The following is a 56,665-nucleotide window of genomic DNA, read 5'->3' on the forward strand; positions in this document are numbered from 1 at the left end:
GGGAGAAGGGGGGCCTCTTCTGGTGATCCCACGTGCTGGGTGAGCTGGGGGTGGCCGCAGAGACCAGCGAGAAGCGACTGTTTACTAAAAACACAGGTCCGTGCGAAGCCGTAAGGCGATGTATACGGACTGACGCCTGCCCGGTGCTGGAACGTTAAGGGGACCGGTTAGCTGCGTTTCGGCGTGGCGAAGCTGAGAACTTAAGCGCCAGTAAACGGCGGTGGTAACTATAACCATCCTAAGGTAGCGAAATTCCTTGTCGGGTAAGTTCCGACCTGCACGAATGGCGTAACGACTTCTTGACTGTCTCAACCATAGGCCCGGTGAAATTGCAGTACGAGTAAAGATGCTCGTTTCGCGCAGCAGGACGGAAAGACCCCGGGACCTTTACTATAGCTTGATATTGGTGTTCGGTTCGGCTTGTGTAGGATAGGTGGGAGACTGTGAAGTCATCACGCTAGTGGTGGTGGAGTCGTTGTTGAAATACCACTCTGGTCGTGCTGGATGTCTAACCTGGGTCCGTGATCCGGATCAGGGACAGTGTCTGGTGGGTAGTTTAACTGGGGCGGTTGCCTCCTAAAGAGTAACGGAGGCGCCCAAAGGTTCCCTCAGCCTGGTTGGTCATCAGGTGGTGAGTGTAAGTGCACAAGGGAGCTTGACTGTGAGACTGACGGGTCGAGCAGGGACGAAAGTCGGGACTAGTGATCCGGCGGTGGCTTGTGGAAGCGCCGTCGCTCAACGGATAAAAGGTACCCCGGGGATAACAGGCTGATCTTCCCCAAGAGTCCATATCGACGGGATGGTTTGGCACCTCGATGTCGGCTCGTCGCATCCTGGGGCTGGAGTCGGTCCCAAGGGTTGGGCTGTTCGCCCATTAAAGCGGTACGCGAGCTGGGTTTAGAACGTCGTGAGACAGTTCGGTCCCTATCCGCTGTGCGCGTAGGAGTCTTGAGAAGGGCTGTCCCTAGTACGAGAGGACCGGGACGGACGGACCTCTGGTGTGCCAGTTGTTCTGCCAAGGGCATGGCTGGTTGGCTACGTTCGGAAAGGATAACCGCTGAAAGCATCTAAGCGGGAAGCCTGCTTCGAGATGAGGGCTCCCTCCTCCTTTGAGAGGGTAAGGCTCCCGGTAGACGACCGGGTTGATAGGCCGGATATGGAAGCCCAGTGATGGGTGGAGTTGACCGGTACTAATAGGCCGAGGGCTTGTCCATAGTTGCTTGCGTCCACTGTGTAGGTTCTGAGACAACAACCGTGTGTTGGCCGGTTTGTTTGTTTCATAGTGTTTCGGTGGTTATAGCGTTAGGGGAACGCCCGGTCACATTCCGAACCCGGAAGCTAAGCCTTTCAGCGCCGATGGTACTGCATGCGGGAGCGTGTGGGAGAGTAGGACGCCGCCGAACAAATTGTGTGGGAAGCCCCGTTGGATTCATGTCCAACGGGGCTTTCTGCTGTCCTGGGACCGTTCGGCCCTGCCCCCGCGTCCGGCGGGCAGGGCCGGGCCGGTAGGGTCGGGGAGCAGCGTAGGCACGGTTCCGCGGGAGGCCCGGGTGGAGGTTCAGGAGACACGCGTCCAGACGGACCGGATCCTCACCATCCCCAACGTGTTGAGCCTGGCCCGGCTGGCCGGTGTGCCGGTCTTCCTGTGGTTGGTTCTGTTGCCGGAGTTCGGCGGGCCGAACCGCGACGGCTGGGCCCTGGGCATCCTGGCGCTCAGCGGCGTCACCGACTATCTGGACGGGAAACTGGCTCGCCGCTGGAACCAGATCAGCAGCCTTGGCCGGATTCTGGATCCGGCCGCCGACCGTCTCTACGTCCTTTCGACGCTCGTCGGCCTCACCTGGCGCGAGATCCTACCGTTGTGGCTGACAGCCGTGCTGCTGCTCCGTGAGGTTGTGCTCCTCGTCATGGTGTGGCTGCTCGACCGGCGCGGATATGCCCCACCGCAGGTGAACTTCCTGGGGAAGGCCGCGACCTTCAACCTCATGTACGCGTTCCCGCTGCTGCTTCTGAGTGATGGCAGCGGCTGGGTCGCCTCGCTCGCCGCGATTTTCGGCTGGGCGTTCGCCGGGTGGGGTACGGCGCTCTACTGGTGGGCAGGAACCCTCTACGTGGTCCAGGTCCGCCGGATTCTCACAGCGGACGCTGCGGCCGGCTAGGCCGCGCCTTCCCCAGCATCGTGGAGGGCTGGCTTCCCGCTCGACGGGAACTCCCACATGGCTTGGCCGGTGCGATCGTCGTCTCTTGAAGGAGGACGTTACCGACATGAAGGCCGTCGTGATGGCCGGTGGCGAAGGCACCCGTCTTCGTCCCATGACCGCGAGCATGCCGAAGCCACTTCTGCCGGTGGCCAATCGGCCGATCATGGAGCATGTCCTGAGACTGCTCAAGCGGCATGGTCTGACCGAAACCGTGGTGACCGTCCAGTTCCTCGCGTCGTTGGTGCGGAACTACTTCGGGGACGGCGAGGAACTCGGCATGGAGCTCACCTATGCCAACGAGGAAAAGCCGCTCGGTACCGCGGGCAGCGTGAAGAACGCGGAGGAAGCCCTCAAGGACGATTCCTTCCTGGTCATCTCCGGGGACGCCCTGACGGACTTCGACCTCACCGATCTCGTCAATTTCCACCGCGAGCGTGGGGCCCTGGTGACCGTCTGCCTGACGCGGGTACCGAATCCGCTGGAGTTCGGTATCACCATCGTGGACGACGAGGGCAAGGTCGAACGTTTCCTGGAGAAGCCGACCTGGGGCCAGGTCTTCTCCGACACCGTCAACACCGGCATTTACGTCATGGAGCCCGAGGTATTCGACTATGTCGAGCCCGACGTGCCGGTGGACTGGTCCGGGGACGTCTTCCCGCAGCTCATGAAGGAGGGCAAGCCGATCTACGGCTATGTCGCCGAAGGGTACTGGGAGGACGTCGGCACCCACGAGAGTTATGTGAAGGCCCAGGCCGACGTGCTTGAGGGCAAGGTCGACGTCGCTCTCGACGGTTTCGAGATCTCCCCCGGGGTCTGGGTGGCCGAGGGCGCCGAGGTGCACCCCGAGGCCGTGCTGCGCGGCCCGTTGTACATCGGCGACTACGCCAAGGTCGAACGCGGGGCGGAAGTCCGCGAGCATTCCGTCATCGGCTCGAACGTCGTGGTGAAGAGTGGTGCCTTCCTGCACAAGGCCGTCGTCCACGACAACGTCTACATCGGTGAGCAGACCAATCTGCGCGGTTGCGTCATCGGAAAGAACACCGACGTGATGCGTGCCGCCCGGATCGAGGACGGGGCGGTCATCGGTGACGAGTGCCTGATCGGTGAGGAGTCGATCGTCCAGGGCAACGTGCGGGTCTATCCGTTCAAGACGGTCGAGGCCGGCGCCTTCGTCAACACCTCCGTCATCTGGGAGTCCCGCGGGCAGGCGCACCTGTTCGGAGCCCGCGGCGTGTCCGGCATCCTCAACGTCGAGATCACGCCCGAGCTGGCGGTGCGGCTCGCCAGCGCCTACGCCACGACGCTGAAGAAGGGCTCGACGGTCACGACGGCCCGCGACCACTCGCGCGGTGCCCGGGCACTGAAGCGCGCGATCATCTCCGCACTCCAGGCCAGCGCGATCGACGTCCGCGACCTGGAGAACGTGCCGCTGCCGGTGGCCCGGCAGCAGACGGCCCGGGGCAGCGCGGGCGGGATCATGGTCCGGACGACACCGGGGGTGCCCGACTCGGTCGACATCATGTTCTTCGACGAACGCGGTGCCGACCTCTCGCAGGCCCGTCAGCGCAAGCTCGACCGCGTCTACGCCAGGCAGGAGTACCGCAGGGCGTTCCCCGGCGAGATCGGTGACCTCTCCTTCCCCGCCAGCGTCTTCGACTCCTACGCGGGCGCCCTCCTGCGGACGGTGGACACCGCCGGCGTGCCGGAGGCCGGGCTCAAGATCGTCGTGGACGCGTCCCACGGGAGTGCCGGGCTGGTGCTGCCGAGCCTGCTCGGCCGGCTGGGCGTGGACGCTCTGACGATCAACCCGGGCATGGACGAGTCGCGTCCCACGGAGACGAGTGATGGCAGGCGCTCCGGCCTGGTCCGGCTGGGCGAGATCGTGGCCTCGGCACGGGCGGCGTTCGGAGTCCGCTTCGACCCGGTGGGGGAGCGGCTCTCGCTCGTCGACGAGCGGGGCCGCATCATCGAGGACCACCGCGCGCTGCTGGTGATGCTCGACCTCATCGCCGCCGAGCGCCGCAGTGGCCGGGTCGCCCTGCCGGTGACGACGACACGCATCGCCGAGCAGGTGGCCGCATACCACGGCACGCAGGTGGAGTGGACGACGACCTCGCCCGACGACCTCACGCGGGTCGGCCGTGACGACGCCACGATCTTCGGCGGCGACGGCCGCGGCGGCTTCATCGTCCCCGAGTTCAGTTCCGTCTTCGACGGCGCGGCGGCCTTCGTGCGGCTGATCGGTCTGGTGGCCCGCACGCAGCTCACCCTGAGCCAGATCGACGCCCGCATCCCCCGGGCCCACGTGGTGCGCCGGGACCTGGCCACGCCGTGGGCGGTCAAGGGGCTGGTGATGCGGCATGTCGTGGAGGCGGCGGGCGACCGGTTCGTGGACACCACGGACGGGGTGCGTGTCGTGGAGTCCGACGGGCGGTGGGTGATGGTCCTGCCCGACCCGGCGGAGGCCGTCACCCACCTGTGGGCGGAGGGGCCGGACGACGCGTCGGCCCAGGCCCTGCTGGACGAGTGGGCCGGCGTGGTGGACGGCGCGGGCCGCTGATCCTCCCGTACCCGCCGAATGGGCCCTCCGGTGGCGCACCGGAGGGCCCATTCGGCGGTAGGGCTGCCGACGTGCGACGATGTGCGGCATGTCGCAGCTGCAGCCCGAACGGAGCACCGCGTCGCGGCCTGCGCGACCCGACGCCTCGATGTCGCTGCTGACCAACGTGATGGAGCACAGCCTCGACGACGGCTACGCGGAGGCGGCCGCCCGCAGGGGCGAGGCCGGGCGGGCGGGTCTGCCGCGGACGCTGCGCGCCAAGATCGGGCTGGCCTTCGGCCTGGTCCTGGCCGCGCTCGTCGTCACGCTGGGCGCGGCGCAGGCGCGGTACGACGCGCCGGCGGTGGCCAAGGAGCGCGAGGAGCTCGTCGAGCGGGTGCAGAAGGGCACCGAGGAGGCCGACGACCTCCAGGAAGAGGTGCAGGACCTGCGTGGCGACGTCGCACGTATGCAGCGCGAGGCGCTCGGTGGCGACGGAGACGACTCCGAGGACCTGGTCGGCCTGCTGGCGGGCGACACGCCCGTCGAGGGCCCCGGGGTGGAGCTCGTCGTGGACGACGCGGAGGACACCGGCGGCGGGGGCGACGGCCCGCGGGAGTCGACCGGGTTCTCCGACACCGGCCGGGTCCGGGACCGCGACCTCCAGCTCGTCGTCAACGGCCTCTGGGCCTCCGGCGCGGAGGCCATCTCGATCAACGGCCAGCGGCTGACCGCCCTGTCCGCCATCCGCGCGGCGGGTGACGCCATACTGGTCGACAACCGGCCGCTCGTGCCGCCGTACAGCATCCTCGCCGTCGGGCCGGGGCAGGAGCTGGCCGACGACTTCGAGGCCAGCATCGACGGCCAGTACCTCCAGGTGCTGGAGGAGAACTACGACATCCGGGCCCGCCTCTCGGTGCGCGACACCGTGCGGCTGCCCGCGGCGCCGAGCCTCACCATCAGGACCGCCGAGCCCGTCACCAGCGGAAAGGGCAGTAATTCGTGATCGCCGTACTGGGCCTCATCGTGGGAGTCGTGGCGGGGCTGGTGCTCCGGCCCGTGGTACCGACCGCGGTGGAGCCCTATCTGCCCATCGCCGTCGTGGCCGCTCTCGACGCGGTCTTCGGCGGGCTGCGCGCGATGCTGGACGGCATCTTCGTCGACAAGGTCTTCGTCGTGTCGTTCCTGTCGAACGTCGTCGTGGCCGCACTGATCGTCTTCCTCGGCGACAAGCTGGGTGTGGGCGCCCAGCTGTCGACCGGCGTGGTCGTCGTGCTCGGTATCCGCATCTTCTCCAACGCCGCCGCGATCCGGCGCCACGTCTTCGGGGCGTGAGGGTATGAGCGAGGACGGGCAGCAGGAGCCGGGCCGGCCGAAGGGCCCGGCCGACGGGGAGCGCCCGGGCGCCGGGCCCGGGGGTGAACGCCGCGAACCCGCCCGCGCCGGGCGGCCGCAGGACCGTGCCGCGGGTGCGGAGGAGCGGGCGGAGCCGCGGGCCGAGGAGCTCGCCGGCGCGTCCGCCGAGGGCGGCGAGGGCACGGGGACGGGCACGGACGAGATGACCGGCCGCCAGCGCCTCGTGGCCGGGCTGTGGCCGCCACGGCTGAACCGCAACCAACTCATCGCCGCCTCACTGCTCTTCGTCCTCGGACTGGGCCTGGCCATCCAGGTACGCTCCACGAGCGAGGACAACGCGCTGCGGGGCGCGCGCCAGGAGGACCTGGTGCGTATCCTCGACGAGCTGGACGACCGCACCACGCGGCTGGAAGGCGAGAAGGAGCGGCTGGAGAACCAGCGGTCGGAGCTGGAGAACAGCTCGAACCAGGCCGAGGAGGCTCGGCGGCAACGGACGGAACGGGACCGTCAACTCGGTATCCTGGCCGGTACGGTGGCCGCGCGGGGCCCGGGCATCGAGGTGCGGATCAGCGGCCCCGACGACGTCGTCGAGGCGGACCGGCTGCTCGACGCCATCCAGGAGCTCCGCGCAGCCGGCGCGGAGGCCGTGCAGATCAACGATGTACGGGTCGTGGCGGACACGTACTTCACCAACGCGGAGGGCGGTGTGAACATCGACGGACAGTCGGTCTCACCGCCCTACGTCTTCGAGGTCATCGGTCGCCCGCAGGACCTCGAACCGGCGCTCAAGATCCCCGGGGGAGTGGTCCAGAGCCTCCAGGGTGACGGGGCGACGGTCACCATCACCCCGTCCGAGAACGTGGTCGTGGACGCCGTGGTGCCTCCGCAGCGGCCCGAACACGGTCGGTCGTCGTCGCAGTGAGGTGCCGGTGATCCTTTTCAGGGGTCGGCGGGCCCGGCTGCCGTCCGGTGAGGGAAACTGTCTACTTGCGGCGGACGTTGTCCGGGTGTCCGCTGTGGCCTGTGTGAGCATCAAGGCTCTGTCCTGCCCCGCGGGCGGGTCTGTTTCGTGCGAGGGGAATCGCCCGTGAGTTTTCTTTCGAAGTTGTTCGGCAAGCGCAAGGACGCCGGTGGCGCACACCGTGCCCCGAAGCACGGTTCGGCGGGCGAGCAGTCGCCTGCCGCCGAGGCCGAGCGCCCGCTCTTCCGTCCTGAGCCGAATGCCCCGCATGGTGGTACTTCCGCCGCGATGGGCGGGGTTTCTGTTGACCAGGACACGGCCGCGCGCATAGGTTCCCAGGCACCATCAACCTCAACTGCGGGTGGAGGGGTCGGCGTGCCGATCTGCTCACGGTGTGGTAGCCGGGCCGCCGAGTCGAGCCGGTTCTGCTCCAACTGCGGTGCCCCGCTGCGCGGCGGCGCCCCGGCCGGCGAGCGCCCCTCCGAGACGACGTCGACGATCTCGATCAGCGGGCTTGAGGCGTACGACGCGGAGGCCACGGGCCAGACGCCGATGCTGTCGCCCGAGGCGATCGCCGCCATCGACAACCTGCCGACCGGGTCCGCGCTTCTGGTGGTCCGCCGCGGCCCCAACGCCGGCGCGCGGTTCCTGCTGGACAGCGAGCTGACGACGGCGGGGCGCAGCCCGCAGAGCGACATCTTCCTCGACGACGTGACGGTCTCCCGTCGGCACGTGGAGTTCCGGCGTGCGGCGGACGGCACGTTCACGGCATCCGACGTCGGCAGCCTCAACGGCACCTACGTCAACCGTGAGCCCATCGACTCCGTTGCGCTGAGCAACGGTGACGAGGTGCAGATCGGGAAGTTCCGCCTGGTGTTCTTCGCCCACCAGCGAGGTATCTGACGCACGACCCGCCAGGGAAGGTTCATGCTGCACACATCGTCGGGTGGCGTCTCGTCGGGCGCCACCGCCGGGGAGGACGGCCCCTCGGAGCACGGGCCGATGAGCATCGGCGCCGTGCTGGGGCGACTCCGCGAGGAGTTCCCCGAGGTCACGGTCTCCAAGATCCGCTTTCTGGAGTCCGAGGGCCTCGTCGAACCGCAGCGCACGCCGTCCGGTTACCGCAAGTTCAGCGAGCGGGACGTGGAGCGGCTCGCCTTCGTCCTGCGGATGCAGCGCGACCACTACCTGCCGCTGAAGGTCATCCGCGAGCAGGTGGCCGCCATGGACCGGGGCGAGCGGGTAAGCCTGCCCGGCCCGGCCCAGCCACGTGACCTGCTGGACGGTGCCGCGGCGCCGCTGGCCGCCCCCGACGCCGGCCGGATGAGCCGGTCCGAGCTGCTCGCGGCGGCCGACATCAGCGAGGAGCAGCTCGCCGAGTGGGAGTCCTTCGGACTGCTCGCACCGGCGCGGACCGGCGGCTACCCCGCCGAGGCCGTCGAGGTGGCCCGCCTGGTGGCGGACCTGGGCCGGTTCGGCCTCGAACCCCGCCACCTGCGGTCCGTCAAGGCCGCGGCCGACCGGGAGGCCGGATTCGTGGAGCAGGTCGTGGCGCCGCTGCGGCGGCATCGCGACGCGCGCACCCGCGCCCGTGCTGAGGCCACCGCCAGGGAGCTGGCGACCCTGGCCGTGCGGCTGCACGCCACCCTCGTCCAGACAGCGCTGCGTGAGCAGCGGGTGTGACCTGCTCACTTCTCCCGGTGTGGCGTGGTCGGGGGTGCCCGACTACCCAAACCGGCGGCGCAGCGCCTAGGGTTGCAATGTGAACGAGCTCGACGTCGTGGGTGTCCGGGTCGAAATGCCCTCCAACCAGCCGATCGTGCTTCTGCGCGAAGTAGGAGGCGACCGCTACCTCCCCATCTGGATCGGCCCCGGGGAGGCGACAGCGATCGCCTTCGCCCAGCAGGGCATGACCCCGGCACGCCCGCTCACACATGACCTGTTCAAGGACGTGCTGGAGGCAGTCGGCCAGGAGCTCACCGCCGTCCGCATCACGGATCTCCGGGAGGGTGTGTTCTTCGCCGAACTGGTGTTCGCCAGCGGGGTGGAGGTCAGCGCCCGTCCGTCCGACGCGATAGCGCTCGCTCTGCGCACCGGTACACCGATCTACGGCAGCGACGGGGTGCTGAACGACGCGGGGATCGCCATCCCGGACGAGCAGGAGGACGAGGTGGAGAAGTTCCGCGAGTTCCTCGACCAGATCTCGCCCGAGGACTTCGGCACCAGCAGCCAGTGAGCGTGCGGTGCGGGGGTCAGCCCTCGCAGCAGCCCCAGCCTGTACCCGGTACCGCAACAGGCCAAACCACTCTTGGGATGACTGTCACCCGGCATGCCGAGTGTGGCGATCGTTGACGCACCCCGGGTGACTGCCTACCTTCATGGAGGCAGGTTCCGGCGGCGTCACCGCAGGGGCGTGAAGGGATGGAGGGTCGGCGTGACCAGCACCGGCGACGGCAAGGCCACGAACGGCCCGTTTCCGCTTCACGAAGCCGCCACGCGGCCCGTGGGCGAGCAACCCGCCGCCGTGAGCGGTACCGCGGGCGAGCGGCTCGGCTATCGCGGGCCGACGGCCTGCGCGGCGGCCGGCATCACCTACCGCCAGCTCGACTACTGGGCACGCACCGGGCTCGTGGAGCCGAGCGTGCGAGCCGCCTCCGGCTCCGGGACGCAGCGGCTGTACAGCTTCCGCGACGTCGTCGTCCTCAAGATCGTGAAACGGCTCCTGGACACCGGCGTGTCCTTGCAGAACATCCGTACCGCGGTACAGCACCTGCGCAGCCGGGAGCTGGACGCCCTGCCCCAGATGACCCTGATGAGCGACGGCGCGACGGTTTACGAGTGCACCTCGCCCGACGAGGTCGTGGACCTCCTCCAGGGCGGTCAGGGCGTCTTCGGCATCGCCGTGGGCGTCGTCTGGCGGGACGTCGAGGCCGCGCTGTCGCAGCTGCACGCCGAGCGTCTGGACACGGGGGAGACCCTGGTCAGAGACCATCCGGAGGACGAGCTGGCCCGGCGACGCAACCGCGCGGTCTGACGCGGCCGCACGCCCTCCGCGCCTTGTCGGCCGGGTGTCAGTGCCGTGCGGGACCATCGGTGGTGTGAGAGGCGCACCGACGATCCTCCATCTCGACATGGACGCGTTCTACGCCGCCGTCGAACAGGCGGCGAAGCCGAGCCTGCGCGGGAAGCCGGTGGTCGTCGGCGGGCTCGGGCCCCGGGGCGTGGTGGCCACGGCCTCCTACGAGGCCCGCAGGTTCGGTGTGCACTCCGCCATGCCCACCGGCCAGGCCCGGCGGCGCTGCCCCAACGCCGCCTACCTCACCCCGCGCTTCAGCCTCTACCGGCAGGTGAGCGACGTCGTGATGGCACTGCTGGCCGAGCTGTCCCCCCTGGTCGAGCCGCTCAGTCTCGACGAGGCCTTCGTCGACCTGGAGGCCGGAGGCACCCCGCCCGACGCCCACGCGGCCCAGGAGACGGCCCGGCGGCTGCGGGCGGACATCCGGGCGGCGACGGGGCTCAGCGGCTCCGTCGGCCTCGCCGGATCCAAGATGATCGCGAAGATCGCTTCCGAGCAGGCCAAGCCCGACGGCCTGGTGACGATCCTGCCCGGCTCCGAGCGGCAGCTGCTCGCGCCCCTGAGCGTGCGCACGCTGCCCGGCGTCGGCCCGGCCACCGCGGAGACCCTGCGCCGGGCCGGGATCACCACCGTCGGCGAGGCCGCCGAGGCAGGCGAGGACGAGCTGCTGCGGCTGCTGGGCCGGGCGCACGGCAGCGGCCTGTACGCCATGGCCCGCGGGATCGACGAGCGCCCCGTGGTGGCCGAGCGGGCCTCGAAGTCCGTCTCCGTCGAGGACACCTTCGACGTCGACGTCACCGACCGCTCCCGCGTCGAGCTGGAGACTCGGCGGCTGGCCGAGCGCTGCGCTGCCCGGCTCCGGGCGGCCGGCCGCTCGGGCCGCACGGTGGTCGTCAAGGTCCGCAGCTACGACTTCTCGACGCTCACCCGGTCGGAGACACTGCGGGGCCCCACCGACGACCCGGTCGTGATCCGCGAGGCGGCCGCGCGGCTGCTGGCCGCCGTGTACACCACAGCGGGCGTGCGGCTGCTCGGTGTCGGCGTGAGCGGACTGGCCGACTTCACGCAGGAGGACCTGTTCGCCCAGGCGGCTCCCGCCGGGCCGGAGGCCGCTTCCGCGACGCCGGCGGACGGGCGCACCCGTGAGCCGACCGTCCCCTCAGGTGGCCCCGGCCCCGCGGCCCCGGAGCCCGCGCCCGGCGCCCGCCGATGGCTTCCCGGCCTGGACGTCTTGCACCGCGAACTCGGCCGCGGCTGGGTGCAGGGCAGTGGGCTCGGCCGCGTCACCGTCCGGTTCGAGGAGCCCGGCTCCCCTCCGGGGCGGGTGCGGACGCTCCGCGCGGACGACCCGGCGCTGGAGAGCGCCGAGCCGCTGCCCCTGGCGCCGACGGCCTCGCACGCCGAAACGCCCGCGGGCGTCTCCTCACCCGCGGGCCACGCTCGGCCCGCGGGCTACTCGTCCCCGCCCGCCAGCCGGCCGAAGTCCTCGCCCTCCGAGGGCGGGGCCGGCTCGCCGGAGGAGGGGATGTCCAGGCCGTAGTGGTGGTAGAGCTGGAGTTCCTGCTCGGGCGAGAGATGCCGTCCCACCCCGAAGTCCGGGGCCTCTCTGATCAGGGTGCGGGTGTAGGGCACCCGCAGTGCCTCCTCGACCACCTCGCTCGGCCGCAGTGGCACGAAAGCGTCGCGTCCGAAGAGACCCGTCCGGATCGCCGCCCACTCGGGATCGCCCGTCGCGTCGTCGAGGTACACCTCGTCGACGGTGCCGATCTTGGTGCCGTCGCGGTCGAACGCCTTGCGCCCTATGAGGGTGCGGGGGTCGATGTCGGTCTGCACGGTTCCTCCATGGAATGACACGTGGTGGCCCGGCCGACCGCCCCCTGGGTCGTCACACCGTCACCGGGTCCTGTCACCACCAAAGGACAGATTGCGCGGAATGGCCAGTCGAGCCGACGGCCCGTCGCCGTTCGACCGGCCGCTGGTAGGCTCGTAAGCGGCTGTAGACCCCGCGCGGGAGAGCCCTCCGGAGCAGGTGCCGGGGGCGCCGAAGGAGCAAATCCTCCCCGGAATCTCTCAGGCACACGTACCGTGCGGACGAGGTCACTCTGGAAAGCAGGGCGGGCCGCGGGCGCCACGGTGCACAGGTCCCTCCTCACCGACGGTGAAAGCCGGACGTCCCCTGTGGGCGGTTCCGGTGAAACTCTCAGGTTGAGATGACAGAGGGGGAGGCCGTCCGGGCACCCGCCGTGGTGTCCCTCGCAGGTCGTACAGACCAGGAGGCCTCCGCAGATGACCACCGATCGCATCACACTCTCCGCACTCGAGGGCGGCACACCGTTCGAACGGCGCCACATCGGCCCCGACGCCGCCGAGCAGGCGAAGATGCTCGCGCACGTCGGCTACGGCTCGCTGGACGAGCTGACGGCCGCGGCCGTGCCCGACGTCATCAAGAGCACCGAGCGCCTCGGACTTCCGGACGCGCGCTCCGAGGCGGACGTGCTCGCCGAACTGCGCTCGCTCGCCGACCGCAACCAGGTGCTCGACTCCATGATCGGCCTGGGTTACCACGGCACTTTCACTCCGCCGGTCATCCTGCGCAACGTCATGGAGAACCCGGCCTGGTACACCGCGTACACCCCGTACCAGCCGGAGATCTCGCAAGGCCGTCTCGAGGCTCTGCTGAACTTCCAGACCGTCGTCGCGGACCTGACCGGCCTGCCGACGGCGGGGGCCTCCCTCCTGGACGAGGGCACCGCCGCGGCCGAGGCGATGGCCCTGTCCCGCCGCGTGGGCAAGGTCAAGCAGGGCGTCTACCTGGTCGACGCCGACTGCCTGCCCCAGACCGTCGCCGTCCTGCAGACGCGCGCCGAGCCCACCGGCGTCGAGGTCGTCGTCGCCGACCTGTCCGAGGGCATCCCGGCCGAGATCGCCGAACGCGGCGTGTTCGGTCTGCTGCTCCAGTACCCCGGGGCCTCCGGCGCCGTCCGGGACCCGCGGGCCGTGATCTCCCAGGCGCGGGAACTCGGCGCGATCGTGACCGTCGCCGCCGACCTGCTGGCCCTCACCCTGCTCACCTCGCCCGGCGAGCTGGGCGCCGACATCGCCGTCGGCTCCAGCCAGCGCTTCGGCGTCCCGATGGGCTTCGGCGGCCCGCACGCCGGTTTCATGGCCGTGCGCGAGAAGTTCGCCCGCAGTCTGCCGGGACGGCTGGTCGGCGTCTCCGTGGACGCGGACGGGACCAAGGCGTACCGGCTGGCGCTGCAGACCCGCGAGCAGCACATCCGGCGCGAGAAGGCCACGAGCAACATCTGCACCGCGCAGGTGCTGCTCGCGGTCATGGCCGGGCTGTACGCCGTCTACCACGGCCCCGACGGGCTGCGGGACATCGCCCGCCGTACGCACCGCTACGCGACCCTGCTCGCGGCCGGCCTGCGCGAGGGCGGCGTCGAGGTCACGCGGGAGGCCTTCTTCGACACCGTGACCGCGCACGTGCCCGGCCGCGCCGCGGAGATCGTCGCCGCCGCACGCGAAGGGGGCGTCAACCTCCGCCTCACCGACGCCGACCACGTGGGCATCGCCTGTGACGAGACGACGACCCGGGAGCAGCTCACCACGGTCTGGCGGGCCTTCGGCGTCACCGCCGACGTGGCGCGGCTCGACGAGACCAGCGCGGCGGCGCTGCCCGCGGACCTGCTGCGCGACGACGAGTTCCTCAGCCACCCCGTCTTCCACCGGTACCGCTCCGAGACGGCGATGCTGCGCTACCTGCGCCGCCTGGCCGACAAGGACTACGCGCTCGACCGCGGCATGATCCCGCTCGGCTCGTGCACGATGAAGCTCAACGCGACGACGGAGATGGAGCCGGTCACCTGGCCGCAGTTCGGGGCGCTCCACCCCTTCGCCCCCGTCGAGCAGGCCGGGGGCTACCTCACCCTCATCCGGGAGCTCGAGGAGCGGCTCGCCGAGGTCACCGGCTACGACAGGGTGTCCATCCAGCCGAACGCCGGCTCCCAGGGCGAACTGGCCGGGCTGCTCGCCGTCCGCGCCTACCACCGGGCGAACGGTGACACGCAGCGCACGGTGTGCCTCATCCCGTCCTCGGCCCACGGCACCAACGCGGCCAGCGCCGTCATGGCGGGCATGAAGGTCGTCGTCGTCAAGACCGGTGAGAACGGCGACGTCGACACCGAGGACCTGCACGCCAAGATCGAGCAGTACGGCGACGAGCTGGCCGTCCTCATGGTCACCTACCCCTCCACGCACGGGGTCTTCGAGGACAACATCTCCGACATCTGCGCCGCCGTGCACCAGGCGGGCGGGCAGGTCTACGTGGACGGTGCCAACCTCAACGCCCTGGTGGGACTCGCGCGCCCGGGCAAGTTCGGCGCGGACGTCTCCCACCTGAACCTGCACAAGACCTTCTGCATCCCCCACGGCGGCGGCGGCCCGGGCGTGGGACCGGTGGGCGTCCGGGCGCACCTGGCGCCCTACCTCCCGAACCACCCGCTGCAGCCCGAGGCGGGCCCGGCGACCGGCATCGGCCCGATCTCCGCGGCCCCCTGGGGCTCGGCCGGCATCCTGCCGATCTCCTGGGCGTACGTCCGGCTGATGGGCGCCGAGGGGCTGCGGCGCGCCACCCAGGTCGCCGTGCTGAGCGCGAACTACATCGCCAGGCGCCTGGAGCCGCACTACCCGGTGCTCTACACCGGCCCCGACGGGCTCGTCGCACACGAGTGCATCATCGACGTGCGCCCGCTGACGAAGGCGACGGGGGTGAGCATCGACGACGTCGCCAAGCGGCTGATCGACTACGGCTTCCACGCCCCGACCATGTCCTTCCCGGTCGCGGGGACGCTGATGATCGAGCCGACGGAGAGCGAGGATCTGGCCGAGATCGACCGCTTCTGCGACGCGATGATCGCCATCCGCGCCGAGGCCGACCGGGTCGCCGCGGGGGAATGGAGCGCCGAGGACAGCCCGCTGCGCGGGGCGCCGCACACGGCGGCCCAGCTGGCGGGCGAGTGGGACCGCGCCTACACGCGTGAGGAGGCCGCGTTCCCGGCCGGCGTCGTGGCCGAGGGGAAGTACTGGCCGCCGGTGCGCCGTATCGACGGCGCCTTCGGCGACCGCAACCTCGTCTGCTCCTGCCCGCCGCTGGAGGACTACGAGGGCTGACCCGCCCGGACGAGCAGCGCAGGGCCCGGCCGTCCCGACGGCCGGGCCCCGTCGTCGTGCTCGGCGCGCCGTGCGAGGCAGCGCCCCGCCCCCGCCCGCCGGGCCCCGCTCGTGGGGCGTCCCGGCTCCGGCTACGCGGCGGCGGTCACCTCGTGGGGGTCCAGCGGTTTGTGCGGAGCGATGATCTGCCCGTCCGGCAGCAGTTCGCCGGTGTCGTCGAAGAGCACGACACCGTTGCACAGGAGGCTCCACCCCTGCTCCGGGTGGTGCGCCACGGGATGAGCCGCCTCCCGGTCGGCGGAGTCGGCGGAGGGACAGGGCGGTTGATGCTGACACATGACGGTGTGCTCTCGGTTCTCTCGATGCGGTGTGGTCGCTGAGCTGCGGCTGCTGTGCGTCGTCATCCGGCCGCTCCCCCGGGTCGGTGCTCGTGATCCCCAGTGTCGTCCTGCGGGGGGCGTTTCGCAGGGATTTCCCCGCAGCCGCCCCCCGTGAGGGATGACGCGTCCCCCACCGGAGCGGTTGTCACCCGCGCGGGTCATCCTCATGGGCCGGTGGCATGGCCGGAAGTGACTAGCCCGACGCGGGGAGCGTGCGCACACGTGTGCCCCGCGACCGGGACGCTGGTTCCCTTCGTCGCGGGGCACCGGTGCCATGCGGAAGGCGCCGTGTGCCACTCCCTAGACCGGGGCGGCCACCAGGCGGTGGGTCAGCAGCGGCAGGAGGGTGTCGACGCGGTGGGGCAGGTCCGGGGCGATGCCCGGGGGCGCCGGCGCCAGCGGCACCAGCAGGTCGTCCGGGGACAGCGTGCCGTCCTCCGGGTCCGCCGCCGGATCGCTGTGCAGCCACAGGGTGAGCATGTACAGCTCCGGCACGGACAGCAGCCGGGGCTGGTGCGGGGTCGGCAGGGCGTCGGCACGCCGCAGTGCCGACGCCGTCGACCGGACGTAGGGCCCCTCGCCGAAGTGGGAGAACGTCCAGCCGTCGGCGGTCAGCATCGCCTCCGCGGTGCCCACCGTGCCGTGGGAGCCGCGCAGGAGGAAGCGCCAGCCGGTCAGCCGGGGGCTCGGCGGCCCCCCGGGGCCGGTGATACCGCTCAGGACGTACACCGGCAGCGGCAGTTCGGGCTGCAGTTCGCCGAATGTCTCGGCCCGGGCCGGGGCACCACGGAGAGCGGCGGTCGGAGAACCGAGCGCGGCGAGAACGCTGCGCAGGGCGGCTGCGGGAGCCGGGTGAGCATGCAGGGGCATGGCGGGTCGCCTCTCACTCGGGGAGACATGAAGGGGTGCGCGGCGAAGTCCCGACGGCGTCGTCGGTAGCCCGGAGGCACGCCCGAACCGGGCGGGGGAAAGCGGGACCCGGACCGAGAGACGTCACGTCACGGCCTCAAGGCGGAGTTTATACGACATTTGTTCCCGAGACGTTTCCGCTACTCGATTCGGGTGTGCCGCACAAGGAGAAATCCCGCCGAAAAGTGAAAGGACCTCACCCGGCAGCGGAGGTGCCGGTTCTCCGGGGTGCACGTCCGGCCCATCGTCCGGCCGACCGGTTCCGGTCGTACCCGTCGTCGTGTTCCGTTCGGGCCTGTGGTGGTGTTCCGTTCCGTGCTCACGGTCACGCAGAGTGGGAAGCCGCCCCAGGCTACCGCATGCCGCCGGAATGTGCCGTGAGAAAACACCGGCCTGATCTGTTCGCCGCGGTACTCCGGGGGAGTTGTTGACCGCTGCGTGGGGCATTATCGAGGCACTGCCGATCGAGGAGGGACACATCGATGGGGGAGAAGGTCGCGGCCGACGGGTTCGGTCTCCCGGACCGCCGGCGCTACCGGAGCAAGCTCCGCCAGTGCCTCCAGGCGCTGGACCGCCTGCTGGAACAGCAGCGGTTCGAGGGTCCCCGCAACCTGATGGGGCTCGAGATCGAACTCAACCTCGCGGACGCCGAGGGAATGCCGCGGATGATAAACGAGGAGGTTCTCGGGCGCATCGCGAGCCGTGATTTCCAGACCGAACTCGGGCAGTTCAATCTCGAGGTGAACGTCCTTCCGCACGCCTTCACGGGCCGGGTCCTGGACCAGCTCGCCGAGGAGCTGCACACCGGCCTCGCCTACGCCGACCGGAAAGCCCGCGAGGCGCACGGGCGCGTCCTGATGATCGGTATTCTCCCGACCCTCGGTCCCGACGATCTCATCTCCGCGAACTTCTCCAGGGCCGATCGCTACACCCTGCTCAACGACCAGATCATGGCCGCCCGGGGGGAGGAGATACGCCTCGAGATCGACGGTCCCGAGCGCCTTGTGCACGGTTCCTCCTCGATCGGCCCCGCGGCCGCCTGCACATCCGTCCAATTGCATCTCCAGGTCACGCCGGCCCGCTTTCCCGACGTGTGGAACGCGGCCCAGGCCGTCCTCGGCGTCCAGCTCGCCGTGGGAGCCAACTCCCCCTTCCTCTTCGGCCGTGAGCTGTGGCGCGAGTCCCGCGTCCCGCTCTTCCTCCAGGCCACCGACGCCCGCCCGAGCGCCTACGCTGCCCAGGGCGTACGGCCCCGGGCCTGGTTCGGCGAACGGTGGATCGACTCCCCCCGCGACCTCTTCGCCGAGAACCTGCGCTACTTCCCCGTGCTGCTGCCCCTGTGCGACGAGGAGGAGCCGTTGGAGGTGCTCGAACACGGCGGCGTGCCCGCGCTGACCGAGCTGGCGCTGCACAACGGCACCGTCTACCGCTGGAACCGGCCGGTCTACGACATCGCCGACGGCGTCCCGCACCTGCGGGTGGAGAACCGGGTCCTGCCGGCGGGGCCGTCGGTCACCGACGTCCTGGCCAACACGGCGCTGTACTACGGGCTCGTCCGGGCGCTGGCCGACGAGCCGCGCCCGGTGTGGAAGCGGCTGCCCTTCGCCGCCGCGGAGGAGAACTTCCAGGCGGCCGCCCGGCACGGGATCGACGCCCGCCTCACCTGGCCGCGTTCCGGCCGCGGCGGCTCCCCGGTGACCGTGCCCGCGCACCGGCTGGTGCTGGACGAACTGCTGCCGCTCGCGGCCGCGGGCCTGGACGCGTGGGGCATCGAACCCGCCGACCGTGACCACTACCTGGGCGTGATCGAGGAACGCTGCCGTCGCCGCACCAACGGCGCGGTGTGGCAGGTGGCCGCCTACCACCGGGCGAGGGACGGCGGGCTGGACCGCGAGAAGGCGCTCGCCGCCGTGGCCCGGCGGTACACCGAACTCGTCACCGCGGGCGAGCCGGTGCACACCTGGCCCGTGCAGGGCTGACGCCGCGCCGCCGGCCCGACCCCCGGGCGCGGCACGGGAGGCCGTACGGCAAGCTGTACGTCCAGCCGGAGAGTGGGACGCATGCCGTACGGGAGGCCAGCAGTGACGTCGTGGTGGGCCGGTGCGGCGGCGGGCCGAAAGGTACCGGCCCGGGTGGAGGGGTCCGCACGCCGTCTGCTGGGCCGCGAGACGCTGCTCGTGCTCGCCCTCTCCCTCGGCGCCAGCGCCGTGTCCGCTCTGATCAGCTTCACCGGCTCGCTGACGCGGCCGGGCGGCCTGGCCGACCAGGCGGCCAACCTGAACCGGTCGCTGGCCCCGGACTGCCCGTGGCTGGATCTGGCCTGGCAGCTCTTCGGGATCGGCACCGCCCTGGTGCCCGTCCTCCTCGTCGCCCACCTGCTCACCCGCGAGCCGGCGCCGCTCGACGCGCCGGGCGGCCTGCGCGGCCTCGGCTTCGACCTGCGCAGGCCGTGGTCCGACCTCGGGCGGGGCGCGCTGGTCGCGGCCGGGATCGGCGGCAGCGGCCTGCTGCTGTACCTGGGCGCCCGCGCCGCGGGCTTCAACCTCACGGTCGTGCCCGAGTCGCTCCCGGACGTGTGGTGGAAACTGCCGGTCCTCGTCCTGTCGGCGATGCAGAACTCCGTGGTGGAGGAAGTCATCGTCGTCGGATATCTGCTGCGACGCCTGGACCAGCTCGGCTGGAGTCCGCTGGGTGCTCTGGCGGCCAGCTCCGTGCTGCGCGGCACCTACCACCTCTACCAGGGCATCGGCGGTTTCGTCGGCAACCTGGTGATGGGCGTGATCTTCGTGTGGCTCTACCGCCGGTGGGGCCGGGTCGGCCCGCTCGTCGCGGCGCACGCGCTCATCGACATCGTCGCGTTCGTGGGCTACGCCCTGCTCGCGGGCTCGGTGGGCTGGCTGCCCACCGCCTGACCCGCCGCGCCGTCCCGCCCCGCCCGGCCGCCGTCGCTCACGGCTGGACGCACAGCTCCCCGTCCAGCACCGTGACCGCGTGCCCGGTCAAGAGCGTGCGCTCGCCGCGCAGGGTGGTGTGCACCAGCCCCGTCCGGCTGCCGCCCTGGTGCCCGGTGAGGCTCTCGCGACCCAGCCGGGCGGACCAGAAGGGTGCGAGGGCGGTGTGCGCGCTGCCGGTGACCGGGTCCTCGTCGACACCGACGGCGGGGAAGAAACACCGCGAGACGAAGTCGTAGCCGCGGGAGGGGTCCTCGGCCGGAGCGGTGACGATGAAGCCGCGCCCCCCGAGCCCGGCCAGGGCGGTGACGTCGGGGGCCAGGGCGCGGACGGTCTTCTCGTCGGCGGCCTCCACGAGGAGGTCGCCCACGTCCGGGCCCGTGTCGTGGACGCTGAGCGGGGTGAGGCCGAGCGCCCGTGCCGCACCCCGCGGGAGTTCGGCCGCGGTCAGCGGCGCGGTGGGGAAGTCGAGCCCGACCGATCCGTCCTCGGACACCCGTGCTCCGAGCACGCCGCTGAGCGTCGCGAACCGCACCGTACCCGTGGCCCGCCCCCGGCCGTGCAGGACGTGCGCGGTGGCGAGCGTGGCGTGTCCGCACATGCGCACCTCGGTGGCCGGGGTGAACCAGCGCAGCGCCCAGTCCGCGGTGCCGCCCGCCGGCAGCGGGTGGGCGAACGCGGTCTCGGACAGGTTCATCTCCGCGGCGATGCGCTGGAGCACGGCGTCCGCGGGGAACCGCTCCTCGTCGAGGAGGAGGACGGCGGCGGGGTTCCCGGCGAACGGCCGGTCGGTGAAGGCGTCGACGATGCGGATCCTCATGGCGGCACGCTAGGCGCGGCCGGAGAACCGCCGCCATGGCCACCGGGACGCCGGTGGACTGGAGGAGTACGGCAACCGACCAGCAGGTGAGACAGGTGCGTAGGGAGTCGACACTCATGATGGGTGCGGGTCATCATGACGGGATGCCGGATCCTCGCGCCTCCACCGTCACGCCTCGGCCCAGCGGCGGAATCAGCCTCGCCCTGCTCTCGGCCTTCGCCTTCGGCGGCTCCGGAGTCGCGGCGAAGCCCCTCATCGAGGCCGGTCTCGATCCGCTGCACGTGACGTGGCTGCGGGTCGCGGGCGCCGCCCTCGTCCTTCTTCCGCTGGTCTGGCGGCACCGCGGGCTCCTGCGGGAACGCCCGGCCCTCCTCGCGGGATTCGGGCTGCTGGCCGTGGCCGGCGTCCAGGCCTGCTACTTCGCGGCCATCTCCCGCATCCCCGTCGGCGTCGCCCTCCTCATCGAGTACCTCGCTCCCGCCCTGGTCCTGGGCTGGGTGCGGTTCGTCCAGCGCCGGCCGGTCACCCGCGCGGCCGGCCTGGGCGTCGTCCTCGCGGTGGTGGGGCTCGCCTGCGTCGTGGAGGTGTGGTCCGGGCTGGCCTTCGACGCCGTCGGGCTGCTGCTGGCCCTCGGGGCCGCCTGCTGCCAGGTGGGCTACTTCGTCCTCTCCGACCACGGTGGGCACGGCGGCGACGGCCGGGGAACCCCGGACCCCGTCGGAGTCATCGCCTACGGACTGCTCGTCGGCGCCGTCGTGATGACCGCCGTCGCCCGCCCCTGGACGATGGACTGGCGGGTCCTCGGGGACGCGGCGCTCATGCGGGAGACCCAGGTGCCGGCCGCCGTTCTGCTGGCCTGGATCGTGCTCGTGGCCACCGTGACCGCGTACCTGACCGGCATCGTCTCGGTCCGCCGGCTCTCGCCCCAGGTGGCCGGGGTCGTCGCCTGTCTGGAGGCCGTGGTGGCGACGGGGCTGGCCTGGCTGCTGCTCGGCGAGAAGCTGGCCCTCGTCCAACTGCTGGGCGGCGCGCTCGTCCTGGCCGGGGCGCTCACCGCGCAGCGCTCCGCTCCCGCGCCCGCCGCCGCGCAGCCCGTCGCGCGGGGCGGGCCGGATCACGGGGCCCCGCGGTTGTCCGATGACGCCCGTCTTCCGTAGGGTGCGACGCATGCCGATGAACGTGCTGCCCCCGCCCGCCGCCTAGGCGGGCGACCGAGCACACACGCCGGGGCCGTGCGCCCCCGCGTCGGCGCGGGCTGCCCGCACACGGGACGAAACCTCATTTCGACTCGTTGTGGAGCACCTCGACATGCAACGCACTCACCATGATCTGACGGCTTCCCAGCCGGCCCCGACGACGCTGCCTCTGGGGCGCGGTCTGCTCTTCGTCGCCGTCTCGGCGGTGGCCTGGGGCACGGCAGGAGCGGCGGCGGCCCTGCTGTTCGACGGCAGCGGGCTCGGCCCGGTGGCGCTCACCTTCTGGCGGACCGCGGGCGGCTTCGTGCTGCTGGCGGCCGTGCGCGGCCTGTGGCGGCGCCGAGCGCCCGTGCGGACGACCGGACGGCGCCGCCCGCTCCTCCCCCTCCTCGTCACGGGATTCGGGCTGACGGCCTTCCAGACCGCCTACTTCGCGGCCGTCGAGGCGACCGGCCTCGCGGTGGGAACGGTCGTGACCCTCGGCGCCGGGCCCGTGCTCGTCGCCCTCGGAGGCCGCGTCCTCATGGGCGAACGCCTGGGGCGGAGCGGGGCACTGGCGGTGTCGTGCGCGCTCGCTGGGCTGTGCGTCCTCGTCCTGGGCGGCGCCGACGGTTCGGGAACCGTGGTGCCGCTCGGCGTGGGCTACGCCCTGCTGTCCGCCCTCGGCTACTCGGCGATGACCCTCTACACCCGGGGCCGGGGCCGGGACGGCGGTGCCGGGGACCCGCTCGGCACCACGCTGTGGGCCTTCGCCGTCGGCGCCGCCCTCCTTCTGCCCTTCGCGGCGGCCGAGGGGCTGTGGCCGCAGGGCGGTGACGTGGCTCGTTCCCTGTGGCTGATGGCCTACGTGGCCGCCGTCCCGACGGCCCTGGCCTACGCCCTGTACTTCGCGGGGCTGGCCGTGGTGCGGGCCGCGACCGCCTCCGTCATCGCGCTCATCGAGCCGGTGGCGGCCACCGCCATCGCCGTCACCCTGCTCGGCGAGCGGCTCACCGCCGCCACGGTCACCGGGACGGCGATCCTGCTGGCGGCGGTGACGGCGCTGGTGCTGGCCGAGGCCCGTTCGGCCTCAGGGCCGGGCGGGGGACGTGAGGTAGCCCGGGGCGGCGACGGCCGGGTCCAGCCCCTCGGCGGGCACCGGCTCGCCGTGGACGACGCCGACGGGCAGGAGGCCGCTCCAGTACGGGAGTGACTCGTCCTCGGGGTCGTCGTTGGGCCCGCCCGTCCTGGCCTTGGCCGAGACCTCCTCCAGGTCCAGGGCCAGGACGGCGGTGGCGGCCAGCTCCTTGTCGTTGGCGGGCCGGGAGTCGGCCGCGCGGCCGGGCAGTACGTGGTCGACGAGGGCGTCCAGGGCCTCGGCCTTCTCGACCGGGTCCGTCACCGGCGTCGCCACGCCGTGCACGACGACGGAGCGGTAGTTCACGGAGTGGTGGAACGCGGAACGTGCGAGGACCAGCGCGTCGACGTGCGTCACCGTCAGGCACACCGGCAGTCCGGCGTCCCGCCCGGCGGTGTTGAGCGGGCGGGAGCCGGTGGAGCCGTGCACGTACAGCCGGTCGCCGACGCGCCCGTACAGCGTGGGGAGTACCACCGGCCGGCCGTCCCGCACGAAGCCGAGGTGGCAGACGTAACCGGCGTCGAGTATCGCGTGCACGGTCTCGCGGTCGTAGGCGGCGCGTTTCTTGTTGCGGGTCGGGACGGTGTAGGGCGTCTCGGTGTAGGAACCGGTGGCGCTCGTCGACATGGTGTGGCGTCTCCTCATGTACTAGTGCATAATGTTGTTTGTGCTAGGAGAATACCGGATCACTGGTCGCCGCGCAGCGGAGATCGCCGACAGCGTCGAGCGCGGCGTGGGCAGCGGCGCTCTCCCGCCGGGGCACACGCTGCCCGCGCTGCGGGACCTCGCCGGCCGACTCGGCGTCAATCCCAACACCGTCGCCGCCGCCTACCGGACCCTGCGCGAACGCGGCATCGTCGAGACGGCGGGCCGCCGCGGCACCCGCGTGCGCTCCCGGCCCGCCAGCGCGCCGCGGCAGGCGATGCGTTCGGACGTGCCCCACGGCGCCCGGGACCTCGCGAACGGCAACCCCGACCCCGCGCTGCTCCCGCCGCTCGACGCTGCGCTGGCGGAGGCGGCGGCCCACTACGCCCGTCGGCCCACCCTCTACGGCGACCCCGCGGTCGACGAGGAACTCGCCACCCAGGCCCGGTCCGCGTTCGACGCCGACGGCGTGCCCGGCGGCCCCGTCGCCGTCACCTCCGGGTCCCTGGACGCCGTGGAGCGCGTACTCGCCGCCCACCTGCGCCCCGGGGACGCGGTGGCCGTCGAGGACCCGGGCTGGGCCGGCATCCTCGACCTCGCTCCCGCCCTCGGGCTGCGGATGGTGCCGGTCCGGGTCGACGACGAGGGGCCTGTCCCCGGGGACGTCGAACAGGCGCTGGTCCGCGGGGCCCGGGCGCTGGCCGTCACGTCCCGGGCGCAGAACCCCACGGGCGCGGCCGTCGGCCCGGCGCGCGCCCGCGCCCTGCGCGGGCTCCTCGCCGCGCACCCCGACACGCTGCTCATCGAGGACGACCACGGGCACGGGATCGTCGACGCGCCGTTCCACACCCTGGCCGGAACCACCGCCCGGTGGGCCGTGCTGCGGTCCTCGGCCAAGTCGCACGGGCCGGACCTGCGGGTCGCCGTCGTGACCGGGGACGCGCTCACCCTCGACCGGCTCCGCGGCCGGCAGGCGCTGGGCCCGGGCTGGGTCAGCCTGCTGCTCCAGCGCGCCGTCGCCCACCTGTGGCGCGAGCACGCCGTGGACCCGCGGACGGTCGCCGGCTCCTACGGCCGCCGTCGCACGGGGCTGCTCGCCGAGCTCACGCGACGGGGTGTGACGTGCCACGGGAAGTCCGGGATGAACGTGTGGGTTCCGGTCCCCGACGAGACGGCGGCCGTGGCCGCGCTGCAGCGGGCGGGCTGGGCCGTGGCCCCGGGCGCACGGTTCCGCGTCGCCACCCCGCCCGCGATCCGGGTCACGGTCTCCGGGATCGACGTCGGGGAACTGCCGACGCTCGCGGACGCGGTGGCGACGGCCCTGCGCCCGGCCGAGGCCCGCCGCTTCGGCTGACCTCCCCCGGGCTCAGGCGAGGCGGATGCTGTCTCCGGAGACCGTGATGCGCTGCTCGGGCAGCGGACGGCGGGCGGGGCCGCTCTCCACGCTGCCGTCCTCGATGGCGAACCGGCTCTCGTGGCAGGGGCAGTTGATCGTGCCGCCCTCGACGCCGCCCACGAGGCAGCCCCGGTGGGTGCAGACCGCCGAGTAGGCCTTGAACTCCCCGCTGCGCGGCTGGGTGACGACGACCTCCTGGTCGCGGAAGACGGTACCGCCGCCCTCGGGGATCTCCGAGGTGGCGGCGAGCTCCTCGCCCTCGGGCGCGGGAGCGGTCTCCTCCCGGCCCGGCGTCCCGCTCGCGTCCGAGGGGGTCTCGCCCGGCTCGGAGCCGCCGGAGCCGTCGGAACCACCGCAGGCGACGAGCGCGGTGGTGAGCCCGGCGGCGCCCGTCGCGGCGAGAAGGGCGCGTCGGCTGGTCACGGGTGCGTTCATGGTGAGCCTTCCTGCTGAGGCGGCCAGTGTGTGGGGGAGTACGCACTCCGCCGCCCGTCCGTTCACCGTCACGCCCGGCCGGCCGACGGTCCCTCCCGGGGGTGAGCGCCTGGCGCACCCGCCCCCGGACGGGACGTCCGGCTCAGAGCCGCCGGTAGTAGACGGTGACCGGGAGCGGGGTGCAGCCGAGGCTTTCGTACAGGGCCCTCGCCGGGGCGTGGAACGGGTCCCCGCCGGTGCCGATCTCGACCACCTCGGCACCGAGCGCCCGCAGCCGCCCGAAGGCGTGCTCGCACAGGGCGGTGCCGAGCTGCCGCCCGCGGTGCTCGGCCGCGACGGCCAGGTGCGTCAGCTCGCCGTTCCGGCGAGCCGGGTCGACGCACCACGCCACGTACCCCGCGACACCGCCCGCCACTTCGGCGACCGCGACATGGGCGTGCCGTTCCGGGGCGTGGAGCTCGGCTACCTGCCTGCGGTAGTCCCCGCGCCAGTCGCCGTGCTGATGGGCGAAGACCTCCTCGCCCACGAGCGGGCGGAAGTAGTCCTCGTAGAATGGCCGGAAAACGTCGATCGTCAGTTCGGTGAGTCGCGTCAGATCGTGCGGAACGAACGCGCGGATGAGCATGGAAGTGCGCCTTTCGGGCTGAGGGTTCTCCCCTGGAGGCCAGGAGAAGGGCGTCCGTCATCCCGCACACGGCCGAGGGAGCCGGCGGTGAGCAGGAGCCTCAGTGGCGTCGGCGGCAGGCGGCGAAGCACTCCATGGCCCGCAGTGTAGTGCCGGGTGAGAAGCACCGGGGCCGGCGGCGCCTCACTCGGGCGCCAACCGCGGCGGACGGCCCGGCTCGGGCCCGAGTGCCGACAGCGGGCACCGCGAGCGGTCGGCCCGTGCGACGAAGTTGGGCCGCAGACCGAAGTCGGGGGCGTCGTACTCCCGGTGGAACGTGGGCGTGGTGCTGCTGGACATCGGAGGGTTCACCCACGACCACTGCGTGGGCACCGTGCGGCCGGCGGCCTCCTCCCGCTCGACGTGGTCGACGAACTGCCGCGCGGCCGTGTGGTGGTCGACGATGTGGACGCCGGCCAGGCGGTAGCTGTGCTGCACCGCGGCCGTCAGCTCGACCAGCGCCCGGTCCTTCCAGAGCGAGCGGTCGTGCGACAGGTCCAGGCCCATGCGCCGGGCGACGGTGGGGAGCAGATCGTAGCGGTCGACGTCGCTGAGGTTGCGGGCGCCGATCTCCGAACCGACGTACCACCCGCTGAACGGCGCGGCGGGGTAGCGGATGCCGCCGATCTCCAGGTCGAGGTCGGAGATCGCCGGGTTCGCGTGCCACTTCAGGCCGAGCTCGGCGAACCAGCCGAACCGCGGGTGGACCAGGGGCACTTCCATGACGACGCCCTCGGGGATGTCGAACATCCGGGGCGCCTCTCCGGGCATCCGGACGATGAGGGGCAGCACGTCGAAGGCGGTACCCGCTCCCTTCCAGCCCAGGGACACGGCCAGCTCCGTCAGCTCGGTGTGCAGCGGATCGCCCAGGACCGTTCCGTCCTCTCCGCGGTAACCGGCGTACCGGATGAGCTGCGGGTTGAGGATACTGATCCCGGACTCGCCGACGGCCTGCGCGAAGACCGAGATCGCGGCGCGCAGGCGCCCGCCGTTGGTGGAGAACCGCAGGTGCTCCCAGCAGGCTTCGGCGACCTGCTCGGCGGTGCGGCAGCCGCGGAAGTCCAGCAGCCGGAGGCTGCGCCAGTGCATGCGGCCGACGCAGCGGGCGTGGTTGCGCCAGGCCAGCCTGGCGCCGAGTAACAGCTCCTCGGGGGTGTGCGTGTAGGTCCCCGAGCTCGCGATGGACTCGCGCACCTCGCGGAGCCGGTCGGCGCCGGTGTGCCGCAGTTCGGGGAGGGCGAAGAACTCCTCCGCCTGCCGCCGGAGCTCGGCCGCGGCCTCCGCCGCCCGGTCTTGGGGAGAGAGGGTCATCTCGGCCTCCTCCCCGTGGCGCGGGTGGTCCCGGGCGGACGCCGGGGACCGGGGGCGGGAACGGGTTCGGGCCCCCGGTGGCCGGCGCGTGTCACGGGCTCTCCCGCAGGTCGCGTCCGGGGGCCGTCGGGGTGACGAGGCACTGTGGTCGTCCGGGGGGACGGTTCGGTTTCGCCCACGACCGGCGGGAAGCGCGTGCCGGGGCCCGGAATCGGCGCCAGCGGCGCGTCCTTGAGGAACTTCCCAGCTAAATCCACGAAACTCCACTCCTGGGTATGGCAAGGCCGTGGTTCTTTCGCGGGGCACAAGCGGCGTATGCGAAAGCCCTCGCGGCTTGACGTGCCTGAGCCGTGAAATCGTGCGGAGGGTGCTTCTGCTGATTCCGGGACCCGGAAGCGCCCGATCGTCGCCAGAATGTACCGGCCGGTCGATTACCCGGTCAATGGATTCTGCCCAGCACATATGACGTCCTGGCGGGGATGAGAAAACTCCCATACCGTCAGATAAGGTATGTGACTGCTGATATGGAGATCCTTCACGCCTCTGCCCTCGGCCGCCGACGCGCGCTACAGTGCCGATCGTGACCCCAACGGGCAGAGTGCACAGGGTTGTTGACGGAGCGCCGGTTGACACGGCGCATCGGCTGGTCCATGAGGCCCGCGACGCCCACCCGGGCCGGGCGGGCCCCTTCGGCGGCTGACCCGCCCCGTCATGGGGGTTCCGTATTTCCGCCTCCGGAGGCGTGAACTCCTGCCTGGGCCACAATCTGCATCTTTCGCATCGGGAAGTGTCCCTGGGCATAACCGTCCGAGGTGTTTGCGGACGGTACCGGCTCCGATCCCTCCGTTCACGGCACGGCTCGCAACGCCGAACCCGGTGCTTCTCCCCACCCGTTCCGGAGTCCACGACGCGGCCGCCGCTCGGCCGCACGTCCGGCAGGTACGAACGAGCCCCGCAAAGGAGTGAGCGAACAGGTGAGCAATGCCGTGGGAACGCTCCGGATTCAGCTCCTGGGCCCCGTACGGGCCTGGTGGGACGGGCAGGAGGTGGCCGCCGGCCCGCCACAACAGCGCGCACTGCTGGGCCTGCTCGCGAGCCGGGCCGGGGAGGCGGTGGGCCGTGAGGCCGTCATCGAGGCGCTCTGGGGCGGTCACGCTCCGCGCACCGCGGCCAACGGCGTCCACACCTATGTGGCCGGACTCCGGCGCGTGCTGGAACCGCGGCACGACGGGCGGAGCCCGAACTCGGTGCTCACCTCGGAACCGGGCGGGTACCGCCTGCGCGTGCACCCCGACGCCGTGGACGCCGCGGCCTTCGTGCTGCGGCACGACGACGCCCGCCGCTCCCGGGAACGTGGCGACGGCGCCGCGACGGCCAGGTTGTACGAGGAGGCTCTGGCGTTGTGGAAGGGCGACGCGTTCTCGGGGATACCCGGGCCGTTCGCGGCCCTGGAGGGCGCGCGTCTGCGGGATGCGCGGCTGACCGCCGTCGAGGAGTGGGGCGCCGTCATGGTCGCGGCCGGGCGCCACGGCGAGGCGGTCGGCGGGCTGAGCCGCGCGGCGGCCGAGGAGCCGTTGCGCGAGCGGCTGCGCTGGCTGCTGATGCTGGCCCTGTGCCGCGGCGGCCGACAGGCGGACTCCCTCCGCCTGTACGCGGAGACACGGCGGTTGCTGCGGAGGGAGCTGGGCATCGAGCCCGGGCCGGAGCTGCGGGACCTGCACCGGCAGATCCTGGACGGGCGCGCGGAGCCGGCGGTCCGCCGCGCGCTCGCCACCCCGGCGGGGGCCGACACCGGGCGGGCTTCCGTGGCGCGGGGCGCCGGCGCCGCGACCCCGCTGCCGAGACCGGCGCAACTCCCTTCGGCAGTGAGCGGGTTCACAGGGCGGGGGCGGGAGCTCGAGAAGCTGGAACGCCTCGTGGGCGCCGACCGCCGCGCGGCGGGCCCGGCCGCCACGGTGGTCCTCGTCCAGGGGCCCGCGGGCGTGGGGAAGTCGGCGCTGGTCCTGCGGCTGGCCCACGCGGTCTCGGACCGCTTCCCGGACGGTCAGGTCTACGTGGACCTCGGCGGCAGCGGACTGCGGGGGAGGCCGCTGAACGCCGCCGACGCCCAGCGGCAGGTCCTGACCAGTCTCGGAGTGGACGGCGGGCGGATTCCGCGCGACCTGGTGGGCAGTACCGCGCTGTACCGGAGCCTGCTGTACGACCAGCGGATGCTGGTGGTGCTGGACGACGCCCTGAGCGCGGACCAGATCAGACCGCTGATCCCGCGCGGCCCCTCCGGTGTCGTGGCCACCAGCCGGCAGCGGTTGGCGGGGCTGGCCGCGCGGGACGGGGCGCGCACCGTCACCCTCGGGCCGCTGGACGAGGACGCGGCGACCCTGCTGCTCACCACACTCACCGACGGGTGGCTCGAGGGACGGGTGGCCACCGCACGGCGGCTGGCGGCACTGTGCGGCGGGCTGCCACTGGCCCTGCGCGTCCTCGCCGAGCGGCTCACCGCCGCAGGCGAACCACCGGAGCGGCTCCTGGAGCGGTGCGCTTCGGAACCCGGGCGACTGGACTGCCTCGCGGTGCCGGACGACGCTTTGGCCGACGTGCGGAGCGCGTTCGAGGCGTCCTACCAGGTACTGCCGGCCGAAGCGGCCCGCATGTTCCGCCACCTGGGGATGTACCGGCGCGGCCGGATCACGGTCCGCGTCGCGGCGGCGCTGGCCGGCACCGACCTGCCCACCGCACGCGCCTTGCTCGACGTCCTGGTCGACGCCCATCTGATCGAGGAGTGCGGACTGCGCTACCGCCTCCCCGAGCTCCTCGGCGTCTACGCGGCGGAGTGCGCCCAGCGTGAGCCGACGGCCGCCCGGCAGGCCGCGCTCGCCCGGCTGGGCGCGCTGGCCTCGCCCCCTCGGCCGCGGGCGCCGGCCGCTCACGGGCCGTGGCGGTGAGGCGGGCCGGGCCGGGCGCCGAGCGCGGGGTCGTCGGGCCCCTCGGGCATCGTCCGCACCCGCCCCACGGGCGACAGCACGATCGGCACCAGCATCGCCGCGGAGAGCGCCCCCGCGAGCCACAGGGCACCGTGCAGCCCCAGGAGCAGGGCGAGCAGCCCCCCGACGGGGCCGCCGAGTGCCCCACCGCCGTACAGGAGCATGCGCATCGCGGCTGTCATCCGGCCCATCAGGGCCTGCGGAGTGATGGCCTGGCGCAGGCTCACGATGATGACGTTGGCGATGCTGCTGCCGAAGTACTCCATGAAGAACGAGGCCACGAACAGGGCGACGAGCAGCCAGCGCGGGCCGCCCGCGGCCGGGATCAGCAGCGGGCCGAGGAAGATGACGGAGACCGAGACGCGGTAGGCGGTCCCCAGCGAGAGACGGCGTACCACGGCGCCGGAGACGAGGGCGCCCAGCAGGCCGCCGACCGCGGCCGCCCCCATGACGAAGCCGACCGCGGCCGGGGAGAGGTCCTTGTCGCGCACGGCGTACAGCAGGAACAGGGACTGCACCAGGGTCAGGAGGAAGTTGCAGGAGCAGCCGACCAGACCGATGGCGCGCAGCCACCGGTTGCCGAACACCCACCGCAGCCCCTCGGCGAGTTCGGCCCGCAGCCGGCGCTTCTCCCGCGCCCGCGCGGGGGCGCCTTCCGGCGTCCTGATCAGGATCAGGGACACCGCCGAGACGGCGTAGGTGACGGCGTTCGACGCCATGGCGACCGGCGCCGAGAACGCGCTCACCAGCGTGCCCGCGAGCCCGGGCCCGGCGACGTCGGCCGAGGAGAGGGTGGCGCTCAGCTTGGTGTTGGCCTCCACGAGGCTGCGCCGGTCCCTCACCAGCACCGGGACGTACGACATCCAGCTCACGTCGAAGAGGACGGAGGCGACGCCGACGCTGAAGGCCAGGGCGTAGAGCAGCCCGAGGGTGAGCAGGTCGAACTGGTAGAGGATCGGCACCAGCGCGATGAGCACCATCCGGGAGAGGTTGGCGCCCAGCATCACCGGCCGCTTGCGCACCCGGTCCACCCACACGCCGAAGAGCAGGGCGAGCCCGAGGAAGGGCACGAGCTGGGCGAACCGCAGCAGCCCGAGCTGCTCGGGCCCCACCTCGAAGACGAGGACCGCGGTGAGCGGCAGCGCGAGATGGGTGATCTGGGTGCCGTAGAGGGAGCAGGCCTCGCCCACCCAGAACACCATGAAGTCCCGGTGGTGCCAGAGGCTGCGCGGCGGCGCCGGGTTCGGCGCCCCGGGGTCCCCGGCCGGATCGGGGCCCGCCTCGGTGCGGGTGCCGGGCTCGCTCATGCGGCGCCGTCTCCGCCCGGCGGCCCGGTGGCGCCCCGGGGCCGGCCGTGTGCGGGGTCCGGACCGAGCAGCGCCGCGGCGACGATGCGGGCGATGGCGGTGAGCCCGGGCCCGCGCCAGATCGAGTGGTGGTTCCCGGACACCACGTGGTCCGTGAGGTCGCGCACGCGGGAGCGCCAGTCCAGCAGCTCCGGCGGCGACGCCGACGCCCTCACCAGGATCGCGGGACCGTCGTGGAACGCGTCCATGGGATGGCTCAGCAGCGCCGAGAGATGGGTACGGAAGAGGAGGAAGCGCTCCAGCAGGAACTCCTCGTCGAACTCCTCCGGGACCGCCTCGGCCGCCGCCAGGGCGGCGAAGCGCTCGCCGGGCCCGGCCGCCGCCGGGAGCCGCGTCATCGCGCGGTCGAGTTCTGGCGCCTGCCCCTCGACGACGCCCAGGAAGTCGTACAGGAAGTGGCGCGTGAGGGTGGCCACCGGCGGGAGCGGCGCCGGTCTCGGCACCGCCGGGTCGATCAGCACGAGCACCGGCACCTCCGCGCCCCCGGCGGCGAGCAGCCGGGCCATCTCGTACGCCACGACCCCGCCCAGCGACCAGCCGAGGAGCTGGTAGGGGCCGTGCGGGCGGACGGACCGGAGGGTCGCGGTGTGCCGTTCGGCCAGCTCCCTGATGGAACCTGCGGGCCGCCCCAGGCCGTCGAAGCCCGGCGCCTCGAAGCCGAAGACGGCTTGCCCGCGGTCCAGTTCATGGCTCAGCCCGGTATAGCAGTACGGAGACCCGGAGACCGGGTGGACGCAGTACAGGGGCGCCCGGTCGCCGCCCGGCCGCAGCGCCACGAGGCCTTCGGTGGACGGCTCGTGCGCCTGGGTCACGGTGCCTCCGCGAGTCGCTGGTCGATGGCGGACGCGATGGCACGGACCGACCCGCCGCCGTAGAGAAGCCGTACGTTCACCCTGATGCCGAAGTGCTTGCTGAGCCGGTTGACGGCGCGGAGCGCCTGCAGGGAGTTCCCACCGAGGGCGAGGAACCCGGTCTCGGTACCGACATGTTCCAGGCGGAGCACCTGGGCGAGGACGTCGGCCACGACGCTCTCCGTCTCCGTGGCCGGTGAGGTGTGGGGCGCGGAGCCGGCCCCGGCCGGGTCCGGCGGCGCGGGCAGGGCCCCGCGGTCGACCTTTCCGTTGGCCGTCAGGGGCAGCGCGTCCAGGGCGAGCACCGCGGCGGGGACCATGAAGCCGGGCAGCGCTCGCGCGGCGTGTTCGCGGAGCTCACGGGGAGCGGGCGCCCGTCCCGGGCGGGCGGTCACGTAGGCGATGAGCCGCCGCTCTCCCGCACCGTCCTCGCGGGCGGCGACGACCGCGTCCTTGACCGTGTCATGGCTGCGCAGCACCGCCTCGATCTCCCCCAGCTCGACGCGCAGCCCGCGCAGCTTCACCTGGAAGTCGCGGCGGCCCAGCAGCTCGATCAGGCCGTCCGGGCCGTAGCGGGCCACGTCCCCCGTCCGGTAGAGGCGCTCGCCCGTCACCTCGCCGCAGGACCAGTCGAGGAAGCGCTCGGCGGTCCGTTCAGGCTGGTCGAGGTAGCCGCGCGCGAGGCCGATGCCCGCGAGGTGGAGCTCTCCGGGCACGCCCGGCGGCACCGGCTGGAGCGACGCGTCGAGGATGTAGGCCCGCTGGTTGGCCATCGGCCGGCCGTACGGGATGCTCGTCCACGCCGGGTCGGTGGACGCCACCTCGTGGAGCGTGGAGTGGATGGACGCCTCGGTGGCGCCGCCGAGGGCGACGAAGCGCAGGTTCGGTGCGAGTGCGCGGACGCGGTCGGGGAGGCTGAGGGGGATCCAGTCGCCGCCGAGCAGCGCCAGCCGCAGGGAGCTCAGGGGCGGGGACCCGGAGGACTCCAGGTGCTCGACGGTCAGTTCGAGAAGCGCGGGTGCCGAGTTCCAGACGGTCACGCGCTGCTCGGTCAGCAGCCCGGCCCAGTGCTCGGGGTCCCTGGCACGGCCGGGCTCGGGGAGGATCACCGTGCCCCCGGCGAGCGTCAGGCCGAGGAACTCGTACACCGACATGTCGAAGCTGGGCGAGGACAGAGCCAGGACCCGGTCCCCCGGACCCACGGAGAAGCGGGTGTTGAGGTCGGCGAGGTTGTTTGCTACGCCGCGGTGGCGCACGGCGATCGGCTTGGGAGCACCCGTGGACCCCGAGGTGTGGATGACGTAGGCGAGGTTTTCGGGCCCGGCGCCGCCGACGGGATCGTCCTCCGGATACCGCGCGAGGAGCGGGGCGTCGCGGTCGAGCAGCACCAGGGGGACGCCGGCCCGGGTCTCCGGTGCGGGAAGCCGTCCGGCGGGCCCGGCGCCGCTGACGATCGCCGCGCAGGAACTGCCGGTCGTCATCGCGGCGAGACGCCGACGCGGGTACTCCGGGTCGAGGGGGACGTAGGCGCCGCCCGCCTTGAGCACGCCGAGGACGGCGACCAGGAGGTCGGGGGAGCGGTACAGGCAGATGCCGACCCGGCGGTCGGGGCCGATGCCCAGGCCGCGCAGATGGTGGGCCAGCCGGTTGGCCGCCGTGTTGATCTCGCGATACGTCCATCGGCGGACGCCGTCGACCAGGGCGACGGCCTCGGGCGCCCGCCCGACGGCGCGCTCGAAGGCGGCGTGCAGGCACACGTCGTGGGGGAGTTCGGCCTCGGTGGCGTTCCACTCCACGAGCATGCGGTGGAGTTCGGCCTCCGGCAGCAGCCGCAGCCGGGCCACGGGATGCCCGGGCCGCGCCAGCCCGTCTGCCAGCAGGGTGCGGTAAGAGACGAGCAGCCGGTCCATCGTGCTGCCGTCGAACAGGGCCGCGTCGTAGCGGAGTTCGGCCGTGGGCGGGGAGGGCGGGCCGGCTCCGGCGCCCGCCACCCCCGCGGGCAGGGAGAGGACGAACTCGTACCCGCCGGCGCAGGGAGAGCCCCCCTGCCCGACGGCCTGACGGGACAACTCGGCCAGCGTGGCGTCCGCGGTCACGTGGTAGCTCGACACCCGCGGGGTGCCGTCGCCCGGGGGGCGGAGCGAGACGGCGAAGGAGAACGCGTCCTGGCCCGTGTAGCGGTGCAGGACGGCGGCGAAGGCGGCCAGGAGCTGCGCCTCCGTCGCGGCGCCGGCCGCCCGGCCGAGCGGGGTACGGGCGAGGCCGGTCCGGGCGGGACCGGCCTGCCCAGGGGAGGCCGAGGGCCGGCGCGGCCGGTCGGTCGGCAGCAGCGCGGGCGGCGTCTGCGCTGCTTCCCCGGAGGGGGCGCGGCCTGCCGTGCCGGAGACGGCGGCGAAGACGCCCGGGGCGGGCCGGGCCACGGCGGGCGCCGGGGCGCCGTCCCGCCTTGGCCCGGCCCCTTCCCCGCCTCCGGGCACGGCGGTCCGCGCGGTCTCAGCCACGCGCCTCGGCCGCCTTCCGGACGAGCTCGTCGATGGCGGCGGCCAGCGTCTTGACGGTCGCGCCGCCGTACAGCAGCCGGACGTTGACCTTCACCTTGAAGTGCTTGTTGAGCCGGCTGACCACGCGCATCGCCTGGAGCGAGTTGCCCCCCATCGCGAAGAAGTTGGCGTCGGCCCCGACCCTCGGCACGGCCAGTACCGTCGCGAGAACCTCGGTGAGCTTCTCCTCGGTCGGAGTGGAGGGGGCGACGTAGCCGTCCTGATCCTGGTCCCGGTCGGTCACGGGGGCGGGGAGCGCGGCGCGGTCGATCTTGCGCGAGGCGGTGAGCGGGAACTCGGCCAGCTCCACCCAGGCCGTCGGCACCATGTACTCGGGCAGGGTCCGGCCCAGGTGGGCCCGCAGCTCGGCCGCCGTCGGAGAGGCGTCGCCGAGCACGGTGTAGTACGCCACGAGCCGCTTCTCGCCGCCGTCCTCCCGCAGCAGGGCCAGCGCCATCCGGACCTGGGGGTGGGTGACCAGCTGGGACTCGATCTCGCCGAGTTCGATCCTCAGCCCGCGCAGCTTCACCTGGTTGTCCAGCCGGCCGAGGAAGTCGATCTGGAGGTCCGGGGTCCAGCGCACCAGGTCGCCGGTGCGGTAGACCAGGCCCTCGCCCAGGACCGGGTCGGGCACGAACTTCTCCTCGGTCGTCGCCGGCTGGTTGAGGTAGCCCCGGGCGAGCCCCCGCCCGCCGATGAGCAGTTCGCCCGGAACGCCGACCGGCACCAGGTTGAGCTCCGGGTCGACGACGTGGTGCAGTCGGCCGAACTCGGGCCGGCCGATGGGCGGCGAGGACGTCCACTCCTGGTGCTCGCACAGGTACTCGGTGGTCGCCACGGACGCCTCGGTGGGGCCGTAGAGGTTCACGAACATGCGGCCGGGGAGGTTCCACTTGTTGACCAGCTCGGCCGGCAGGACCTCCGCCCCGCCCATGATGTACTTCAGGTCCGGATAGGGCTCCGCGTCCACCAGCGACAGGATCGTCGGCGACAGACCGGCGTAGGTGACCCGCTGTTCCCGCATGAGGGAGCCCAGCGACTCGGGCGACGAGAGTTCCCCCGGCGACACCAGCACCAGCGTCGCACCGCTGGTCAGCCCGGTGAAGATCTCGCCCTGGGACATGTCGAAGGTGAGCGCGGGAAGCTGCAGCAACCGGTCCTCGCGCCCCCACGCGCCGAACGTGCGCCGGTAGGCCTCGACGAAGGTGCGCAGGCCCTGCTGCTCGACGAGCACGCCCTTGGGCGTTCCCGTCGAGCCCGAGGTGTACAGGACGTACGCCAGCGAGCCGGGTCCCGCCCACTCCTCCAGAGGTTCGTCCGCGGGCTGGGCCTCGACCTCGTCCCAGTCGGCGTCGATCAGCAGGCTCTGCCAGCCGCAGGAGGGCGGCAGCTCGCCGAGCGTGTCCGCCCGGGTGAGGACCAGGGGGGCCTGGGTGTCCCGCAGCATGTAGTCCAGGCGGGCGTCGGGGTGCGAGGGGTCGATGACGGTGTACGCGGCCCCGGCAGCCATGACCCCCAGGATGGCCACCAGCGTGTCCAGGTCCCGGTCCATCGCGATGGCCACGACCTGCTCGTGCCGCACACCTCGGGAGCGCAGGTACCGGGCGAGCTTGTCCGCCCGGCGCGTCAGCTCGCCGTACGTCATCTCCCGGCCGCGGCAGACGGCGGCGAGCTGTTCCGGGTGCTCCCGGGCGGTCCGGGCGATCGTGGCGTGCAGCGGTTCGGTGGGGAAGTCGAAGTCCGCCCCGCGCCCGACCTCCAGCAGGGTGCGCCGCTCCTCCTCGGTGAGGAGCGGCAGCCGGCCCACCGGGGTGTCGGGGGCCGCGCACGCCGCCTCGAGCACGGTACGGAAGTGGCCGGTCATGGCCTCGATCCGCCAGCGGTCGTACAGGTCGGTCGCGAACTCCACGTCGACTCGCAGACGTTCCGGGCCCTCGACGAAGTTGAACGACGCGTCGAACCGGGACTGCCCGCCGACCACCCGGACCGGCTCGCCGCTCAGCCCCTCCAGGCGCAGGACGTCGCCGGTGGCGCCCTCGCCGAGCAGCTGGCAGGCGATCTGGAAGAGCGGGTTGCGGCCCGCGTCCCGGGTCGGCTGGACCCGGTCGACGACGTGGTCGAACGGAACGTCCTGGTTGTCGTAGATGTCGAGGTTGGCGTCGGCGACCCGTTCCAGCAGCCCGGCGAAGGTCACGGAGCCGGACAGGTCGCAGCGCAGCACCGTCATGTTGATGAAGAGGCCGACGACGTCCTCGAGTTCGGGCTCGGTGCGGCCGAGCATGGGCACGCCGACGGGAATGTCCTCCTGCCCGCTGTACCGGCTGAGCACGACGGTCAGCGCGGCGGCGACCACCATGTACAGGGAGGCGCCCTGCTCCTGGGCCAGTGAGCGTGCCCGCCGCAGCAGTTCGGGAGGGAAGTCGACCGTGAGGGTCTCGCCGCGGTGGGTCGGCTCGGCCGGCCGGACCCGGTCGGCTGGGAGCTCGAGCGCCGCGAGCCCGGCGAGGCGCTCCTCCCAGAACTTCAGCTCGTCCTCCCACACGCCGTCGACCCGCTGCCTGCGCTGGCGCAGGATGTGGTCGGCGTACCGGGCCGTGAGCTCCGGCAACGCCGGCTCCCGCCCGGCGGCCAGTTCCCGGTAGGCGTGTTCGAGCTCGCGGCCGAGCACCCCGGTGGACCAGCCGTCGGTGACGATGTGGTGGAAGCCCAGGCAGAGCACGTGCTCCGCGTCGGCCAGCCGGAAGAGCCGGAACCGGGACACGGGCCCCGCGGACAGGTCGAACGGGGTGTCGGCCTCCTGCCGCAGTTCCCGCCGCAGCGCGTCCTCCCGCTCTCCGGGGGCCTGTCCGGTCAGGTCGCGCACCGGCAGCGGCCGCTCCACCGCGGGGGAGATGACCTGGTACGGGACGCCGTCCGCCGCGTGGAAGGTCGCACGCAGCTGCTCGTGCCGTGCCGTCAGCAGGTTGAGCGCACGCTCCAGCGCGGACACGTCGAGGGGGCCGCGCAACCGGTGGGCGTGCGTGACGTTGTAGGTGGTCTGCCCGGGGTTCATCTGGTCGAGGAACCACAACTGCTCCTGCCCGAAGGAGAGCTGGAGGCGGGACTCGGACGCTGCGGAGGAGGGGGCGGTCATCGTCACGGGGCTCCGTTCGCGAGGCTGGGCGACGGTGAGGGGACGGGCGGGGGCAGGGCGGGGCGTCGCACGCATCTCAGGGGCTTCGGCCGACGGCACCTCCCGTTCGGCTGCACGTGGCAGGCGTGTGCGCGGCATGCCGGACCTCCGTGCCACGCGGGGCGGGGGCCATTGTGCTCCGCGTGCCCTGCACGGATCCTGGACGCGTTCTGGACGTCTTCTGGACGCGCCGGCATCCGGCCGCGGCGGGCGGGCGAGGCTTCGCCCGGCGGCCCGTCCGTGGATCGCAAGGCCCGGTGGCCGTATAGCCTGGCGAAATGCTGACCGAAGTCATCGCGACCCGGTACGTCACGCCCCTGCGCGAGGGTGGATCGCTGCCCGGGATCGTCGAGGCCGACGATCTGGGTACCTACGTCATGAAGTTCACCGGGGCCGGCCAGGGCCGCAAGTCGCTGGTGGCCGAGGTGCTCTGCGGCCGGCTCGCCCAGGAGCTCGGGCTGCGGGTGCCGGAGCTGGTGCGGATGCAGCTCGACCCCGTCATCGGCCTCGGCGAGCCCGACGAGGAGGTGCAGGAGCTGCTGAAGGCGAGCGGCGGTCTCAACCTCGGCATGGACTTCCTGCCCGGCTCCCTCGGCTTCGATCCGCTGGCCTACCGGGTGGACGGAGCCGAGGCCGGGCGGGTGGTGTGGTTCGACGCGCTCATCGGCAACGTGGACCGCTCCTGGCGCAATCCGAACCTGCTCGTGTGGCACGGCGACCTCTGGCTCATCGACCACGGCGCCAGCATGATCTGGCACCACAACTGGCCCACCGCCGAGGCGGCCGCGGCCCGCCCCTACGACGCCTCCGACCACGCCCTGGCGCCGTTCGGCCCGGACGTGGCCGCCGCGGCGGCTCGGCTCGCTCCGCGCGTCACGCCCGAGCTGCTGGCCGCCTGCGCCGCCGACGTGCCCGACGAGTGGCTCGTGGACGAGCCCGGGTTCACGGCACCGGACGAGGTGCGCGCGGCCTATGTACGGCTGCTCACGGAGCGGGCGGCGGGCGTCCACGAGCGCGTCACGCTGGGGCCGCCCACGGCCGACCGCCCTTCCCGGGCCCCCGGCTGGCTCACGGACTGGAAGGAGCCGGCCCGATGAGCGAGGGCACCGCACCGGACCGCGTCGTCTTCGAGTACGCGCTCCTGCACGTCGTCCCCCGGGTCGAGCGCGGCGAGCGGATCAACGCCGGGGTCGTCGTCTACTGCCGGGCCCGGGGGTTCGTGGCGGCCCGCACGGCGCTGGACGAGCGCCGGCTCCTCGCGCTGGACCCGGCCGTCGACCTGGCCGGGGTGCACGCGGCCCTGCGCGCGGTCGAGCACGTGTGCCACGGCGGAGCGCGGGCGGGGCAGGCCGCGGCGGACGACGCCGGGCGGCGGTTCCGCTGGCTGATCGCCCCGCGCAGCACCGTCGTTCAGCCCGGCCCGGTGCACTCGGGGCTGACGGCGGACCCGGCGGCGGAGGTCGAGCGGCTGCTGGACGTGCTGGTGCGTCCGCCGCGTCCGGACCGGCCGGGCGGACGACGCCGGTGAGCTCGGACGACACCGCTGTTCAGGGAGACCGTTGACAGCTCCGGGCCCGGCTTCTAGCGTCACCCTCACCCACGCTACTAAGCGGTTGCTCACCCCTTCGAGAACGAGGAGACCAGGATGTCCAGCAGCGAACAGCGCGTCGCGGTCGTGACCGGCGGAGCGCGAGGCATCGGAGCGGCCACCGCCGTCCGGCTGGCCGAGGAGGGGCGGGCCGTCGCCGTGCTCGACCTCGACGAGGGCGCCTGCAAGGACACCGTCGAGACGATCACCGCGGCGGGCGGGCGGGCGCTCGCCGTGGGCTGCGACGTCTCGGACGCCGAACAGGTCGAGGCCGCGACCGCCCGGATCGCCGCCGAGCTCGGCGCACCGGTCATCCTCGTCAACAACGCCGGAGTCCTGCGCGACAACCTCCTGTTCAAGATGAGCGAGTCCGACTGGGACACCGTGATGAACGTGCACCTGCGCGGCGCGTTCCTGATGTCCCGCGGCTGCCAGAAACACATGGTGGACGCCGGCTTCGGGCGCATCGTGAACCTGTCCTCCTCCTCCGCGCTGGGCAACCGGGGCCAGGCCAACTACTCGGCGGCCAAGGCCGGGCTGCAGGGCCTGACGAAGACACTCGCCAAGGAGCTCGGGAAGTTCGGCGTGACGGCGAACGCCGTCGCACCCGGCTTCATCGCCACCGACATGACGGCGGCCACCGCCGCCCGGGTGGGCATGGACTTCGAGGACTTCAAGGCCGCGGCCGCCTCCCAGATCCCGGTGCAGCGCGTGGGCCGCCCCGAGGACGTGGCCGGTGCCGTCGCCTACTTCACCCGTGACGACAACGGCTTCGTCTCCGGCCAGGTGCTGTACGTGGCCGGCGGACCGCTGGACTGACGGACCATCTCCGCACGAGCGAAAGGCAGGGCTGCGATGACGACGCCGGACACCGGCAGGGTCGCCCTGATCACCGGCGGCAGCCGGGGCATCGGATACGGGATCGCGCGGGCGCTGGTCGCCCGGGGCGACCGGGTCTGCATCACCGGGCGTAACGAGGAGTCCCTCAAGGAGGCCGTCGACGCCCTCGGCCCGGAACGGGCCATGGGTGTGGCGGGCAAGGCGCGGGACGAGGCGCACCAGGCCGAGGTAGTGGAGCGGGTCATGGACGCCTGGGGGCGGGTGGACCATCTCGTCAACAACGCCGGCACGAACCCGGTCTTCGGCCCGATCGCCGAACTCGACCTGGACGTCGCCCGCAAGGTCTTCGAGACCAACGTCGTCTCGGCGCTGGGCTTCGCTCAGCGCACCTGGGCGGCCTGGCAGCGTGAGCACGGCGGGACGATCGTGAACGTCGCCTCGATCGCCGGGGTCAGTGCGTCGCCCTTCGTCGGCGCCTACGGCATCAGCAAGGCGGCGATGATCAACCTCACCCTGCAACTGGCCCAGGAGATGGCCCCCGGTGTGCGCGTGAACGCCCTCGCGCCCGCCGTGGTCAAGACCAAGTTCGCCGTGGCCCTGTACGAGGGCCGGGAGGAGGAGGCGGTGCGGCGCTACCCGCTGGGCCGGCTCGGGCTGCCGGAGGACATCGGGGGCGCCGCCGCGTTCCTCACCTCCGACGACTCGCAGTGGATCACCGGCCAGACGCTGGTGATGGACGGCGGCCTGTTCCTCAACGCGGGCGTCGCCTGACGCCCGTACCGCATGCCACGTCCTCGGCGCCGGGCCTGTGAACAGGCACGGCGCCGAGGACGTGCGTGGGCGCGGGCGGGACCGCGAAACCGGGTCGCGGGGTCCTTCGGGGACACCGCTGAGTCACCGTGGCTGCCGGTTGCGTGACGGTCGTGACGACCGGCGCAGAGGTCGTTGATCTGTCCATGTAGTTCCGGCCAAGGCTGCGGTAGGGTCTGCGTCGTCACAGGCTGCGGGTCCGCTGCCGCACCTGGTGCGTTCTGCGCGGGGCCGAGACATGGGGAGCGGGAAAAGCGCCTCCCGGAGCCGGTGGTATCTCTCGCACGCACCGATGTTCCGCTGTGGCCCCGTTCAACGAGGAGCGTGCACGTGTTCAGCCGGAAGAGGCTTCTCCGAAGCATGGCGATAGGGTCGGCCGTGGCCCTGCTCGCCGGTTGTGCTTCACTGACCGGAGGGGACGGAGAAGAGGACGAGCCCATCGTCGTCGGGACGACCAGCGCGCCGAGCGTGCTCGACCCGGCCGGCGCCTGGGATGGCTCGTGGGAGCTGTACCGCAATGTCTACCAGACGTTGCTGCACTTTCCCGACGCCAGCGCCATCCCTGAGCCCGACGCCGCCGAGAGCTGCGGTTTCACCGACAACAGCAGCCAGGTCTACCGGTGCACGCTCAAGGACGGGCTCACGTTCTCCAGCGGTCGCCCGCTGGACGCACAGGCCGTCAAGTACTCGATCGAGCGCACGATCAACATCGCGGCGCCCGTCGGCCCGGCACCCCTGCTCGACTCCCTCGACCGCATCGAGACCAGCGGCGATCACACGGTGATCTTCCATCTCAGGGAATCGAACGCCACCTTCCCGCTGGTCCTCGCCACCCCGGCCGCGTCCCTGGTCGACCCCGAGGACTACCCGGCCGACGCACTGCGCGATTCCGAGGAGGTCACGGGCTCGGGGCCGTACGTGCTGAAGTCGTACGCCCCGGACGACCGGGCCGAGCTGGTCCGCAACGACAGCTACAAGGGCGCGGCCGAGCTGGAGAACAAGGCGGTGACGATCCGCTACTTCCACGACTCGGCCAAGATGGTGGAGGCCCTGCGCGACGACAAGCTCGACCTCACCTACCGCGGACTGACGCCGGAGCAGATCTCCACGATCCAGGACAGGGAGTTCGAGAACAAGGACGTCTCCCTGCACGACATCGTGGGCACCGAGATCCGCTATCTCGTCTTCAACCCCGGACACGAGTCCGTCGAGGACCCGGCCGTCCGCCAGGCCATCGCCCAGGTGATCGACCGCAAGGCCCTGGTGCGCAACGTCTACCAGCGCACCGCCGAGCCGCTGTACTCGATGGTCCCCGGCGGCATCACCGGCCACACCAGCGCCTTCTTCGACGAGTACGGCGAGCCCAACCGGAAGAAGGCGGAGGAGGTGCTCTCCGACGCCGGGATCAGTACGCCGGTCGAGCTGACCTTCTGGTACACGACGGACCGCTACGGCACGAGCGCCCGGACGGAGTTCGAGGAGATCCAGCGCCAGCTCAACGCCTCGGGCCTGTTCAAGGTCGGGATCGAGCACAAGGCGACGTGGAAGGACTACCAGGACGGCATCAAGAAGGGCGAGTACGCCGTCTTCGGCCGTGGCTGGTTCCCCGACTTCCCGGACCCCGACAACTACATCGGCCCGTTCGTCGGCCCGGAGAACGCCCTGGGCGTGCCCTACGAGGACGAGGAGCTGACGGGCAAGCTGCTGCCGGAGTCCCGGCGGCAGAGCGACCGGGCCGCAGCGGGCTCGACGCTCAAGGACGCCCAGCGCATCCTCGCCGAGGACGCCCGGCTGCTTCCACTGTGGCAGGGCCGGGTCTACATCGCGGCCCACGACGAGATCGCCGGCGTCGAGTGGACGATCGACTCCTCCACCATCATGCGGATGTGGAAGCTGCACCGTAAGGCGAGCTGGTAACGGCACTGTCAGAGGCCACCTGTACGTTCGGAGGCGCCCGGTGAAGATCACCGGGCGCCTCCGACGCACACCGGAAAGGGTGACCAGGTGATCGACATGCTGCCCGCCTCCTGGCAGGACGTACTCGGCGAGGAGCTGCACAAGCCCTACTTCAAGGAGCTCACCGCGTTCGTCGAGGAGGAGCGGGAGCGCGGCCCGGTGTACCCGCCCCACGACGAGGTGTTCGCGGCACTGGAGGCGACGCCCTACCACGAGGTGAAGGTGCTCGTCCTGGGCCAGGACCCGTACCACGGCGAGGGCCAGGGGCACGGGCTGTGCTTCTCCGTGCGCCCCGGGGTGCGCGTCCCGCCGTCCCTGCGCAACATCTACAAGGAACTGCGGGAGGAGCAGGGGCACCCGCTCCCGGACAACGGCTACCTCATGCCGTGGGCGCGGCAGGGCGTCCTGCTGCTCAACGCCGTGCTGACGGTGCGGGCGGGGGAGGCGAACTCGCACAAGGGCAAGGGCTGGGAGCAGTTCACGGACGCGGTGATCGGCGCGGTGGCCGCCCGTGAGGAGCCGGCGGTGTTCGTCCTGTGGGGCAACTACGCCAGGAAGAAGTCGCGGCTGATCGACGCCTCGCGGCATGCCGTGGTGGAGGGCGCGCATCCCTCGCCGCTGTCGGCCAGGAGGTTCTTCGGTTCGCGCCCCTTCGGGCAGATCGACGCCGCCGTCGCCGCGCACGGGCACCAGCCCATCGACTGGCGCATTCCGGACCTCGCGGGCTGAGCGCCTGCCCGGTGTCCGGCGCCGCCGCGGGTTAGCGTCGGGGCGGCGGACACCGCATCCGCCCAGCGCCGCGCAGAGGACACGCAGTCACGGGAGACGCAGGTGAACCAGTCCACGCCGGACGACGAGGCGATGACGACCCGGATCGGCCAGGCCGTGATCCTGCTGCACGGAGGGGACCGGGAGGAGGCCCGCAGCCGGTTCGCCGAGCTGTGGGCCGAACTCGGCCATGACGGCGAACCGTTCCACCGGCTCACGGTCGCCCACTACATGGCCGACACCCAGGACGACCCGCAGGACGAGCTCGCCTGGGACCTGCGCGCACTCGGCGCGGCCGAGGCGATGAGCGGCGGGCCGGCCCCCGGGGGCGGGCCCGCCAGGAGCGCGCGGGGGCTGTTCCCCTCGCTCCACCTCAACCTCGCGGCCGACTACCTCAAGCTCGCCCAGCACGCGGCGTCGCGGCGCGAGCTGGACCGCTGCCAGGCCGTCCTGGACACCCTGGACGACGACGCCTACGGGCGCGGCGTCCGGGCCGCCGTCGCCCGGATGGAGCTGCGGCTGTCCGAGGCCGCCGAGGGTCACGGACGGCCGGGCGCCCCGTGACCGCGGGTCTCCCGGCACGTCCGGCCGATCGCGCTGCCCGGCTGCCAGCCGCCGTACGCCTCGGCCAGCGCGCAGGCGTCCGTCCCCGCGGCCAGCGAGGCCACGGGCTCGGGTACGACGCCGAACGGGTCGCCCTCCCGCGGCGGGCGGGGGAGGTCAGCCGGGACGGGCGGGGAGCCCGTCGGCCGGGGACGCGGGGGCGGACCGGGCGCCACCGTGCGGCCCCGCGCGCTCGGGCGCGGGGAGACCGGCGGTGGGCGGTCCGGCCGGGTGATCGACTCCCGGGCGGGCGCCGTCGCGGACTCGGCGGGGGTCGCGCCGGGTGCCGGCGTGGCGGGTGCCGGGCGGCCCGAGGCCGGGACGGTGATGCACCCGGGCACCGCGGCCAGGGCGACTCCGGTGAGCAGGAGGGCGTATGAGGCGCGTCGCACGCGGCACACTCTGCCGCAGCCGGGGGAGGGGAGATAACTCCCCGTGAGGGTGATCGCGCCGACCGCCGTCACCCGTCCGGTGTGCTCCGCGGCCGGGGACGCCACGCGGGCCGCCCGGGCCGGGCCCGCTCGTCGTCCCGCCCGGGCCGGGCCGCCGGGCATGCCGTCGAGAAGTTCCCGGTGCTCGTGCGCAGGGTCGCCACGTCCGGCGCCGTCGCGCGGCAGGAGCCGGCCGAGCAGCTGGACAGCACGCCCTCGCACCAGATCACGACGGACAGCGCGTGCCGTTCCGGTGCCGCGGATCCGAGCGCGCGCACCACGGCCACGAGCGGCTCGCACGCGTCCTACGGCCTCAGCGCCGCCGGCCGCCGGCCCGACGGGCGAGCCGCGCCGCCCCGGCCCCGCCGAGGAGCCCCACGGACCCCCAGACCACCCAGTCGCCCCACCGGACGTACGGCGTGCGCTCCGTCGCCAGCGGCAGGGCGTACACGGCCGCGCCGTCGCGGTCCGTCCCCAGCCGCGGGCCCACCCGCTCCCCGTCCGGACCGTAGGCCGTCGTCACGCCCGTGAGCGTCGCGTGCACCATCGGACGCCCGGTCTCCGCGGCCCGCAGGGCCGCCAGCGAGGCGTGCTGCCCCGGAGCCCAGGTCTCCTGGAAGGTGCTGGTGGCCGACTGGCCGACGAGCAGCTCCGCCCCCTCCCGCGCCAGACGCCGACTCATGTCGGGGAAGGCCGTCTCGAAACAGATCAGCGGGCCGGCCCGCACCCCGCCCGCCGACATCACGGCCGGCTCCGTGCCGCGCAGCCGGTCCTCCTCGGCGGCCTGGCCGACCCGGGTGGCCCAGCCCAGCACGGGGCGCAGCGGGACGTACTCGCCGAACGGCACCAAGCGCATCTTGTCGTACTGGTCACCGGTGAGACCCTCGTCGTCCACCAGCACCGAACTCTTGAAGATGCCCGGTCCGCCCACCCGCCGGGCGTCCACGTTCACCAGCAGCGGGGCCGCGACCTCGGCCGAGAGCGCGGCCAGGTGCCGGGTGAGGTCGTCACGGGCGAACAGGTCGAACCCCACGCTGCTCTCCGCCCACACCACCAGATCCACATCCCGGCCCACCAGGGAGCGCGTCAGCTCCACCCCCCGCTCGAAGCGCGACACGGGATCGCTCAGCTCGCCCGGCTGTACGACGCCCACCCGCGCCACACCGGAGGTCCGCGGCGCGGACGCCCACAGCCAGGAACCGAGGATCCCCAGCGCACAGCAGCCCAGCGCACCCGCCGCCACCGCGCGGCCACCCCGCGTCGGCGCCCCCGCGAGCAGGGCCGCCAACCCGGCGTTCACGCCCACGATCAGCCAGCCGATCAGCCACACCCCGCCCAGCGCAGCCAGCCCCAGTCCCGGCTCCCACGACCACTGGCTCGAGCCGAGCAGCCCCCAGGGGCCGCCCGCGTACTCCCAGGAGCGCACCAGCTCGGCCGTCAGCCAGCCCGAGGGCAACAGCACCACGGCACCGAGGGCCCGGGCGGGCCCGGCGCCGTCCCGCAGCAGCCGGTGCGCGAGCCAGCCCCACGGCGCCCACAGCGCGCCCACGAGGGCGGCCAGAGGGAGCACGAAGACATGGAGGTGCGGGGCCAGCCAGTGGTGCGTCGCCAGGATGAAGCCGGTACCGCCCGCCCAGCCGAGCCACGCCGCCCGCCGCCCGTCCGCCGAGGCCGCGAGTAGCAGCAGCCACGGCACGAGCCCCGCCCAGGCCAGCCACCACAGCCCGGGGGCGGGGAAGGCCAGCGCCGGCAGGGCTCCGGCGGCGAGGGCCGCGAGACCACCCCACCAGCGCGAGGGCGCGTACCGCATGGCGCGCCTCCTTCGCCGGTGGCCGGGACTGCTTTCAGTGTGCCTCCGGCCGGCCTCCGGCTCGGGGCGCTCAGCCCGACGTGTCTCCTCCGGCGTACGGGTCGAGCACGCCCATCCAGATCAGCACCAGCAGGACCGAGCCGAGCGCCACCCGGTACAGCACGAAGGGGAGGAAGCTGCGGGTGGAGATGAACCGCATGAACCACGCGATCACCGCATAGCCCACCAGGCCGCTGACGATCGTGGCCAGGATCGTCGGGCCCCAGGAGACGTGGCCGCCGTGCTCACCGATCTCCGTCAGCTCCAGCAGGCCGGAGGCGAGGACGGCGGGGATGGCCAGCAGGAACGAGTAGCGCGCGGCGGCGGCGCGGTTGTACCCGAGGAACAGCCCGCCGGTGATCGTCGAACCGGACCGGGACATGCCCGGAATGAGCGCGAGCGCCTGGCAGCAGCCGTACAGGATGCCGTCCCGCACCGTGAGGTCCTCCAGCCCCTTGACCGGCCGCGTGGCCCGGTGGCGGCCGGTGCCGCGCTCGGCCCGTTCGGCGGCGCGCTGGGCCGTCCGGTCCGCGACGCCGAGCACGATGCCGAGCGTGATCAGGCTGAAGGCGATGAGCTGGAGGTTGCGGAAGGGGCCCTCGATGTAGTCCTTGAGCGTCAGGCCGAGGACGCCGATCGGGATGCTGCCGGCGATCACGAGCCAGCCCATGCGCGCGTCCAGGTCACGGCGGGCGGACTTGTCCACCAGCGAGCGCGACCAGGCCCGCAGGATGCGGACGATGTCCTGCCGGAAGTAGATCAGCACGGCCGCCTCGGTGCCGATCTGCGCCACCGCGGTGAAGGCCGCGCCCGGATCCTCCCAGCCTGCCGCCACGGCGGTCAGGCGCAGGTGGGCGCTGGAGGAGATGGGCAGGAACTCCGTCAGCCCCTGGACGATCCCGAGGATGAATGATTCGAACCAGGTCATGTCGGGATGCGCTCGTCCTTGTGATCGTGGATGGGTGGAAAAGGGTGGTGCGCCGCTCTGATGCTACGGGGGAGCCGGGTCTCAGCCCGCGGCACCCGCCGGTTCGCGGCTCCGCTGCCGGGACCGTGCACGCCGGTGCCGTTCCCGCCGGTGCCGGGCGAGCAGGGCTCCGGCCACCCCGGTGAGCACCAGGAAGCCGGAGGCGGCCAGGAACCCGGAGGACGCCGGGTCCGTGGCCCGCCCACCGGCCAGCGCGTAGGCGGCCGTGCTGGGAACCGAGCCCACGGCGGTGCCCGCGAGGACGGCGGACCAGCGCACCCGGGACACCGACGCCGCGTAGTTCGTCAGCGCGAACGGAACCCCGGGCAGCAGCCGCAGGACCAGCACGGAGCGGAAGCCGTGCTGCTCCAGCAGCCGGTCGCCCGCGTGCAGGACGCGGCCGCGCAGCAGCGGGCGCAGGGCGTCCCGGCCGAGCAGCCGGCCCAGGCCGAAGGCCACCGCGGCGCCCAGGACCGAACCGGCGAGCGCCGTTGCCGTCCCCGTCCCGGCCCCGAACAGCAGCCCGGCGGCCAGGGACAGCACCGGGCGCGGGACGAAGGCCGCCGAACCGAGGCCGTAGCCCAGCACGAACACGCCCACGGCGACGGCGGTGGGAAGCGTTCCCAGCCACTGCGGGCCCAGGAACCGCTGGGGTTCGAAGACGGCGACGGCGGCCGCGCCCGCGGCCAGCAACACCACCAGCGCGCCCAGCCGTGGCCACGGCGTGCGGACCGGGCGGCCGACGTCCGTCCCGGCCGGCCCCTCGAGCGGTACGCCGAGGGCGTGCGGGACGTTCGGACGAGTGGGCGCGGGCACCGGGGGAGGGTAACCGACGAAGGTGAAGCCCCGACGGCTCCCGGGTGACGCGCGCGGTAACGGCGGCTCGGGGGTGCCGGTCCCGTGCACCTGCGCGACACCCACAATGGAACCGTGAACGAAGCGCTTCCGCTGACCCGCCCCGTCGACCACGGGACCGCGCGGCTGCTGCCGGACGTCGACCGCGGCCGTGCCTGGCTGCTGACCGTCGACGGCGCCCCGCAGTCGTATGTGGACCTCGACGACCCCACCCATCTGGAGTTCGAGTACACCCGCCGCCTCGCGCACGTCATCGACGCCGTCGCGCCCGCCGGCCCGCTGGACGTGCTGCACCTCGGCGGTGGCGGGCTCACCCTGCCCCGCTACACCGCCACGACCCGGCCCGGATCGCGGCAGCGGGTGGTGGAGGCGGACGCGGCCCTGCTCCGGCTCGTCCGGGAGAACCTTCCGCTGCCCGACGGTGACGCGACGCGGGTGGAGGCCGAGGACGCCCGTGCGGCGCTGGAGTCCGCCGAACCCGCCGCCCACGACCTGATCGTCGCCGACGTCTTCGGCGGCTCCCGGGTGCCCGCGCACCTGACGACGCGCCAGTGCGCCGAAGCCGCCGCCCGGGCCCTGCGGCCCGGGGGCGTGTACGCCGCCAACCTCGCCGACGGCGCGCCCTTCCCGTTCCTCCGCGGCCAACTGGCCACCTGGGCCGCCGTCTTCCCCCATCTCTGCATCCTCATTGAGCCCGGCGTCCTGCACGGCCGCAGATTCGGCAACGTGGTCCTCGTCGCCTCCAGGGCTCCGCTCCCGGTGGCGGAACTGGCCCGCGCCTGCGCGGCGGACCCCTTCCCGGCCCGCGTCGAGAACGGGACCGGGCTGCGCCGGCTCGCCGCGGGGGCCGCGGTCGTTCAGGACGAGGACGCCGTGCCCTCGCCGCAGCCCCCGCCGGGCTCCTTCAGCGTCGGCTGACCCGGCCGGGGCACGGCCCTCGACGGGGCCGCGACGACCGGGCCCTGCTCCCGGCACCCTCGCCGCCGGCCCGCCCGCGGGGGCCGGCGCGGGCGGCGCCCCGGTCGCCCGGCCCGGGACGCCACCGGGTCACTCGTCTTCGCCGTAGGGGCGCAGCGACTTGGCGATCTTGTCGATCATCTCCTGGGACAGCTCGTCGTCCACCCCGGTGTCCGTGATGAGGACCCACAGCCGCAGCTCACGCGAGGAGTCCAGCCACGAGACGGCGACGGCCTTGCCGTCCGCCTCGCACTTGTTCTCCTTCTGGGCGCCCTTCGACGTGGCGACGGCGATGTGGCCCTCGATGCCGTGGTCGCTCTTGAACGGCTTGGACTTGGTCCACTCGACCTTGTCCTTCTCCTCGCCGTGCCGGTAGTAGACGAAGCTCTGCGCCGCGTTCAGGGCCGCCTCGCTGGTGTTCTTCGCGCCCTGCGCGCCCTTGGTGCCGACGACGGTCCGCGAGTACGTTCCCCCCTCGGAGTCCTCGCACCAGTCCTCCTTGAAGTAGGCCGGAGCGCTCATCGCCACCTGGGGGATGGGGAACATCGCGTCGGGGTCCTCCTTCTCACCCCAGCCGATGATCGTCGTCTTGGTGCCCAGTTCCCAGTCCTCGGGGACGTCGAACGCACTGTGGTGCTTGGGGTTGATGACGACCTGCCAGCCGGGGACCACCGGCTCGGGGTCGTCCGACTCGCCGCTGCCGCGCGGGTTGTCCGGGTCCCGGATTCCGCCGCCGTCGTCCTCGCCGGGCTCCTCGGACGGGTCCGGCTCCGTGGAGGAGGGGGAGGAACTGGCGGCGGGCGTGTCGCCGCCCTTCGCCGAGGGGTCACCCTCGTCCCCGTCGCCCGTGAGGAGGATCGCCCCGGTCACGACCGCTCCGGCGACGACGGCGAGCGAGACCGCGATCGCGAGGATCGTGTTGCGCTTGGAGCTCTTGCCGCCTCCGGGCGGCTGCGGCACGCCGGGAGGCGCCGGAGTCGGCCACTGGCCCAGCCCCGCAGGCTGCTGGTAGGGATTGGGCTGCGATCCCGGCTGCCCCGCCTGTCCGGGCTGCTGGTACGGATTCGGTTGCTGATAGCCCGGCTGCTGGTACGGATTGGGTTCCTGCGGATTCTGGCCGCCCCCGGGCTGCTGCTGTCCTGGCCACATGACGTGAACTCTACGAGTGGCTCCCCAACGCCTCCATGGCCGCCCCCGCTTTGGTACGCGGCCGCGACATTCGCGGAACGCAGGCGGAACGGGGAAACGATCCGCCCCATATCAAGCTACTCGCTGGTAATGTTTGGTGCATGTCTGAGAACCTGCCGTCGATCGGCGACCTGATGGCGGCCTCCGTGCCGATGGTCCGCACCCTGAACCTGGAGTTCACCGAGGCCACCGCGGAGCGCGTGGTCGTCCGGCTGCCGGATCAGAGCGAATACCACAACCACGTCGGCGGCCCGCACGCCGGCGCGATGTTCACCCTGGCCGAGTCGGCCAGCGGCGCCATCGTCATGGCGGCCTTCATGGACCAGCTCTCCCGGGCCGTTCCGCTGCCCGTCCGCTGCGAGACCACCTACAAGAAGCTGGCCAAGGGCCCCCTGACCGCCACCGCCCGCCTCGGGCGTCCGGTCGCCGACGTGGTGGCCGAGCTGGACGCCGGGCAGCGCCCCGAGTTCCCGGTGCTGGTCGACATCACCCGCGAGGACGGCGACGTCACCGGCGACATGCGGATCGTCTGGACGCTGCGGCCGAACGACTGAGCCGCCCCGCGCCCGTGCCCGCCGCGTCGCATACGGTGCACCCCGGGCACGGCGGGGACCGCACAGTCGAACGAGGAGTTGGCGATGGCAGAAGCGTTGATCGCGGGCGTGGGCGGCAGGGAGCCGCGGGTCGACCCCGAGGCCTACGCGGCACCCACGTCCGTGGTCGTGGGTGACGTGACGGTCGCCGCCGGTGCGAGCGTCTGGTACGGCGCAGTGCTGCGCGGGGACATGGGGGCGATCGTCCTGGGCCCGGAGAGCAACGTGCAGGACAACTGCACCGTCCACGTGGACCCGGGCTTCGACGTCTCCGTGGGCGCGCGCGTCTCGGTGGGACACAACGCCGTCCTGCACGGCTGCACCGTCGGGGACGACGTCCTGGTCGGCATGGGCGCCACTGTCCTCAACGGCGCGGTGATCGGGGCCGGATCGCTCGTCGCCGCGCAGGCCCTCGTCCCGCAGGGCATGCGGGTGCCTCCGGGCTCGCTGGTGGCGGGCGTCCCCGCCAAGGTCCGGCGCGAGCTCACGGAGGAGGAGCGGGAGCACATCCGGCTCAACGCCGCCGCCTACCGCGACCTGGCCGCGCAGCACCGCGCCGCCGCCCGGGGAGCGGACTGACGTGGGCGAGGCCGTCCCCGTACCGCCGGGCAGGGCCGCCTCCCGGGCCGTGGCCAGGCGGGCCTCCCGGATCACGTCCCGGCTGGTGCACCGCGCCTGGCGCTGGGCCCAGCAGGCGGGGGCGGTCACCGCAGAGCGCCCGGGGCCGCACGCCTTCCGGCGGATCGGCTCCGGCACCCGGCTCGCCTTTCCGCAGGGCACGATCTTCGGCGCGCCCTGGATCGAGCTGGGCGACCACTGCATCGTGGGTGCCGAGGTGACCCTGACCGCCGGGATGATGCCCGATCTCGACCTCGGCCCGGAGGCGGTGCTGCGGCTCGGGTCCGGCGTGGTGCTGGGCCGGGGCAGCCACGTCATCGCGCACAGCCCGGTCACCATCGGGGACGACGTGTTCTTCGGCCCCTACTGCTACGTCACCTCCACCAACCACTCCTACGACGATCCGCACGAGCCGGTCGGCAAGCAGTGGCCCCGGGCGGCCCCGGTGGAGATCGGCGCCGGGAGCTGGCTCGGGCACGGTGCCGTCGTCCTGCCCGGCGCCCGGCTGGGGCGCAACGTCGTGGTGGCGGCCGGGTCCGTCGTCCGCGGGGAGGTGCCCGACCACGCGGTCGTGGCCGGTGCCCCGGCCAGGATCGTCCGGCGCTGGGACGCCGACGCGGGCTGGCAGCCGCCGCTGCGCACCCCGGCCCCCGTGCCGGTTCCGGAGGGTGTCACCTCGGCCGAGCTGCTCGCCCTGGCGGAACGGGCCGGGCCAGACGTGCTGCCGGCGCAGCCGGGTCCGCCGCGGGAGTGAGCCGCGCCTGCCGGGGACGGTGAGCCGGCCGGGGGCGTCCCGACGCCGGTCAGCCCGCCGCGAGCAGGACCGTGCCCATGACGGCCAGCCCCACCCCGGCGCTCTGGATCGGCCGGAGCCGTTCGCTCAGCCAGCCGCGCGCGGCGAGTGCGGTGATCACCGGGTAGAGCGAGGCCAGTACGGCCGCGATGGTGACCGGCCCCTGCTGGGCCGCGACCATGTAGGTGCCGTTGGCGGCCACGTCGGCCAGGCCCACCAGAGCCAGGGCGGGCAGCGAGGCGCGCAGGCCGCTCCGGCCGTCCGGCGGCAGCGCCGGCCCGCCCCGGTGCACCTGGCCCAGCAGTGCCGCCCCGCCGACGGCCACGTTGCACAGCCGCTGGACGAACAGGGCGAGGAAGAGGCCGGTCATGGTGACCGACGCGTGCTCGATCAGCGCCATGACCGCGCCGATCCCGAGCGCGGCGAACGCGGTGAGCACCAGCGTCTGCCGCGGCACGGGCGCGCCGCCGGTCTGGGGGCCGCAGGCCAGGACGACACCGCCGACGGCGACGACGATCCCGAGCGCCTGCACGGCGTCCGGCCGTTCGCCCAGGGCCAGGCCGACCCCGACGGGCACGGCCACCGCGCCCATGGCGGCCAGCGGCGAGACGACTCCCATCGGGCCGAGGGCCAGGGCCCGGTAGAAGGTGAGCAGGCCGATCGGGCCGACGATCCCGGCGGCCACCGCGAACCACAGCTGCGAGCCGATCTCCTGCCAGCCCCCGGTGGCCAGGACGACGGCACCGAGTGCGAGCGCCGCCAGGGACTGGGAGACCACCACGACCGTGAGCGCGGGAACGCGCCGGGTCAGCAGTCCGCCGCCGAAGTCGGCCAGCCCCCACATCAGGCTGGTGGCCAGGGCGAACGCCACGGTCATGGGGAACCTCGCAGTACAGTGTGGTGAACGTTGGAGTCCAGCACACCGTAGTCCACGATGCAGAACTTATCCATTTAAAATATTGGACTATCAGATCCCTCGGGGAGGGCCCGTACGTGACCGACCTGGACCACCTCAGCCAGTCGCTCGCCCGCAACCTCAAGCGCCTGCGCACCGAGCGGGGGTTCACGCTCGACGCTCTCGCCGCCCGCTCAGGGGTCAGCAGGGGCATGCTCATCCAGATCGAACAGGCCCGGACCAACCCCAGCGTGGGCACGGTGGTGAAAGTCGGCGACGCCCTCGGCGTGAGCATCACCACCCTGCTCGACTTCGACCAGGCCCCGCAGGTGCGGCTGGTACCGGCCGAGCAGGCCGTACGGCTGTGGTCGACGGAGGCCGGCAGCCACAGCACCCTGCTGGCCGGCGCTGAGGCGCCCGGGCCGCTGGAGCTGTGGTCCTGGGTGCTGATGCCGGGCGAGGGCAGCACCTCGGACCCGCACCCGACCGGGACGACGGAACTGGTGCACGTCCGCTCCGGCGTGCTCACCCTCACCGTGGACGGCACCGACCACGACGTACCCGCCGGGACCTCCGCCACCTTCCAGTCACACGTGTCCCACGGGTTCCGGAACGAGGGCACGGCCCCCGTGGAGATGACGATGGCCGTCTCCGTCCCCGCGCCGCACTAGGCCGCGGGGGAGTGGGCTCAGCTCACAGGAGGGGGATCTCGATGGCCGGGCAGCGGTCCATCACCATCTCCACGCCCGCCGCCCGCGTCCGCGCGTACGCCTCCTCGTCGACGACGCCGAGCTGGAACCACACGCCCCGCGCGCCGATCGCCACGGCCTCGTCCGCGACCCGGCCGGCCAGCGAGGAGTTGACGAACACGTCCACGACGTCCACGGGGAAGGGGATGTCCGAGAGCGAGGCGTAACCCGGCTCGCCGTGGACCGCCTCGGCCTTCGGGTGCACCGGGACGATCCGCTTGCCGTACCGCTGCAGCACCCCGGCGACGCCGAACGCCGCGCGCGCGGTGTTGTGGGAGAGCCCCACCACCGCCCAGGTCTCGCCCATCTCGGTCAGCATGCGCCGTACGGCTCGGTCCTGCGCGATCGCGTCCACGGTCATACCGGACTCAACCACGTCCCCCGCCCGCTCATTCCCGCTCGGACCGGGGGACGTAGGGTGGCCCGCATGCAGGACCAGTACCTCACCGTCGCGGCCCCCGGCGTGCACGAGACCGAGGTCAACCGCTCCCGGTTCCTGTGCGCCCTCGCCCCCGCGGCCACCGAGGGCGACGCCCAGGGCTTCCTCGCCGCCGTCCGCGCCGAACACCCCACGGCCTCGCACCACTGCTGGGCCTACGTCCTCGGGGCCGACGGCGCGGTGCAGCGGGCGGGTGACGACGGGGAGCCGGGCGGTACGGCGGGGGCGCCGATGCTGCAGATGCTCCTGCGCCGGGAGGTCCGCTGCACGGTCGCCGTGGTGAGCCGCTGGTTCGGCGGCACCAAGCTCGGCGCCGGCGGCCTCATCCGCGCCTACGGAGGCGCCGTGGGCGCCGCCCTCGACGCGCTCGGCACGGTCACCCGGCACCGCTCGCGCCTCGCCACCCTCACCGTCGGACACGACCGCGCCGGCCGGCTGGAGAACGATCTGCGGTCCACCGGACGGCAGATCCGCGGGGTGCGCTACGGCTCCCGCGTCACCTTCGACATCGCCCTGCCCGCGGCCGGCGTCGACGCCTTCCGCGCCTGGCTGGCCGACACCACGGCCGGCACGGCCCGCCTCGAACTGCACGGCGACAGCTACGACGGCTGACCCCCGCCCCCACGACGGCTGACACAGCCCCGCCCGGAGCGCGGCCCCGGACCCGCCGCACGGTCCGGGGGCGCCGTCCCGCGCCAGCCCCGGGACCGGCTGTCAGCACCGGGGCTTAGGGTCGGTGACCATGCGTCTGCTGCACACCTCGGACTGGCACCTGGGCCGTGGCCTGCACCGGGTCAGCCTGGTGGAGGCCCAGGCGGCCTTCGTCGACCACCTGGTGGCCACCGTGCGCGAACGGGGCGTCGACGCCGTCCTGGTCGCCGGGGACGTCTACGACCGGGCGGTGCCGCCGCTCAACGCCGTGGCCCTGTTCGACGACGCCCTCAACCGGCTGGCCGCCCTCGGTGTGCCCACCGTCATGATCTCCGGCAACCACGACTCCGCGCGGCGCCTCGGCGTCGGCGCCGGGCTGCTCGCGCGGGCCGGCATCCACCTGCGGACCGACGTGGCCGGGTGCGCGTCCCCGGTCGTCCTCTCCGACGTGCACGGCCCGGTGGCCTTCTACGGCCTGCCCTACCTGGAGCCGGCCCTCGTCCGCGGTGAGCTGGGAGCCGAGCGCACGGCCCACGCCGCCGTCCTCGGGGCCGCCATGGACCGGGTCCGCGCCGACCTCGCCGCGCGCTCCGCCGGCACCCGCTCGGTCGTGCTGGCCCACGCCTTCGTCACCGGGGGCCAGGGCTGTGACAGTGAGCGGGACATCACCGTCGGCGGCGCCGCGGCCGTGCCTGCCACGGTGTTCGACGGCGTCGACTACGTCGCCCTCGGGCACCTGCACGGCTGCCAGACGCTCGGCGATCGGCTGCGCTACTCCGGCTCCCCGCTCGCCTACTCCTTCTCCGAGGCGGGCCACCGCAAGTCGATGTGGCTGATCGACCTCGACGCCGCGGGCCGGGTGCGGGGCGAACGCGTGGACTGCCCCGTCCCCCGGCCGCTCGCCCGCCTCCGCGGGCGCCTGGACGACCTGCTCGCCGACGAGGGCCTGGAACCGCACACGGGAGCCTGGGTGGAGGCCACCCTCACCGACCCGGTCCGCCCGGACGAGCCCATGGCCCGCCTCGCCGAGCGCTTCCCGCACGTCCTGAGCCTCGTCTTCGACCCGGACGGGCGG

General features: G+C 72.9%; 50 protein-coding genes, 2 rRNA genes, 1 pseudogene and 1 riboswitch (2 of these 54 cut by a window edge). Of the genes and pseudogenes, 33 read left to right on the top strand and 20 right to left on the bottom strand.

The features are described from left to right. The 12 genes from O7609_RS23770 to O7609_RS23825 form a co-directional block, all read left to right on the top strand. A 23S ribosomal RNA gene (locus O7609_RS23770) occupies nt 1-1,214 on the top strand; it begins 1,913 nt to the left of the window's first position. A gap of 72 nt (nt 1,215-1,286) precedes the next feature. Beyond that, a 5S ribosomal RNA gene (gene rrf / locus O7609_RS23775) occupies nt 1,287-1,403 on the top strand. A gap of 147 nt (nt 1,404-1,550) precedes the next feature. Next, nucleotides 1,551-2,159 carry a CDP-alcohol phosphatidyltransferase family protein gene (locus O7609_RS23780; RefSeq protein ID WP_269734954.1) on the top strand — a complete coding sequence of 203 codons (609 nt, stop codon included), beginning with the start codon at nt 1,551-1,553 and terminating at the stop codon, nt 2,157-2,159. Between the two features lie 106 nt (nt 2,160-2,265). After that, nucleotides 2,266-4,761, top strand: a complete 2,496-nt coding sequence (locus O7609_RS23785) for a mannose-1-phosphate guanyltransferase (RefSeq protein WP_269737133.1) — start codon at nt 2,266-2,268, stop codon at nt 4,759-4,761. An 88-nt stretch (nt 4,762-4,849) separates the two neighbouring features. Beyond that, nucleotides 4,850-5,746, top strand: a complete 897-nt coding sequence (locus O7609_RS23790) for a DUF881 domain-containing protein (RefSeq protein ID WP_269734953.1) — start codon at nt 4,850-4,852, stop codon at nt 5,744-5,746. Continuing rightward, complete coding sequence (locus tag O7609_RS23795) at nt 5,743-6,075, top strand: small basic family protein (protein ID WP_219093043.1); 333 nt, start codon at nt 5,743-5,745, stop codon at nt 6,073-6,075. Before O7609_RS23790 ends, O7609_RS23795 begins: the two co-directional genes overlap by 4 nt. Nucleotides 6,076-6,079: 4 nt before the next feature. Then, on the top strand, nt 6,080-7,018 hold the full coding sequence (locus tag O7609_RS23800) for a DUF881 domain-containing protein (protein WP_269734952.1): 939 nt from the start codon (nt 6,080-6,082) through the stop codon (nt 7,016-7,018). A 165-nt stretch (nt 7,019-7,183) separates the two neighbouring features. Next, on the top strand, nt 7,184-7,960 hold the full coding sequence (locus tag O7609_RS23805; protein WP_269737131.1) for an FHA domain-containing protein: 777 nt from the start codon (nt 7,184-7,186) through the stop codon (nt 7,958-7,960). A gap of 24 nt (nt 7,961-7,984) precedes the next feature. Continuing rightward, nucleotides 7,985-8,740, top strand: a complete 756-nt coding sequence (ftsR, locus tag O7609_RS23810; protein ID WP_269744227.1) for a transcriptional regulator FtsR — start codon at nt 7,985-7,987, stop codon at nt 8,738-8,740. A 79-nt stretch (nt 8,741-8,819) separates the two neighbouring features. Beyond that, nucleotides 8,820-9,293, top strand: a complete 474-nt coding sequence (locus O7609_RS23815; RefSeq protein ID WP_269734950.1) for a bifunctional nuclease family protein — start codon at nt 8,820-8,822, stop codon at nt 9,291-9,293. A 198-nt stretch (nt 9,294-9,491) separates the two neighbouring features. Next, nucleotides 9,492-10,091 carry a MerR family transcriptional regulator gene (locus O7609_RS23820; protein WP_269734949.1) on the top strand — a complete coding sequence of 200 codons (600 nt, stop codon included), beginning with the start codon at nt 9,492-9,494 and terminating at the stop codon, nt 10,089-10,091. A 64-nt stretch (nt 10,092-10,155) separates the two neighbouring features. Continuing rightward, nucleotides 10,156-11,673, top strand: coding sequence for a DNA polymerase IV (locus O7609_RS23825; RefSeq protein ID WP_269744228.1), 1,518 nt, complete (start codon nt 10,156-10,158; stop codon nt 11,671-11,673). Here O7609_RS23825 and O7609_RS23830 read toward each other — a convergent pair. After that, nucleotides 11,586-11,966 (bottom strand): PRC-barrel domain-containing protein, encoded by a 381-nt coding sequence (locus O7609_RS23830; RefSeq protein WP_269744229.1) that lies wholly within the window; start codon nt 11,964-11,966, stop codon nt 11,586-11,588. The genes O7609_RS23825 and O7609_RS23830 overlap by 88 nt on opposite strands. A 165-nt stretch (nt 11,967-12,131) precedes the next feature. Beyond that, nucleotides 12,132-12,229, top strand: a riboswitch (glycine riboswitch). A gap of 190 nt (nt 12,230-12,419) precedes the next feature. Here O7609_RS23830 and gcvP point away from each other — a divergent pair. Beyond that, the gene (gene gcvP, locus O7609_RS23835; protein ID WP_269734946.1) at nt 12,420-15,305 is read left to right on the top strand and encodes an aminomethyl-transferring glycine dehydrogenase; all 2,886 of its coding nucleotides are present in this window, start codon (nt 12,420-12,422) and stop codon (nt 15,303-15,305) included. Between the two features lie 131 nt (nt 15,306-15,436). On the opposite strand, the gene O7609_RS23840 is transcribed toward gcvP, so the two are convergent. Then, nucleotides 15,437-15,643, bottom strand: a complete 207-nt coding sequence (locus O7609_RS23840) for a DUF5999 family protein (RefSeq protein ID WP_332328063.1) — start codon at nt 15,641-15,643, stop codon at nt 15,437-15,439. A gap of 342 nt (nt 15,644-15,985) precedes the next feature. Next, the gene (locus O7609_RS23845; protein WP_269734944.1) at nt 15,986-16,555 is read right to left on the bottom strand and encodes a hypothetical protein; all 570 of its coding nucleotides are present in this window, start codon (nt 16,553-16,555) and stop codon (nt 15,986-15,988) included. A 521-nt stretch (nt 16,556-17,076) separates the two neighbouring features. Here O7609_RS23845 and O7609_RS23850 point away from each other — a divergent pair. Both O7609_RS23850 and O7609_RS23855 read left to right on the top strand, forming a co-directional pair. Next, the gene (locus O7609_RS23850; protein WP_269744230.1) at nt 17,077-18,573 is read left to right on the top strand and encodes a glutamate--cysteine ligase; all 1,497 of its coding nucleotides are present in this window, start codon (nt 17,077-17,079) and stop codon (nt 18,571-18,573) included. A gap of 81 nt (nt 18,574-18,654) precedes the next feature. Continuing rightward, nucleotides 18,655-19,506: a CPBP family intramembrane glutamic endopeptidase gene (locus O7609_RS23855; protein ID WP_443072212.1), complete on the top strand. Its 852-nt coding sequence runs from the start codon at nt 18,655-18,657 to the stop codon at nt 19,504-19,506. Between the two features lie 37 nt (nt 19,507-19,543). Here the strand turns inward: O7609_RS23855 and O7609_RS23860 are convergent, their stop codons facing one another. After that, on the bottom strand, nt 19,544-20,365 hold the full coding sequence (locus tag O7609_RS23860; protein WP_269744232.1) for a PhzF family phenazine biosynthesis protein: 822 nt from the start codon (nt 20,363-20,365) through the stop codon (nt 19,544-19,546). A gap of 143 nt (nt 20,366-20,508) precedes the next feature. On the opposite strand from O7609_RS23860, the gene O7609_RS23865 reads away from it, so the two are divergent. Continuing rightward, a complete protein-coding gene (locus tag O7609_RS23865; RefSeq protein ID WP_269734940.1) occupies nt 20,509-21,522 on the top strand; it encodes an EamA family transporter in 1,014 nt (337 codons plus the stop codon). 151 nt (nt 21,523-21,673) lie between these two features. Further along, a pseudogene (locus O7609_RS23870) lies at nt 21,674-22,633 on the top strand (DMT family transporter); the annotation flags it as partial. On the opposite strand, the gene O7609_RS23875 reads toward O7609_RS23870, so the two are convergent. After that, entirely contained in the window at nt 22,631-23,305 is a 675-nt protein-coding gene (locus O7609_RS23875) for a pyridoxamine 5'-phosphate oxidase family protein (RefSeq protein WP_269734939.1), read from the bottom strand. The pseudogene O7609_RS23870 and the gene O7609_RS23875 overlap by 3 nt on opposite strands. Nucleotides 23,306-23,345: 40 nt before the next feature. Here O7609_RS23875 and O7609_RS23880 point away from each other — a divergent pair, with 40 nt between their 5' ends. Then, on the top strand, nt 23,346-24,677 hold the full coding sequence (locus O7609_RS23880) for an aminotransferase class I/II-fold pyridoxal phosphate-dependent enzyme (RefSeq protein WP_269737130.1): 1,332 nt from the start codon (nt 23,346-23,348) through the stop codon (nt 24,675-24,677). Nucleotides 24,678-24,689: 12 nt separating this feature from the next. Here O7609_RS23880 and O7609_RS23885 read toward each other — a convergent pair whose 3' ends face one another. From O7609_RS23885 to O7609_RS23895, 3 genes are all read right to left on the bottom strand, one after another. After that, complete coding sequence (locus O7609_RS23885) at nt 24,690-25,154, bottom strand: Rieske (2Fe-2S) protein (RefSeq protein ID WP_269734938.1); 465 nt, start codon at nt 25,152-25,154, stop codon at nt 24,690-24,692. 142 nt (nt 25,155-25,296) lie between these two features. Then, the gene (locus tag O7609_RS23890; protein ID WP_269734937.1) at nt 25,297-25,779 is read right to left on the bottom strand and encodes a GNAT family N-acetyltransferase; all 483 of its coding nucleotides are present in this window, start codon (nt 25,777-25,779) and stop codon (nt 25,297-25,299) included. Nucleotides 25,780-25,962: 183 nt separating this feature from the next. After that, nucleotides 25,963-27,129 carry a nitric oxide synthase oxygenase gene (locus O7609_RS23895; RefSeq protein ID WP_269744234.1) on the bottom strand — a complete coding sequence of 389 codons (1,167 nt, stop codon included), beginning with the start codon at nt 27,127-27,129 and terminating at the stop codon, nt 25,963-25,965. A gap of 974 nt (nt 27,130-28,103) precedes the next feature. Between O7609_RS23895 and O7609_RS23900 the strand changes: the two genes are divergently transcribed. Next, a complete protein-coding gene (locus O7609_RS23900) occupies nt 28,104-30,071 on the top strand; it encodes an AfsR/SARP family transcriptional regulator (RefSeq protein ID WP_269744235.1) in 1,968 nt (655 codons plus the stop codon). On the opposite strand, the gene O7609_RS23905 is transcribed toward O7609_RS23900, so the two are convergent. Genes O7609_RS23905 through O7609_RS23920 form a run of 4 tightly spaced genes read right to left on the bottom strand, consistent with a single transcriptional unit; the run spans nt 30,053 to nt 38,001 of the window. Continuing rightward, on the bottom strand, nt 30,053-31,417 hold the full coding sequence (locus O7609_RS23905) for an MFS transporter (protein ID WP_269734934.1): 1,365 nt from the start codon (nt 31,415-31,417) through the stop codon (nt 30,053-30,055). The genes O7609_RS23900 and O7609_RS23905 overlap by 19 nt on opposite strands. Beyond that, on the bottom strand, nt 31,414-32,289 hold the full coding sequence (locus O7609_RS23910; protein WP_269734933.1) for a thioesterase domain-containing protein: 876 nt from the start codon (nt 32,287-32,289) through the stop codon (nt 31,414-31,416). Before O7609_RS23910 ends, O7609_RS23905 begins: the two co-directional genes overlap by 4 nt. Further along, nucleotides 32,286-34,829 carry a non-ribosomal peptide synthetase gene (locus O7609_RS23915; protein ID WP_269744236.1) on the bottom strand — a complete coding sequence of 848 codons (2,544 nt, stop codon included), beginning with the start codon at nt 34,827-34,829 and terminating at the stop codon, nt 32,286-32,288. Before O7609_RS23915 ends, O7609_RS23910 begins: the two co-directional genes overlap by 4 nt. Next, nucleotides 34,822-38,001, bottom strand: a complete 3,180-nt coding sequence (locus O7609_RS23920) for a non-ribosomal peptide synthetase (protein WP_269737129.1) — start codon at nt 37,999-38,001, stop codon at nt 34,822-34,824. The genes O7609_RS23915 and O7609_RS23920 overlap by 8 nt, the downstream gene beginning before the upstream one ends. 317 nt (nt 38,002-38,318) lie before the next feature. On the opposite strand from O7609_RS23920, the gene O7609_RS23925 reads away from it, so the two are divergent. From O7609_RS23925 to O7609_RS23955, 7 genes are all read left to right on the top strand, one after another. Further along, on the top strand, nt 38,319-39,137 hold the full coding sequence (locus O7609_RS23925) for a HipA family kinase (protein ID WP_269734931.1): 819 nt from the start codon (nt 38,319-38,321) through the stop codon (nt 39,135-39,137). Next, nucleotides 39,134-39,568 (top strand): DUF3037 domain-containing protein, encoded by a 435-nt coding sequence (locus O7609_RS23930; RefSeq protein ID WP_269734930.1) that lies wholly within the window; start codon nt 39,134-39,136, stop codon nt 39,566-39,568. Before O7609_RS23925 ends, O7609_RS23930 begins: the two co-directional genes overlap by 4 nt. A gap of 117 nt (nt 39,569-39,685) precedes the next feature. Then, a complete protein-coding gene (gene fabG / locus O7609_RS23935) occupies nt 39,686-40,447 on the top strand; it encodes a 3-oxoacyl-ACP reductase FabG (RefSeq protein WP_269734929.1) in 762 nt (253 codons plus the stop codon). Nucleotides 40,448-40,483: 36 nt separating this feature from the next. Beyond that, nucleotides 40,484-41,239: an SDR family oxidoreductase gene (locus O7609_RS23940; protein WP_269744237.1), complete on the top strand. Its 756-nt coding sequence runs from the start codon at nt 40,484-40,486 to the stop codon at nt 41,237-41,239. Nucleotides 41,240-41,638: 399 nt separating this feature from the next. After that, nucleotides 41,639-43,195 (top strand): ABC transporter substrate-binding protein, encoded by a 1,557-nt coding sequence (locus tag O7609_RS23945; protein WP_269744238.1) that lies wholly within the window; start codon nt 41,639-41,641, stop codon nt 43,193-43,195. A 96-nt stretch (nt 43,196-43,291) separates the two neighbouring features. Next, nucleotides 43,292-43,963, top strand: a complete 672-nt coding sequence (gene ung / locus O7609_RS23950; RefSeq protein ID WP_269737128.1) for a uracil-DNA glycosylase — start codon at nt 43,292-43,294, stop codon at nt 43,961-43,963. Between the two features lie 102 nt (nt 43,964-44,065). Further along, on the top strand, nt 44,066-44,566 hold the full coding sequence (locus O7609_RS23955) for a hypothetical protein (RefSeq protein ID WP_443072213.1): 501 nt from the start codon (nt 44,066-44,068) through the stop codon (nt 44,564-44,566). On the opposite strand, the gene O7609_RS23960 is transcribed toward O7609_RS23955, so the two are convergent. The 5 genes from O7609_RS23960 to O7609_RS23980 all read right to left on the bottom strand — a co-directional run bounded on the left by O7609_RS23960 (nt 44,542) and on the right by O7609_RS23980 (nt 48,668). Beyond that, nucleotides 44,542-44,997, bottom strand: a complete 456-nt coding sequence (locus O7609_RS23960) for a hypothetical protein (protein ID WP_269744239.1) — start codon at nt 44,995-44,997, stop codon at nt 44,542-44,544. The two genes, O7609_RS23955 and O7609_RS23960, sit on opposite strands and share 25 nt — an antisense overlap. A 68-nt stretch (nt 44,998-45,065) precedes the next feature. Continuing rightward, nucleotides 45,066-45,314 (bottom strand): hypothetical protein, encoded by a 249-nt coding sequence (locus tag O7609_RS23965; protein ID WP_269744240.1) that lies wholly within the window; start codon nt 45,312-45,314, stop codon nt 45,066-45,068. Nucleotides 45,315-45,349: 35 nt separating this feature from the next. After that, nucleotides 45,350-46,846: an apolipoprotein N-acyltransferase gene (gene lnt, locus O7609_RS23970; protein WP_269744241.1), complete on the bottom strand. Its 1,497-nt coding sequence runs from the start codon at nt 46,844-46,846 to the stop codon at nt 45,350-45,352. Between the two features lie 70 nt (nt 46,847-46,916). Next, nucleotides 46,917-47,813 (bottom strand): undecaprenyl-diphosphate phosphatase, encoded by an 897-nt coding sequence (locus O7609_RS23975; RefSeq protein WP_269744242.1) that lies wholly within the window; start codon nt 47,811-47,813, stop codon nt 46,917-46,919. Between the two features lie 81 nt (nt 47,814-47,894). After that, entirely contained in the window at nt 47,895-48,668 is a 774-nt protein-coding gene (locus O7609_RS23980) for a TVP38/TMEM64 family protein (protein WP_269744243.1), read from the bottom strand. Between the two features lie 114 nt (nt 48,669-48,782). On the opposite strand from O7609_RS23980, the gene O7609_RS23985 reads away from it, so the two are divergent. Then, nucleotides 48,783-49,625, top strand: a complete 843-nt coding sequence (locus tag O7609_RS23985; RefSeq protein ID WP_269744244.1) for a spermidine synthase — start codon at nt 48,783-48,785, stop codon at nt 49,623-49,625. A gap of 129 nt (nt 49,626-49,754) precedes the next feature. Here O7609_RS23985 and O7609_RS23990 read toward each other — a convergent pair whose 3' ends face one another. Continuing rightward, a complete protein-coding gene (locus tag O7609_RS23990; protein WP_269732812.1) occupies nt 49,755-50,813 on the bottom strand; it encodes a hypothetical protein in 1,059 nt (352 codons plus the stop codon). Between the two features lie 140 nt (nt 50,814-50,953). On the opposite strand from O7609_RS23990, the gene O7609_RS23995 reads away from it, so the two are divergent. The 3 genes from O7609_RS23995 (at nt 50,954) to O7609_RS24005 (ending at nt 52,817) form a co-directional block, all read left to right on the top strand. After that, on the top strand, nt 50,954-51,406 hold the full coding sequence (locus tag O7609_RS23995) for a DUF4442 domain-containing protein (protein ID WP_269732811.1): 453 nt from the start codon (nt 50,954-50,956) through the stop codon (nt 51,404-51,406). 84 nt (nt 51,407-51,490) lie between these two features. Continuing rightward, complete coding sequence (locus O7609_RS24000) at nt 51,491-52,024, top strand: gamma carbonic anhydrase family protein (protein ID WP_269732810.1); 534 nt, start codon at nt 51,491-51,493, stop codon at nt 52,022-52,024. 49 nt (nt 52,025-52,073) lie between these two features. Further along, on the top strand, nt 52,074-52,817 hold the full coding sequence (locus O7609_RS24005) for an acyltransferase (RefSeq protein WP_269732844.1): 744 nt from the start codon (nt 52,074-52,076) through the stop codon (nt 52,815-52,817). 49 nt (nt 52,818-52,866) lie between these two features. Here O7609_RS24005 and O7609_RS24010 read toward each other — a convergent pair whose 3' ends face one another. Continuing rightward, on the bottom strand, nt 52,867-53,733 hold the full coding sequence (locus O7609_RS24010; protein WP_269732809.1) for an EamA family transporter: 867 nt from the start codon (nt 53,731-53,733) through the stop codon (nt 52,867-52,869). A gap of 116 nt (nt 53,734-53,849) precedes the next feature. On the opposite strand from O7609_RS24010, the gene O7609_RS24015 reads away from it, so the two are divergent. Beyond that, nucleotides 53,850-54,422: a helix-turn-helix domain-containing protein gene (locus O7609_RS24015; RefSeq protein ID WP_269732808.1), complete on the top strand. Its 573-nt coding sequence runs from the start codon at nt 53,850-53,852 to the stop codon at nt 54,420-54,422. A 22-nt stretch (nt 54,423-54,444) separates the two neighbouring features. On the opposite strand, the gene O7609_RS24020 is transcribed toward O7609_RS24015, so the two are convergent. Beyond that, complete coding sequence (locus tag O7609_RS24020) at nt 54,445-54,861, bottom strand: CoA-binding protein (protein WP_269732843.1); 417 nt, start codon at nt 54,859-54,861, stop codon at nt 54,445-54,447. A 66-nt stretch (nt 54,862-54,927) separates the two neighbouring features. Here O7609_RS24020 and O7609_RS24025 point away from each other — a divergent pair, with 66 nt between their 5' ends. Both O7609_RS24025 and O7609_RS24030 read left to right on the top strand, forming a co-directional pair. Continuing rightward, nucleotides 54,928-55,551 carry a YigZ family protein gene (locus tag O7609_RS24025; RefSeq protein ID WP_269732807.1) on the top strand — a complete coding sequence of 208 codons (624 nt, stop codon included), beginning with the start codon at nt 54,928-54,930 and terminating at the stop codon, nt 55,549-55,551. Between the two features lie 130 nt (nt 55,552-55,681). Continuing rightward, on the top strand, nt 55,682-56,665 hold the 5' portion of the coding sequence (locus O7609_RS24030) for an exonuclease SbcCD subunit D (RefSeq protein ID WP_269732806.1). The gene runs 189 nt beyond the window's last position; only the first 984 of its 1,173 coding nucleotides appear in the window; it begins with the start codon at nt 55,682-55,684; its stop codon lies off the right edge, out of view.

The organism is Streptomyces sp. WMMC1477, assembly GCF_027460245.1.
Lineage (GTDB): Bacteria > Actinomycetota > Actinomycetes > Streptomycetales > Streptomycetaceae > Streptomyces.

Excerpts from the sequence above, each read along its gene's own strand:
- O7609_RS23785 (WP_269737133.1), top strand. The coding sequence starts at position 2,266 with ATGAAGGCCGTCGTGATGGCCGGTGGCGAAGGCACCCGTCTTCGTCCC.
- O7609_RS23790 (WP_269734953.1), top strand. The coding sequence starts at position 4,850 with ATGTCGCAGCTGCAGCCCGAACGGAGCACCGCGTCGCGGCCTGCGCGA.
- O7609_RS23800 (WP_269734952.1), top strand. The coding sequence starts at position 6,080 with ATGAGCGAGGACGGGCAGCAGGAGCCGGGCCGGCCGAAGGGCCCGGCC.
- ftsR (WP_269744227.1), top strand. The coding sequence starts at position 7,985 with ATGCTGCACACATCGTCGGGTGGCGTCTCGTCGGGCGCCACCGCCGGG.
- gcvP (WP_269734946.1), top strand. The coding sequence starts at position 12,420 with ATGACCACCGATCGCATCACACTCTCCGCACTCGAGGGCGGCACACCG.
- O7609_RS23840 (WP_332328063.1), bottom strand. The coding sequence starts at position 15,643 with ATGTGTCAGCATCAACCGCCCTGTCCCTCCGCCGACTCCGCCGACCGG.
- O7609_RS23845 (WP_269734944.1), bottom strand. The coding sequence starts at position 16,555 with ATGCCCCTGCATGCTCACCCGGCTCCCGCAGCCGCCCTGCGCAGCGTT.
- O7609_RS23850 (WP_269744230.1), top strand. The coding sequence starts at position 17,077 with ATGGGGGAGAAGGTCGCGGCCGACGGGTTCGGTCTCCCGGACCGCCGG.
- O7609_RS23855 (WP_443072212.1), top strand. The coding sequence starts at position 18,655 with ATGCCGTACGGGAGGCCAGCAGTGACGTCGTGGTGGGCCGGTGCGGCG.
- O7609_RS23860 (WP_269744232.1), bottom strand. The coding sequence starts at position 20,365 with ATGAGGATCCGCATCGTCGACGCCTTCACCGACCGGCCGTTCGCCGGG.
- O7609_RS23865 (WP_269734940.1), top strand. The coding sequence starts at position 20,509 with ATGCCGGATCCTCGCGCCTCCACCGTCACGCCTCGGCCCAGCGGCGGA.
- O7609_RS23875 (WP_269734939.1), bottom strand. The coding sequence starts at position 23,305 with ATGTCGACGAGCGCCACCGGTTCCTACACCGAGACGCCCTACACCGTC.
- O7609_RS23885 (WP_269734938.1), bottom strand. The coding sequence starts at position 25,154 with ATGAACGCACCCGTGACCAGCCGACGCGCCCTTCTCGCCGCGACGGGC.
- O7609_RS23890 (WP_269734937.1), bottom strand. The coding sequence starts at position 25,779 with ATGCTCATCCGCGCGTTCGTTCCGCACGATCTGACGCGACTCACCGAA.
- O7609_RS23895 (WP_269744234.1), bottom strand. The coding sequence starts at position 27,129 with ATGACCCTCTCTCCCCAAGACCGGGCGGCGGAGGCCGCGGCCGAGCTC.
- O7609_RS23905 (WP_269734934.1), bottom strand. The coding sequence starts at position 31,417 with ATGAGCGAGCCCGGCACCCGCACCGAGGCGGGCCCCGATCCGGCCGGG.
- O7609_RS23920 (WP_269737129.1), bottom strand. The coding sequence starts at position 38,001 with ATGACCGCCCCCTCCTCCGCAGCGTCCGAGTCCCGCCTCCAGCTCTCC.
- O7609_RS23925 (WP_269734931.1), top strand. The coding sequence starts at position 38,319 with ATGCTGACCGAAGTCATCGCGACCCGGTACGTCACGCCCCTGCGCGAG.
- O7609_RS23930 (WP_269734930.1), top strand. The coding sequence starts at position 39,134 with ATGAGCGAGGGCACCGCACCGGACCGCGTCGTCTTCGAGTACGCGCTC.
- fabG (WP_269734929.1), top strand. The coding sequence starts at position 39,686 with ATGTCCAGCAGCGAACAGCGCGTCGCGGTCGTGACCGGCGGAGCGCGA.
- O7609_RS23940 (WP_269744237.1), top strand. The coding sequence starts at position 40,484 with ATGACGACGCCGGACACCGGCAGGGTCGCCCTGATCACCGGCGGCAGC.
- O7609_RS23945 (WP_269744238.1), top strand. The coding sequence starts at position 41,639 with ATGGCGATAGGGTCGGCCGTGGCCCTGCTCGCCGGTTGTGCTTCACTG.
- ung (WP_269737128.1), top strand. The coding sequence starts at position 43,292 with ATGCTGCCCGCCTCCTGGCAGGACGTACTCGGCGAGGAGCTGCACAAG.
- lnt (WP_269744241.1), bottom strand. The coding sequence starts at position 46,846 with ATGCGGTACGCGCCCTCGCGCTGGTGGGGTGGTCTCGCGGCCCTCGCC.
- O7609_RS23975 (WP_269744242.1), bottom strand. The coding sequence starts at position 47,813 with ATGACCTGGTTCGAATCATTCATCCTCGGGATCGTCCAGGGGCTGACG.
- O7609_RS23990 (WP_269732812.1), bottom strand. The coding sequence starts at position 50,813 with ATGTGGCCAGGACAGCAGCAGCCCGGGGGCGGCCAGAATCCGCAGGAA.
- O7609_RS23995 (WP_269732811.1), top strand. The coding sequence starts at position 50,954 with ATGTCTGAGAACCTGCCGTCGATCGGCGACCTGATGGCGGCCTCCGTG.
- O7609_RS24000 (WP_269732810.1), top strand. The coding sequence starts at position 51,491 with ATGGCAGAAGCGTTGATCGCGGGCGTGGGCGGCAGGGAGCCGCGGGTC.
- O7609_RS24010 (WP_269732809.1), bottom strand. The coding sequence starts at position 53,733 with ATGACCGTGGCGTTCGCCCTGGCCACCAGCCTGATGTGGGGGCTGGCC.
- O7609_RS24020 (WP_269732843.1), bottom strand. The coding sequence starts at position 54,861 with ATGACCGTGGACGCGATCGCGCAGGACCGAGCCGTACGGCGCATGCTG.
- O7609_RS24025 (WP_269732807.1), top strand. The coding sequence starts at position 54,928 with ATGCAGGACCAGTACCTCACCGTCGCGGCCCCCGGCGTGCACGAGACC.